Annotated in this window: 36 protein-coding genes and 1 riboswitch (1 of these 37 only partly in view); of the genes, 6 read left to right on the forward strand and 30 right to left on the reverse strand. The window is 54.8% G+C overall.

Going from position 1 to position 57,671, the window contains the following annotated elements:
- A riboswitch (Lysine riboswitch) is annotated at nt 1-48 on the forward strand; it begins 170 nt to the left of the window's first position.
- A 153-nt stretch (nt 49-201) separates the two neighbouring features.
- Entirely contained in the window at nt 202-1,689 is a 1,488-nt protein-coding gene (locus NYE26_RS26490; RefSeq protein WP_339251321.1) for an amino acid permease, read from the forward strand.
- 451 nt (nt 1,690-2,140) lie between these two features.
- Here NYE26_RS26490 and NYE26_RS26495 read toward each other — a convergent pair whose 3' ends face one another.
- Nucleotides 2,141-2,782 (reverse strand): nitroreductase family protein, encoded by a 642-nt coding sequence (locus NYE26_RS26495; RefSeq protein WP_339257624.1) that lies wholly within the window; start codon nt 2,780-2,782, stop codon nt 2,141-2,143.
- A 128-nt stretch (nt 2,783-2,910) separates the two neighbouring features.
- Between NYE26_RS26495 and NYE26_RS26500 the strand changes: the two genes are divergently transcribed.
- Together NYE26_RS26500 and NYE26_RS26505 are read left to right on the forward strand one after the other, a co-directional pair.
- On the forward strand, nt 2,911-3,276 hold the full coding sequence (locus NYE26_RS26500; RefSeq protein ID WP_339251323.1) for a MerR family transcriptional regulator: 366 nt from the start codon (nt 2,911-2,913) through the stop codon (nt 3,274-3,276).
- An 86-nt stretch (nt 3,277-3,362) separates the two neighbouring features.
- The gene (locus NYE26_RS26505) at nt 3,363-3,680 is read left to right on the forward strand and encodes a DUF3889 domain-containing protein (RefSeq protein WP_339251325.1); all 318 of its coding nucleotides are present in this window, start codon (nt 3,363-3,365) and stop codon (nt 3,678-3,680) included.
- Between the two features lie 39 nt (nt 3,681-3,719).
- Here the strand turns inward: NYE26_RS26505 and NYE26_RS26510 are convergent, their stop codons facing one another.
- The 12 genes from NYE26_RS26510 to xylA all read right to left on the reverse strand — a co-directional run bounded on the left by NYE26_RS26510 (nt 3,720) and on the right by xylA (nt 22,377).
- Nucleotides 3,720-4,859, reverse strand: coding sequence for a transglutaminase domain-containing protein (locus NYE26_RS26510; protein ID WP_339251327.1), 1,140 nt, complete (start codon nt 4,857-4,859; stop codon nt 3,720-3,722).
- A 474-nt stretch (nt 4,860-5,333) separates the two neighbouring features.
- Nucleotides 5,334-5,747, reverse strand: a complete 414-nt coding sequence (locus NYE26_RS26515) for a hypothetical protein (RefSeq protein ID WP_209876795.1) — start codon at nt 5,745-5,747, stop codon at nt 5,334-5,336.
- Nucleotides 5,748-5,923: 176 nt separating this feature from the next.
- Nucleotides 5,924-6,391, reverse strand: a complete 468-nt coding sequence (locus tag NYE26_RS26520; protein WP_036730331.1) for a hypothetical protein — start codon at nt 6,389-6,391, stop codon at nt 5,924-5,926.
- A gap of 14 nt (nt 6,392-6,405) precedes the next feature.
- Nucleotides 6,406-8,490: a DNA/RNA non-specific endonuclease gene (locus NYE26_RS26525; protein ID WP_339251330.1), complete on the reverse strand. Its 2,085-nt coding sequence runs from the start codon at nt 8,488-8,490 to the stop codon at nt 6,406-6,408.
- 121 nt (nt 8,491-8,611) lie between these two features.
- Entirely contained in the window at nt 8,612-10,993 is a 2,382-nt protein-coding gene (locus NYE26_RS26530) for a glycoside hydrolase family 95 protein (protein WP_339251332.1), read from the reverse strand.
- A 108-nt stretch (nt 10,994-11,101) separates the two neighbouring features.
- Entirely contained in the window at nt 11,102-12,844 is a 1,743-nt protein-coding gene (locus NYE26_RS26535) for an ABC transporter substrate-binding protein (protein WP_339251334.1), read from the reverse strand.
- A 192-nt stretch (nt 12,845-13,036) separates the two neighbouring features.
- Nucleotides 13,037-13,936: a carbohydrate ABC transporter permease gene (locus NYE26_RS26540; protein WP_036730353.1), complete on the reverse strand. Its 900-nt coding sequence runs from the start codon at nt 13,934-13,936 to the stop codon at nt 13,037-13,039.
- 14 nt (nt 13,937-13,950) lie between these two features.
- Complete coding sequence (locus NYE26_RS26545) at nt 13,951-14,937, reverse strand: ABC transporter permease subunit (protein ID WP_339251338.1); 987 nt, start codon at nt 14,935-14,937, stop codon at nt 13,951-13,953.
- Between the two features lie 114 nt (nt 14,938-15,051).
- A complete protein-coding gene (locus tag NYE26_RS26550) occupies nt 15,052-16,830 on the reverse strand; it encodes a histidine kinase (RefSeq protein ID WP_339251340.1) in 1,779 nt (592 codons plus the stop codon).
- 210 nt (nt 16,831-17,040) lie between these two features.
- Nucleotides 17,041-18,591 (reverse strand): response regulator transcription factor, encoded by a 1,551-nt coding sequence (locus NYE26_RS26555; protein ID WP_339251342.1) that lies wholly within the window; start codon nt 18,589-18,591, stop codon nt 17,041-17,043.
- Between the two features lie 221 nt (nt 18,592-18,812).
- On the reverse strand, nt 18,813-20,309 hold the full coding sequence (gene xylB / locus NYE26_RS26560) for a xylulokinase (RefSeq protein ID WP_339251344.1): 1,497 nt from the start codon (nt 20,307-20,309) through the stop codon (nt 18,813-18,815).
- A gap of 748 nt (nt 20,310-21,057) precedes the next feature.
- Complete coding sequence (gene xylA, locus NYE26_RS26565) at nt 21,058-22,377, reverse strand: xylose isomerase (protein WP_036730361.1); 1,320 nt, start codon at nt 22,375-22,377, stop codon at nt 21,058-21,060.
- Between the two features lie 367 nt (nt 22,378-22,744).
- Between xylA and NYE26_RS26570 the strand changes: the two genes are divergently transcribed.
- Both NYE26_RS26570 and NYE26_RS26575 read left to right on the forward strand, forming a co-directional pair.
- Nucleotides 22,745-23,905: an ROK family transcriptional regulator gene (locus tag NYE26_RS26570; protein ID WP_036730363.1), complete on the forward strand. Its 1,161-nt coding sequence runs from the start codon at nt 22,745-22,747 to the stop codon at nt 23,903-23,905.
- A gap of 142 nt (nt 23,906-24,047) precedes the next feature.
- The gene (locus tag NYE26_RS26575; protein WP_036694925.1) at nt 24,048-24,242 is read left to right on the forward strand and encodes a hypothetical protein; all 195 of its coding nucleotides are present in this window, start codon (nt 24,048-24,050) and stop codon (nt 24,240-24,242) included.
- 179 nt (nt 24,243-24,421) lie between these two features.
- On the opposite strand, the gene NYE26_RS26580 is transcribed toward NYE26_RS26575, so the two are convergent.
- From NYE26_RS26580 to NYE26_RS26645, 14 genes are all read right to left on the reverse strand, one after another.
- The gene (locus NYE26_RS26580; protein WP_036694922.1) at nt 24,422-24,658 is read right to left on the reverse strand and encodes a glutaredoxin family protein; all 237 of its coding nucleotides are present in this window, start codon (nt 24,656-24,658) and stop codon (nt 24,422-24,424) included.
- A gap of 83 nt (nt 24,659-24,741) precedes the next feature.
- Nucleotides 24,742-25,683, reverse strand: coding sequence for a thioredoxin-disulfide reductase (gene trxB, locus NYE26_RS26585; protein WP_036730365.1), 942 nt, complete (start codon nt 25,681-25,683; stop codon nt 24,742-24,744).
- Nucleotides 25,684-25,845: 162 nt separating this feature from the next.
- Complete coding sequence (locus tag NYE26_RS26590) at nt 25,846-27,813, reverse strand: heavy metal translocating P-type ATPase (RefSeq protein ID WP_339251350.1); 1,968 nt, start codon at nt 27,811-27,813, stop codon at nt 25,846-25,848.
- A gap of 417 nt (nt 27,814-28,230) precedes the next feature.
- Complete coding sequence (locus tag NYE26_RS26595; protein WP_339251352.1) at nt 28,231-30,708, reverse strand: glycosyl hydrolase family 65 protein; 2,478 nt, start codon at nt 30,706-30,708, stop codon at nt 28,231-28,233.
- Nucleotides 30,705-35,126 carry a glycoside hydrolase family 2 TIM barrel-domain containing protein gene (locus NYE26_RS26600; protein WP_339251353.1) on the reverse strand — a complete coding sequence of 1,474 codons (4,422 nt, stop codon included), beginning with the start codon at nt 35,124-35,126 and terminating at the stop codon, nt 30,705-30,707. The genes NYE26_RS26595 and NYE26_RS26600 overlap by 4 nt, the downstream gene beginning before the upstream one ends.
- Before the next feature lie 2 nt (nt 35,127-35,128).
- Complete coding sequence (locus tag NYE26_RS26605; protein WP_339251354.1) at nt 35,129-35,794, reverse strand: hypothetical protein; 666 nt, start codon at nt 35,792-35,794, stop codon at nt 35,129-35,131.
- A gap of 1,056 nt (nt 35,795-36,850) precedes the next feature.
- Nucleotides 36,851-39,133, reverse strand: a complete 2,283-nt coding sequence (locus NYE26_RS26610; RefSeq protein ID WP_339251355.1) for a helix-turn-helix domain-containing protein — start codon at nt 39,131-39,133, stop codon at nt 36,851-36,853.
- An 82-nt stretch (nt 39,134-39,215) separates the two neighbouring features.
- Nucleotides 39,216-43,295: an Ig-like domain-containing protein gene (locus tag NYE26_RS26615; protein ID WP_339251357.1), complete on the reverse strand. Its 4,080-nt coding sequence runs from the start codon at nt 43,293-43,295 to the stop codon at nt 39,216-39,218.
- Nucleotides 43,296-43,707: 412 nt separating this feature from the next.
- Nucleotides 43,708-45,483 carry a hypothetical protein gene (locus tag NYE26_RS26620; RefSeq protein WP_339251380.1) on the reverse strand — a complete coding sequence of 592 codons (1,776 nt, stop codon included), beginning with the start codon at nt 45,481-45,483 and terminating at the stop codon, nt 43,708-43,710.
- A gap of 32 nt (nt 45,484-45,515) precedes the next feature.
- Nucleotides 45,516-47,171 (reverse strand): extracellular solute-binding protein, encoded by a 1,656-nt coding sequence (locus NYE26_RS26625; protein WP_339251382.1) that lies wholly within the window; start codon nt 47,169-47,171, stop codon nt 45,516-45,518.
- A 57-nt stretch (nt 47,172-47,228) separates the two neighbouring features.
- Entirely contained in the window at nt 47,229-48,104 is an 876-nt protein-coding gene (locus NYE26_RS26630) for a carbohydrate ABC transporter permease (protein ID WP_339251384.1), read from the reverse strand.
- A 13-nt stretch (nt 48,105-48,117) separates the two neighbouring features.
- The gene (locus NYE26_RS26635; protein ID WP_339257625.1) at nt 48,118-48,969 is read right to left on the reverse strand and encodes an ABC transporter permease subunit; all 852 of its coding nucleotides are present in this window, start codon (nt 48,967-48,969) and stop codon (nt 48,118-48,120) included.
- Between the two features lie 286 nt (nt 48,970-49,255).
- Complete coding sequence (locus NYE26_RS26640) at nt 49,256-50,308, reverse strand: SGNH/GDSL hydrolase family protein (protein ID WP_339251386.1); 1,053 nt, start codon at nt 50,306-50,308, stop codon at nt 49,256-49,258.
- On the reverse strand, nt 50,301-51,365 hold the full coding sequence (locus NYE26_RS26645) for a glycoside hydrolase family 88 protein (RefSeq protein WP_339251388.1): 1,065 nt from the start codon (nt 51,363-51,365) through the stop codon (nt 50,301-50,303). The genes NYE26_RS26640 and NYE26_RS26645 overlap by 8 nt, the downstream gene beginning before the upstream one ends.
- A 364-nt stretch (nt 51,366-51,729) precedes the next feature.
- Between NYE26_RS26645 and NYE26_RS26650 the strand changes: the two genes are divergently transcribed.
- A complete protein-coding gene (locus tag NYE26_RS26650; RefSeq protein ID WP_339251390.1) occupies nt 51,730-52,530 on the forward strand; it encodes a polysaccharide deacetylase family protein in 801 nt (266 codons plus the stop codon).
- Between the two features lie 758 nt (nt 52,531-53,288).
- Here NYE26_RS26650 and NYE26_RS26655 read toward each other — a convergent pair.
- The 3 genes from NYE26_RS26655 to NYE26_RS26665 form a co-directional block, all read right to left on the reverse strand.
- The gene (locus NYE26_RS26655) at nt 53,289-54,353 is read right to left on the reverse strand and encodes a hypothetical protein (RefSeq protein WP_339251392.1); all 1,065 of its coding nucleotides are present in this window, start codon (nt 54,351-54,353) and stop codon (nt 53,289-53,291) included.
- Nucleotides 54,354-55,112: 759 nt separating this feature from the next.
- Nucleotides 55,113-56,408 carry a homocysteine synthase gene (locus tag NYE26_RS26660; RefSeq protein ID WP_076084569.1) on the reverse strand — a complete coding sequence of 432 codons (1,296 nt, stop codon included), beginning with the start codon at nt 56,406-56,408 and terminating at the stop codon, nt 55,113-55,115.
- Nucleotides 56,409-56,553: 145 nt separating this feature from the next.
- Nucleotides 56,554-57,528, reverse strand: a complete 975-nt coding sequence (locus tag NYE26_RS26665) for an alpha/beta hydrolase (protein ID WP_339251396.1) — start codon at nt 57,526-57,528, stop codon at nt 56,554-56,556.
- Nucleotides 57,529-57,671 lie beyond the last annotated feature (143 nt).

Genomic DNA, 57,671 nt, shown 5'->3' on the forward strand with positions numbered 1-57,671 from the left:
GCCTGTCAGGAGACTGCGGGAGCTGCACTGTGTTGCGCTATCTTAACAGGGAGTATGATGCGGAGCCTATAATCAGGAAACCGCAGCGTCCGTCTGCGGTTTTTTTGCGTGCAGCATGCCGGGAAAGAAGACACCGGCACATGCAGGCAGCGGCACTCCCCCTGTGAACAGAACTATCAATCTAAAGGGAGTGTCTTATTCATGCAAGCACAGCAGCCTAAACGGCCGGCAGTACAGGCGGGCAACGCCAATACGCCGGGCCTGCGCAAATCCTTCAAAGCAAGACATCTGACCATGATCGCCCTCGGCGGCTCGATCGGAACCGGACTGTTCCTCGCCAGCGGCGGGGCCATCGCCTCCTCCGGTCCGGGCGGAGCACTGCTCGCCTACACGGCCGTCGGCATTATGGTCTATTTTCTGATGACCAGCCTTGGGGAGCTGGCGACCTATTTGCCCGATTCCGGTTCCTTCAGCACTTACGGTACAAGGTTCGTCAGCCCCGCCTTCGGCTTCGCTATCGGCTGGAACTTCTGGTACAACTGGGCAGTAACCATTGCAGCTGAACTGTCAGCAGCCACCGTTATCATTAAGTACTGGTTCCCGGACAGCCCTTCGTTCCTGTGGAGCCTGCTCTTCCTGGCGCTCATGTTCGGCCTGAACTTCCTGTCTGCGCGGGGGTATGGCGAGTCGGAATATTGGTTCGCCATTATCAAGATTATTACGGTGGTCGTCTTCCTGACGGTCGGCGTCCTGATGATCTTCGGGATTTTGGGCGGCAAGGCGGTGGGCTTCAGCAACTTCCAGCTCGGAGGCAGCTCGTTCCATGGCGGCTTCTTCGCCTTCGTCGGGGTCTTCATGGCCGCCGGGTTCTCCTTCCAGGGAACAGAGCTGGTCGGCGTAGCCGCCGGAGAGAGCGAGAATCCGCGCCGCAACGTGCCGATCGCGATCCGCCAGGTGTTCTGGCGCATCCTGATCTTCTATATTTTCGCCATTGCCGTCATCGGTATGCTGATTCCTTATACTAATCCCGATCTGCTCCGCGGCGGTATTGATGATATCGGCGTCAGCCCGTTCACCATCGTCTTCAACAAAGCAGGGCTGGCGATTGCCGCCTCGGTCATGAATGCCGTGATTCTCAGCTCCGTGCTGTCTGCCGGGAACTCCGGGATGTACGCCTCCACCCGTGTCCTGTACGCCATGGCCAAGGATGGAATGGCACCGCGCGCGCTCGGCAAGCTGAACCGCAGAGGTGTTCCTGTAGGCGCATTGCTCGTGACTACCGCTGTCGGCATGCTCGCCTTCCTTGCCTCCTTCTTCGGAGACGGCGCGGTGTACAATTGGCTGCTTAACGCTTCCGGGATGTGCGGCTTCATCAACTGGCTCGGGATTGCCGTCTGCCATTACCGGTTCCGCCGGGCCTTCGTGAAGCAGGGCCATTCGCTGGAGGAGCTGCCTTACCGGGCAAGATGGTTCCCGTTCGGTCCGCTGTTTGCCTTCGCTCTGTGTATGGTTGCCGTATTCGGCCAGAACATGGGCGCCTTCACCGGCGCGAAGATCGACTGGTACGGCATACTGGTCTCCTATGTCAGTGTGCCGCTGTTCCTGCTGATCTGGCTGGGCTATGGCTGGTTCCGTAAGAGCAGCCTTATCCCGCTGGAGAAGTGTGATCTGAGCACCCACGCAGACTGATTCATTGCAGCAGCATATAAATTCTTATCTTTCAGCAAAAGACCGGTTTTGATCCCGCAAAAGTGGGCCAAAACCGGTCTTTTATATATTGCTAGTACCTTATCAGATTTAAAATAGTGGATCAGACGCAAGTCCCCTTCAAATAACATCTTTTTTCCAAGCGGGCCTTGTTCTTCAGGACGTTTGGCTTAGCATAACGGACTGAGGTGCGCTTATTTGGGAAGAAAGTCGCCTATTGGGCGAGTAACGGACTCCACAGGCCTTATCCTTTGCACTTCAGCTCCGAAACGTCTCATAGAGAGATTCTAAGGTCGCCTGAGTCCGTTACACTGCAAAAAGTGGCGTTTTCGCGGGGATAAGATCTCTCCGGTCCGTTAGATTTTGGGTTGTAACTCTGACGCTTTACTAGCTTAAATTTGCTTCTCTTCGTGGGAATTCCGGCAACTGTTGCTTACGCCCAGGTTGTGATCGTTTCAACCGGCAGACGGTAGGATGGATACCCCTCTTTGGCGGCTTTGCCTATCGAGATCAGCATGACCGGCTGGAACCGTTCTTTGTCCAGGCCGAACACTTCTGCAATATGCTCCTTGTCATAGCCGGCCATCGGGTTGGTATCGTATCCGTGGGCGCGGGCCACCAGCATTAACTGCATCGCTACAAGCCCCGAGTCAATCAGATTGACATCCCGCAATTCGGACGCGGAAATGTTCGCATAATAAGGCTTGACCTGCTGCAGCTGCATGTCCATCACCTCGCGGGGCATGTACCCGAGTTCTACAGCCTTGCCGAAAATTTCGTCAATATATTCAACGTTGTTCGTATCATAAAATACAGCAATCACAGCCGAGGAGGTGAGCGCCTGGGTCTGGTTGAAGGAGGCCAGCGGTGCCAGCTTCGCTTTGCCTTCAGCGCTGTCAATGACCAGGAAACGCCACGGCTGCATGTTAATCGCAGAGGGGGCGCGGGAAGCTTCCGCCAGAATCTCGGTCAGTTCCTCTCTGCTGATCTTCACCTCAGGATCATAGACTTTCACGGAACGGCGCTCCAGAACAATTTCATTGAAATCATTGGTTTTTTGGTATTTCCCCATCATTGTGCTCATGTACATTTCTCTCCTTTTATATACGGAATGGTACGGATGAACGTGAACGTATCATCACTAGAAGAATTGTAAACTATAAAGTATACTTCATAGCAAGAACAATAAATGGGGGGATTGCCATGAAAACCAGTGAAGTTGCCAAAAGGGCTGACCTTCCGATATCAACCCTGCGCTACTATGAGAAAATAGGCCTTATTACGGAGGAGTACATCCTTAGAGAAGAAAATAATTACCGGAATTATGCCCCGGAGATTATTCCGTATCTTGAAGTCATAAAGAATAGCTTAGCTGTTGGATTTTCAATCCACGATATTAAATCGATGATCTCCAAGCAGGGAATATCGAAAGAGGAACAAAAACGGATCATTGCCGACAAAATTACGGAAATTGAAGCTGCGCAAAAAAACCTGGAGGCTTCCAAGCAGTCTCTTTACGAGCTTCTCGAAATGAATATTACCTGTGAGAACGGGTACGGAAAATACTAAAACCCCAGAGCTGTGCTCCAGGGAGTCGTATAAAGGCGCGGGGGCCGGGGGACGCTAACCTGTAATTCCAGTTCAAGGAGGCCTTTATGAAAAAAATATGGACAGTAGCCTTGTTGACGTTAGCCCTGGTCCTGAGCAGCCCGTTAAGCCGGAGCTCCGCTGCACCTGACTATGCCCGGTGGGGAACCATCGCCGTGAAGGAGACGCAGCAGAAATACAACGCCGAAATCATCGATTACAAGCACATCGGCCGGACCCAGATCAAGCCTAAGCTTGCAGAAGAGAAGTTCAAGCTGGTGGTCCGGAGCAAGGCAGGCCGGGAATTCGGCGTATTCGTGATGGTCCGCTTCAACCCTTCAACAAACAAGCTTCAGACCATCCAATTCCTGGAGACCAGGGCCTGAAGTGCCCCCTGGCCGCTTCGCCGGGTAGCTGATACGCTTTTATTTCCAGGTCACATATACCTTAAGATCTCCTGTATTCTCGAACGGCGAACTGTTGAAGGCCAGGTTATTCAGTCCCAGCCCGTAGAGCACCTGCAGATCCTGCCTCAGCAGTTTGTCGCTTCCGCGATAGCGGAAGAGCAGCGACTGCTGTCCGGCCTCTGCCGCCTGCTTCGCCAGCTCCTTAAGCTGTTCCGCCGACGAAACCACCTGATTCTCCTCGTACAGCCAGTAATTGAGGTCCTTCTGCAGCGTCTTGTATGCCTCCACCCCCTGGCCCCCTTGATTGACCAGCTTAGTCAAGGTCTGGGCATAACTGGTGGAGGCCGCCGGATAGGACTTCGTCCAAGTGTGGTCAAGGCGCATCTGGGCATCCGTCCTCATATAATAGAGCGTGCTGATTCCGCCCTCCGGACTCGGGTCCGGGTCATCCCAGGTGGTGTCGAGATGATACCATGCCCCGTTCAGAAGCACCAGATTCCAGGCATGCGACTGGGTCACACCATCTGCCGCTCTGGCCGTCCCTTCCACAATTCTGTTCGGAATCCCCGCCCCCAGCAGCAGCTTATAGGTTAGCAGCGTATAGCCCTGGCAGACCGCACTCCCGGTCTGAAGTCCCTCATAAGCGGTGTATTTGCGGTGCGAGTGATCATATTCCAGATTCAGCACGACCCAGTCGTGGATCGCTTTTACCTTCTGGTGATTGTTCATTCCCGGTGTTATGATCTGCTGCAGAATAGCCTTCACCTGCTTGTTCACATAGGCCGTCTGCTGCAGCGTCTCCCGGTATTCCACCTGAACCGTCACATGAACAGCGCGCGTGCTTCCGCGGTAGGAGAAGGCATAGCTGTCAATAATATAATACAGGTACGGATCGCTCCCCATCGCCTGATTGATTGCCGTCTGGATCTCACTCTTCAGCTTGGCGGTCTTGCCCTGATAAGTGAAGGTAATCGTCTCTCTGCGGTTACTCATCGCTCCGGCCAGCTTCTGCGTCATGCCTTGTGTCGTCTGCACCACCGCCGAATCCGCTGCAGCATACGCATGCTCGTATCCCCAGTACGTCGCAGGCGGTAAAGCAGCAAACACAAGCATAAGTCCAACCGCCGTCTTCAACAGCGATCCCTGTCTTTTCCCCATATAATCCGCGCGCCTCCTGCAATCTATATCATCGGCCGTAGCCGTATACTTTATAGTAAATGCCAATATTGCCCTGATTACAACCCCGATCTGAAGAACGTGAACTTACACCAGTCATTCTTGTCCATTATATTCGGTGAAATAACACTTAAAGTGATTCATCTTGGTATCCCATCTTAGTAGAGCATCAGAATTAAACAAGTGATTTCATTCCTTAAAAACGGTAAGGTATAAGGCTGCGTTCGTAGCGGAAAACAGGGATAAGTGTAGTCTGTACAACTAAAAACAGTGAAACGGGTAGATTTCCTCTTCTAATTGTAGTCTGTACAACTAAATTTACCCGGATGGGCGAAAACCCAGGTATAGGGGCATTTTAATTGCACGAACTACATCTAAACGGAGATTTGGCGGCACATCGGACGATTTAGTTGTACGAATTACAATTAAGCATCCCCCTTGCTGCCATTAATATCGTCAGCTCTGTATCTTCTCTAGAAAAGCTTGAAATACTTTTTTTGTCGCTTCCCCTGAATTGGGGATTAACTCATAAATCCTCTGAAGAAGTGAAGGGTTTTTCAATATCAGTTTTTTACTTTCAGAACTAGTAAAACTTCTTAATGAATCAACACAGATTTCGAGTAGCTCTTCATCATCAGTATCTAGCAGTTTCAACAACATATTCAATTCATCCATGCTAGATTCATTATGCAAACAATAAGCTAATTTTCTTTGCCACTCTATCGGCTTATTTAACACTCCATTTGATAATTCCCCCCAATCTTGTGGGGAGAATTTTAGCAGCATCTCCTGTGCAATTAAAAAACCTTCATCATACCAATAATCATCCGTAAAATATCCTGAAAGATAGTCATCAAATTCTGTAAACATTAAAAATCTCCTTTGAATTAGATTACAAGTTAAGGTGCTGTAAAACCACTTAGAAGTTGTGTAGCTCCTTTACCCGTCATAACACATAGAGGATAAAAAAGACCACAACACGGGCAATTAGCTCGCATTGTGGCATTTTAGGTTGTCTTGTACGATTCTGTCGCCCAGGTTGTAAACTATAACTTTCCGCCCACTTCTTCGAACCAATCATCAAATATATGACTAGATAATTTTTCAGGATCATTTGTATATTTTATCTCGTAACTGTAACGAGCATCTAATTTGTTCTTAAATACATCATAAGTCAATTTCATCTCTGTAGGCATTTCCCTATTATTTTTTTTGCATAAATCACTAATTTCACGGAGATTTTTATTTAAGATGTTAAGTAAAGCAACTTGTCTTTCTTTCGAAATATTATAAACAGGTCTTGAATTACTATCAGTGTCTGAAACTGCATCATTAACCTTATGTTTTTTAACAATAAAATTATTAATTTGGTAAAATACATCTGTACTAAATTGTCCAAATTCATTAGAACCATATATATATATCATATCTGCCTTATTACTCACATACTCAAGACAAATTGACACCATATCTGCTTGTAGTTCTGAAAAATAATCTTCAAATACCTTTGTCATCATCCAATCTCCTTTTAATTTATTAAATCGAAAACTTTTAGCTCACCATCTATTGTGTAGGTTACATTAAAGCTAGACGGTCGAAGCGAATCCTCATCATATTTTATTTTTACGTCAACAGTAACATGTTTCGGCGGTTTGGCATTTAAAGCCCTTGCCCATTCATTTTCTATTTTCTTATACGTACTTAGATTCACCTTACTTGACTGAGATACAAGGTTGTCAATCTCTGGCGAGCCGCCAAATCTATCTCCTGCCAAATGACCTGCGTGGTCACCTGACTCCTTTCCTGGCGTATTTGCGTCATGTGGTAAACGTTCATCTCTTGCCGTTAATTTTAAATCATCCGTACTAAAGTTTTCAATTCTACCCAGATGATCTGTTTCATAATCGTATTGGTGCTCACCAGCTTTATACTTCACATTCGGTTTTAGTTTTCCTGCCTCATCAAATGAATTATCGACAAAAGTCTTATTGGGAACTTCACTCTTCCCTTCCAACCCATCCATATACCGCTGCTGCACCGGCGTTTTCGGCATTGCTGGAGTATCGGGGATCTCTCCTATCTTGAAAACAAACCCTTCCGGCGTCTGCATCACCGGACCCAGGTTCGGCAGCTTCTGCTTAATCCCTTGCAGGGCATCCTTCGCCGCTTGGCTGACGACGTCTTCTACCTCGCCTAGCACTTTGCCCACTTTGCCTGCTTTGGTGACCTGTAGTCCGGGGACAAGGATGGATGCGACTGAACCGAGCATTTTCGCCTTCTCTTCGGGTGTGCCCTCGTCAAACTGATGATACGCCTTCTTCGCCGCTTCGACCAGCACTTCCGGGTGTTCGATGAGATATTGCGCTTGCTGCTTTATTTCCGTGGTGGTTTTGACCGGGTCTACAACTAACTTGAAGGCAAAGGTTGCCGTATCCGCCACGCCCATGACGACCTCTTTCACCAATCCTTCGGTAAAAGCCAGCACCACCGTATCCGCCTGACGGACCTTGCTCTCCCATTTCGTTAGCCCGTAAGTCTCCTCTAGCCACCCCAGATAACTGGTGTACATCGGGGTAAGATATTCATTCGGCACATAGACTTTCGCTTGATAAAAGTCCCACGTAGTCTCATTTTCCTTGTTGTCTGCGGTAATTGGCGTGCCGTCCGGCAGGGTAAGAGGCGGCCCGTTTAATCGCCGCTCCGCTTCGATCTGCTCTTGAACCTGCTTCAGAGCCGCTGCGATCTGAATTTCCTGCCGCTTCGCCGCAAGCTGACTACGAGCATACGCTCCCGCGGCGGTTTTCTCCATCGCCAGCCGCAGGAGCAGTAAATATTCTTCGTTATGTAGTAACGGAACCTTCTCCGCCGTGATCGATGGATCATACTCACAGGCAGTAACCGCTGGTTGCTTGTAATGCGGGCTTAGATCCTTACCGGTTTCATAGTAGATCTTGGCTACGCCTAGAGAAGCCAGCTTCTGCCGGGCTTCTTCCGCCTGTGCATGAACAGCCGTCATCTGCGCCTGGTTTCCGAACGCCTGATACACTTTAAAGGCCATCTGGGCCTTGGCGATCTCATTCCGTGCCGCGAAAATATCGTTCAGCTTACTTTGCGCAGCGATACTCTCTACGGTCAGCAGACCGGAGGTTTGAATGACATTCCTGAGCTGCTGCACCACCGGGTCCCTGCTGAGCTCATCTTTTCCCGATAGAGCGGCAATCGAAGTAATGAGATTGGTCGCACTTCGCTGCACAAATTCAGGAATGGAGACTCGTCCGGCGGTTGCTTGCAGCCCCAAGCTTCCGAAGGCCGCGAACAAAAGATTAAACTGCCCTGTCAGCTTCTCCGCCTGCTGCTTATTCTCTTCCTGCAACTCCGAGACGCCTCTCAAGGCGACGCGGATGATATCCTCTAATTTCTCCGCTTCCACGGTTAATTCATTGATCAGGACCTGGGCCTTGACCAGATGGTCGCCCATGGGGATGCCGCCCCAGCTGCTGGACTGGCCCTTCAATTGAAGATACAGCCGGTTGGTGTCCTGACTCACCTGGCCGATCTTCGATTGCAGGCGCTTGACTTCATCTTCGTTAAATACTAGCTTTGTTGATGCCATAACCATCCTTTCCGCCGAATGCTAAAACTCACTGGCTTCTAATTTTAATCAATAAATCTCCCTTAGTCATACAGGCTACCTCCTATTACTATCGGATTTATTTTCCATTATATTTATAGTTTTACACCTCCACCCAATACACCCCGCCAGCCGTAACCTCAAGCGCACCACTCACTGTCTGGAGGCGTCCGTCTGCAAGCTTCAGCTTCAGCTCTTGCGTATAGCCGAGCCGCAGCATCCCGTCGCACTTCACTGTAATCCGAGCAGATACCAGTACTCCAGCCCGCCACTCCATGTCCACCTCATACCCGCCGCGCGCCTTCAGGCCGCTGATACGGCCGTTCTTCCAGGCTCCCGGCAGCGCCGGAAGCAGCATAAGCTCCCCCAGATGACTCTGCAGCAGCATCTCTGCGATCCCAGCAGCCGCACCGAAATTACCGTCAATCTGAAACGGCGGGTGCGCATCGAACAGGTTGGGATAGACGGAGCGGGTTAACAGCGTGCGCACATAACCGTAAGCCGCATCGCCGTCTGCGAGCCGGGCATAGAGGTTAATCAGCCAGGCGCAGCTCCAGCCGGTATGCCCCCCGCCGGAAGCAACCCGCTGCTCCAGCGTTAAACGGCTAGCCTCCAGCAGCTCCGGCGTGTCCCGCCGGTTAATCCGGTTGCCCGGATACAGGCTGTACAGGTGGGAGACATGGCGGTGCCCTGGCTCGGCTTCAGCGAAGTCATAGAGCCATTCCTGCACCCGTCCATCCTTGCTAATCTTCAGCGGAGACAGACGGGTGAGTGTCTGCTCCAGCTCCTCCTGAAATTCAGCATCCACGCCAAGAATACGTGCAGCCTCCAGGCAGTGCTGCATCAACTCAGCGATCAGGCTCATATCCATGGCCGAACCCATAGAGATACTGCATGCTCTGCCATCCTCCGTGACGAACCGGTTCTCCGGTGAAGTAGACGGACTGGTAACCAGCCAGCCCTCCGGTCCTTCCACCAGCCAATCCAGGCAGAAGAGGACAGCACCCTTCATTAGCGGATAAGCAGTCTCACCCAAAACCTTCATATTCGGGTTGAATTCGTAATGCTCCCACAGGTGACGGCATAGCCACACGCCGCCCATTGGCCAGAAGGCCCAGCTGGCATCTCCGCCGGACGGTGTGGAGGCCCGCCACAGATCAACATTATGATGGGCAACCCAGCCGCGCGCCCCGTAATGAATAGCAGCCGTTCTGGCCCCGGTCTCACTAAGCTCCTTAATCAACTCAAGGAGCGGCTCATGGCATTCGCTAAGATTGCAGACCTCCGCCAGCCAATAGTTCATCTGCGTGTTGATATTGGTTGTGTAATTGCTGTTCCATGGCGGCTGAACATGAGGATTCCAGATCCCCTGCAGATTCGCTGCCTGTGTTCCAGCCCGTGAGCTGCCCATCAGCAGATAGCGGCCATATTGGAACAGCAGCGCTTCCAGCGCCGCGTCTTCTGCCCCGTCCCGGTAAGCGGACAGACGTTCATCGGTGAACCTCTCCTCCGCCTTGTGACCGCCAAGATCCAGATCCATCCGGCGGAAGATCGCCTGATGATCGGCAACGTGGCGTGCGAACAGCTCCTCATAAGTCTTACCGGCCGCAGCGCTTAATCTGCTCGCGCACAGCTCCGCCGGACTTATCCTAGCTGCGGAATACGGTGCTGACGCAGCGGATCTATACCTTGCTCTGGACCGCACCTCCTCATAGTCCGTTCCGGCAGCCAGCAGCAGCAGCACACGATCTGCGCCGGTGATCACGAGCTTGCCTGCGGAATGCCGAATACTACCCCCGGTTACCTGTACATGCAGATGCAGTTCGAATGCCACTCCAAGCCCCGCTTCATAGAGCACTGCGAGCGGATGATCCTGGTGGTAATTGTCGGCAATATGCGAGGGGCAGCGCCCCTTCATTACCAGCCTGTCTCCCTCCCCTGGGCTAACGCTATGCTGTAATTGGCTGTCCAGTTCCAGTTCTAGCTGAATTCCCCCCGGCTGATCGCTTGTCAGATGCACGACTCCGACCTGGTCCGGGGTACTGATAAATACTTCACGGGTGAAGGCTCCCTGCCCGGTCTGATAGGTCACTCTGGCAACTCCGTTATCCAGATCCAGCTCTCTTTCATAGGCCGTACAATTCTCTGCGCCCGGCTGCGTAAGAATCAGGTCCCCGAGCGGCATATAGGCCTGGGCGTTGACCCCCAGCATATGGGCATTCACCATATCCTCGGCCTCCCCATACTGGCCTGCAGCGATTAGCTCCCGGGTTCTTTTCAAATACCTGAGCGCTTCGTAATTATTGGTATCCCGAGGGACCCCGGACCATAAGGTATCCTCATTCAGCGAGATCAGCTCTTTATCCGTACCGCCGAATACCATAGCCCCCATATGCCCGTTCCCGAGCGGCAGCGCCTCTTCCCAGACAGCTGCGGGCTGACGGTATCTGAGCTTCCATGCGGATGTATTTTGTTTAGTTTCCATGTTCTCCTCACCCTTCGTACTAAGTTCTGGATATAACAAAAGGCCCTGACCTAAGTCGGGCCTTCTGCTTTCTGCTGTACACTTGATCATGCTACATCCCATTAGGATTTACAGATTTTTGCCTGTCCACAGGGATACTCTCTTCTTCACCAGCTCAGTGAATTCTTTTTCCATATCCTGAGCGCCGGCTTTGTCCAGCTCGGCCAGGAAGGCATCATAGACTTTATCGAAATCAGCCGGTTTGGACAGAATCGCTTCCGGGATACGTTTACGTACGATATCCTGGGTCTTTTTGAAGATGACCTGATATTTACCGTCTGTCGGAACCGGCAGGTTGTACAGGGCGCCTGTTTCTTTTACAGGGAATTCATCCTCTTTCGGGAACAGGTCCTTCCAGGTAGTCGCCTTATATCCGGCAAGGGATTCCTTCTCAGCTTCGGAGTACGAAGCAACAATCTGCTCAGGGAAGCTTGTGGTGTAATAGTTGTCTGTTGAATCCTTCACGCCGTCGCCATACCGTGCACCGAAGATCAGATACTGGCCGATCCCGGTTGTTTTTTGAGTGTTCGCTGTATCATTGGCTAGGCCGTCACGGATCTCAGGCAGAACTTCACGCTTGCCATTGGCATCCACAGTATAGTGCTTGTCTTTAATCCCCCAGGTTCTCAGGATCTGGCCTTCATCGGAGGACATCCAGTCCAGCCATTTGATGATCCGCTCAGGATCTTTGGCAGCCGTAGTGATTGCAATCCCGTAGCCGTCGATACCGGTCTGCATGAAGGAATGATCCTTATACTCTTCGGTCAGGGTTACAGGGAAGTGTCCATAGGTGTACTCGTCTTTGCCGGCAGCCTTCAGGGCATTCTCACCGTCGGAGTATTCCCATTCCTGGGAGATCAGACCGAGTACACGGCCGCTGGCCACTTTCGCTTTGTATTGGTCATCCTTTTGTACGAAGGTATCCTTGTCGAGCAGGCCTTGATTGTACATACCGTTCAGCCAGCGGAAATATTCCTTTTCTTCGGCGCGTTTGTAGTGAAGCTTCGCTTCGAAGGTCTCAGGGTCCACATAATATTCACCATCATCCGGTGCACCGGTTGTAGTGAAGGCCGGGTTCGTCACGGTGATCATAATCTTCCAGTCATCTGCATTCAGCGTCAGCGGAATGGTAGGCTGCCCATCGGTTTCCGGATGCAGCTTCACATAATCCTTAAGCACCTTTTCAAAATCAGCTACAGTCCGCACCTTCGGATAGCCAAGCTCTTTAAGCACACGATGCTGAATTTCAAATCCGCCTGTGGCATCAAAGGATTTCTGGCCGACACCCATATTCGTAGGAATCTGATAGATACTCTGGTCGTCCAGACTGTATTTCAGACGGTTCATGTTTTCGCCGTAGACTTTTTTGAGGTTGGGGCCATATTTGTCAATCAGGTCCGTCATATCAAGGATCAGGCCCGCATCCACCAGGGTACTCAGACTTCCTTTGGCGAAAATAATATCAGGAACGTCGCCGCTCGCCGCCATCATCGCAATCTTCTGGTCACCGCCGCCGCTGCCTACATCGAATTCAGCTTCTAGGGTAACCCCTGTCTTCTCCGTAATCGCTTTACCTACATCATCCTGCATCTTGTTCCAGTTCGGGCTGGCATCCGCACCGAAGAAGGTGAACGTAGCCGGTGAGGTATCTAGAGCGGTATCATCTGCTGCGGCAGTAGCATCAGGTGTTGTTCCTGAGTTGTTAGGCGTCGTATTGTTGGCTGCATTATTGCCGTTGCCTCCACAACCGGCGATCAGCATCGAGCTCATCAGCAGGAGTGTGAAGATCGTCTTGGTACTCTTGCGATTCATTGTGTATCCCCCTTGTATCTTAATATGTTGCCTCTATGCATATCAGGTGAGACCTGAATATACCATTGTGAACGCTTGCAAAACTACTATAAATATAAATTTCCATTAATTAACACATCAACCTAAGCGGGTTAGCTGCCCGGCTCTGCACTGAACCCGGCAGCTTCTCCCCTTGTCGCTCTGGGTTAAGGCCTAAGCCTTGACTGCACCCAGCGTCATCCCGCCGACAAAATACTTTTGCAGGAACGGATAGACCACGAGAATCGGCACCGTTACGACAATGGTAATCGCCATCTTGATCGACTCCGGTGAAATCTGCGCCATCTGTCTGGCCATATCATTCGCATTTGCCATGCCGCTGCCCTGATTGGTCGAAGACAGGACCTTCATCAGCTCGAACTGCAGCGTAGTCAGATGCGGCTTGTTGCCGTTGTAGAGATAGGTGGTGAACCACTCATTCCATTGCCCCACGGCCAGGAACAAGGCGATGGTTGCCAGCACCGGCTTACAGAGCGGAAGAATGATTTTGTAGAAAATCATAAAGTCATTCGCGCCGTCCAGCTTGGCGGATTCCTGCAGGGCAAACGGCAGGCCGTCCATGAAGGAGCGGATAATGAAGACGTTGAACGCGGATACCATACCCGGCAGGATGTAGATCCAGAACGTTCCGATCAGATTCAGGTCCTTCATGAGAATGTACATCGGCACCATACCGCCGGAGAAGTACATGGTCAGGGCCAGGAATACCGAGACGAATCTTCTGGCTCTGAACTCCGGACGGCTGAGGGTAAAGGCCAGCATGGAAGCACTGATCAGCCCCAGAAGAGTCCCGGAAAGGGTACGCAGAATCGATATTTTGAAGCCTTGAATCAGCCCCGTATAGCTGAAGATCCGCTGGTAATTCTCCAGAGTCCAGACCCGCGGGAAGATATAGATGCCGCCCCGGACCGTATCTGTAGATTCATTGAAGGAAATCGCCAGCACGTTCAGAAAGGGATATAACGTCACAATCATAATCAGGATTAGAGCGATGTAGAGAAAAATATCGAAGACACGTTCACCTTTTGACATTTGGAATGCTTTTCCACCCATGGATGATCCCCTCCTTACATAATGCTTTCTTTGGCAAATTTCTTCATCAGACCGTTAGCGGTGAACAGCAGGATGACACTGACTACCGAGGTGAACATGCTTATCGCGGTACCATAGGAGAACCGTCCGATTTGTATCCCGTATTTAAGCGCATACAAATCCAGCACTTCCGAATAATCGGTAACCATGTTGTTCTGCAGCTGGAATTGCTTCTCGAAGCCGATGCCGACCAGATGGCCGATATTCATAATCAGCAGCACCATCACTGTTGTGCGGATACCCGGCAGCGTAATATTGAACATCTGCTTGACCCGTCCTGCACCATCGACTTTGGCCGCTTCATACAGCTCTTTATCGATGCCTGTAATCGCTGCCAGATAGATGATCGCGTTCCAGCCCGTTTCCTTCCAGATGTCGGCAGCCGTTAAGACTCCCCAGAAGTATTTCCCTTTGGCCATGAACTGAATCGGCTCATCAATCACATTCATCCAGAGCAGCAGATCGTTCACGATCCCTCCATCGATGGCAAGCGTCTTGTAGACAATCCCGCCTACAACGACCCAGGATACAAAGTGGGGCAGGTATGATATCGTCTGAACCGATCTCTTGAAGATGTTCCCGCGCAGCTCGTTGAGCATCACGGCGAACAGGATAGGAACCACGAAGCCGAAGATCAGTCCCAGCATGCTCATCGCCAGTGTATTTCTTAATACGAGGTAGAAGCGTTCATCCTGGAACAGCTCCCTGAAGTTGTCCAGTCCGACCCATTTCTGCTCGCTGAACGACCTGACCGGCTTATAATTCTGGAAGGCCATTAGCCATCCCCATATAGGCACATAGCTGAATATAAATACCCAGATTACGAATGGAAGGGACATCAGGTATAAGTACTTTTGCTGGAGTACGCTTTTCCAAAATCCACTATTCCGTTTCGCAGGTGGGCGGGGGGTTACGCTTTCATTTGCTGTAACACCGCTTTCAGTGAGCGCTTTCACGATCATTATTCCCCCTTCGCTTTGATAGCTTTATCTTATCCCAGCGCCGGGGGCGAGAATACCCAACAGATTTCACGTAAAAACCTATAGAAATTAGACATTCTCCCCGCCTGTATCCCCTTAAGCCTTCAAACCACTGTCCTTAGGGATTGAAAATGTAATCCGGGTCCCCTCTCCCTCCCGGCTTGAGATGTTCAGCCCGTGCTCCGCTCCGTAATACAGAGTCAGTCTCTGCTGCACATTGCGCAGCCCGATCCGGCCCTGCTCCTCTTCTTCCGCCTTGGTGATGACCTCCATAATCTCGGCCAGCCGTCCTTCCTTCATGCCGATCCCGTCATCCATTACAATCACCTGAATCTCCTGATTCTCCGTGAGAGTGACGGCGATGCTGACATGCACCGTACCTTCCTTGTTCTCCAGACCGTGAACGACGGAATTCTCCACCAGCGGCTGGATAATCAGCGGCGGAATCATCACCTCAGCGCCGGCGGGATCGAAGGCAATCTCATACTCCAGCCTGTCCTCGTACCGGAACTTCTGAATCTCCAGATAGGAGCGGATCATCTCAATCTCTTCCTTGATCGGCGCTCTCTCCCGGCCTACTTCCAGATTCTTGCGCATCAGCTTGCCCAGCAGCCGGACAATATTGGCGATCTCCCTCTCTCCCCGCAGATGGGCGTTCATCCGGATCGACTCCAGCGCGTTGAACAGAAAATGCGGATGAATCTGGCTGGCCATCATCTTCAGCTTAATCTCCCGCTGCGCGATCTCCAGCGTACTGTTCTTCTCATTGCTCTCTATCACCTGCTTAATCAGCTGGTTGATGCTGGCTACCATGTAGTTGAACTGGCGCGACAGCTGGCCGATCTCGTCTGTTCCGTCAATATGGGAGACGACGTTCAGGTTCCCGAGGGCCACTTGATTGAGCTGGCGGCTCAGCCGCAGCAGCCGGTTGCTCGTCAGCAGCGAGATGGTGTATACCAGTACAAGCGCAACCAGCAGCACCCCGATTACGATGAACAGACCCAGCTGACTCACCTTGTTGGCATCGCTCAGAATGCTTTTGGTCTCGAACACCGAGATAATCTTCAGCTTGCTGACACTCAGCTCAGGGATCATTTCATCGATGATAACGTAGGAATCCTTGTCCTTCACCTGCGTTGTGAACACGCCCTTGGACTGCGCTTGCACATCAATCCCTATATCAAAAGCATCCACCGTGCTGCCCACCAGCTGCGGATTTTTGGCGGACACAATATAGCCCTGCTCATCGATAATGATGGTCTCGAACGGCTCCTGGTGCAGCATCTGGTTCAGCTCATCCTGATTCACCTGCACCATCAAAATTCCTGACTTGCTGTATTCAGGATAGGGAACCTGGCGGATCAGACTCAGCTTGTTGATGGTCCCTTTGGGGCTGTTGATATAAGGGTCCTTGTCGTGGATATACATCCAGTAGATCTGATTGTTCCGCATAGCCTGTGTATACCAGTTTCTCGTACGGATCTCGGGCGTTACCGGCGCGATGGACATATCGTCCACCAGTGTGGGATTATCGATGAAAAAGCGGATATTGGAGATTTCCCGGTACCGCAGCACATATTCCTTGAGGTCGGTATAATTCAGATAAGCCTTGGTCAGCTCCAGAATACTCGGATAATGCGTATTGACCAGCCGCTCCAGATCCTCATCGAAATAGAGCAGATTCGAAATATCTGTGGGGACCCGCAGCTTGCTGTACAACTGGCTTTTGATCTTTTCCACGTTGTTGGTGGCCTGATCAATCGCTCTGTTCAAGGCTCCCTCCCGAAAATAATTCGTCAGAATCACCCCTGCAATCAGCACGGGAATCATCACCACTATGATATAAAAGAAGATCAGCTTGTATTTCAGCTTCATATTATTGACCATCCGCACCAGCTTCTTGATATCAATCTCCCCTCTCTATACAAACAGGCTGCTCCCGGATCTTCTGCAAGAAGGGGAACAGCCTGTATATCATAAGCCTCATACCGGATTCTCTGCAAGCTTGCCGCGACCTACAGTTCCAAATTTTCCCTCCGCTTCTTTTTGCTTTTTGTTAAGTGCTTTCGCGCTTCTTATATAAGTTTAGTTCTCCTTGCGGTATGCGCTTGGGGAGACGCCGACATATTTGCGGAATTTGGCATTGAAGTAATCAGAGTTCATGTACCCGACCTGCTCGGCCACCTCATAGACCTTCATGCCCTGGGTCAGCAGCTGCTTGGCCTTCTCGATCCGCACCTTATCCAGATATGTGTTGAAGTGCTCACCCACCTGGTTCTTGAACATTTTACCCAAGTAGGCGCTATTGTAGTTAAAAATCTCCGCAAGTGTGCCCAGCTTCAAATTCTCCTTATACCGGCGCTGGATCAGATCCGTAATCCGCTTAATCTCATCGCCGCGTCCGCTTCCGCTGCCCGTCAGCCGGGACAGCTGCTCCATATAGCCCGACACCAGCCGCTCTGCATCATGCAGGTATCTGCTGCTGTAGACCTCGCCCATCGGCGAGGCTTGTCCGGCAATCAGCGGGCGCAGTTCGGGACTCGCTGCCTCCAGCCGGGCAATCGTGCTGCTGACAATCCGCAGCAGCTGGTCCTTGATATAGGTCTCGTCCCGCTGGGTATGCACGAGCTTGCGGATAATCTGCAATGTAAGCTCCCTGGCTACCTCGCTACTGCCAGCCTCTACTGCCAGCAGCAGCTGCACCTCGATATCACGCTCGGGGTCCAGCTCCTCCTCCGGTTCAACCGCGCCTTGTGCAGGCTCCTCCCACAGGTCCGGCATTCCACAGAGCAGTGTGTTCTTCTGCCCGAAGAAGGCATCCTCCAGCCGGGCGCGTGCAGCCCCGAAGGACTCTCCGGCCTCCTCCGGCCGGCCGGCTGCTCCGCCCGCTGCGGCCACGAACTCCAGCCCCTCCTTCGAGATCAGGTGGTGCAGCTCCTGCCAGAGCGCCGCCCGGGCGCGTTCATCCCGGAGCGGCTCCTTCAGCAGAATTCCCATGTATGGGGGGAGGGTGAAGAAGAAGCCGCGCTCCTCCTCCTGCCAATACCGCTCCATCAGCCGCTTCACCGCATCTTCGCGGGCATCCTCACCCTTGTTAAGCCCTTTCAATTCCAGCAGCACCACTTCGCAGCTGCTGTCCCCCAGGCCCAGCTCGACCGCCGCCTCTCCGGCTTCCTTCGAATTCGACTGCAGCAGCTCCCGCACCAACACCTCGGTGGTTCTTGCCGGCTCCAGCGCCTGCCATTCATTGATCCGTTCTTCCAGGCTGATCTTCTCCCGCAGCTCCTGCAGATAGCTGATCAGTTCCTCCTCATCCACCGGCTTGAGTAAATATCCGTCAATATGATAGGAAATAGCCTGCTTCGCATATTCAAAATCGGCATAGCCGCTCAGAATCAGCACATGGCAGCCCGGACTTTCCTTGCGCAGCTCAGCGATTAATTCCAGTCCGGTCATTCCCGGCATACGGATATCCGCCATCACAAGTCCAGGTTGCAGCTCACGGAATTTGTCCAGCGCTTCATAACCGTTAGCCGCTGTCGCCACCACGGTGTACCCCTCTTCCTCCCAGGGAATCAAGGTGCGCATCCCTTCCCTCAGCTTGGGCTCATCATCCACAATCAGTACTTTGATCAATAGGGGGCCTCCCTTCATGCCGTACTCGAGCTTCCGAGCCGGAATTTATCATACTAAATAAGGAACACTTAAAATTGTACTTGAAGCAGTGTCGTCACTGCGGTGAACATTTGGACTTCCGGCCGCTGTTGTCACCAGATAGTCTTCTTATATAGATCTTATACCCTAAAGAAAACAAGCTGCCACCCTTTACAGGATGGCAGTCATTCCGTACAGATATTCTATTTGCGGTAAGAAGCCAGCTTCTCATTCAGCTCGCGGGTCTGGCTGTATACATCCTGGTACAGAGCGAAGACTCCGTCATACAATACCTGCTGCTCTGCATTAGGGGTATAGGTCTCTGCCGGACGGATGAAGGCTTCCGCACATTCACCCAGGGATTCGAACCAGCCTGCACCGTAGGCTGCCAGCATAGCTGCGCCCATAGCCGGGCCCTGCTCGCTCTCCAGCTTGATGATCGTAGCGCCGAAGATATCAGCCTGCATCTGCAGCCAGGCTTCATTCTTGGCGCCGCCACCGATTGCCACGACCTCGGTAATCTCTTTGCCGGATTCACGCACAATCTCAATTGATTCACGCAGCGAGAACGTGATGCCTTCCAGCACAGCGCGGGTAAAGTGGGACAGGGTATGTCCGGAATCCATACCGATGAAGCTGCCGCGGATGCTGGCATCCGGGTGCGGTGTACGTTCCCCGCTGATGTAAGGGGTGAACAAGAGACCGCTGCTGCCAGCCGGGATTTCGTTCACACCCTGCAGCAGCTCGTCGAAGCTCTTGTCTGCTGCAAAGGTCTCCTTGAACCAAGTCAGGCTGTGTCCTGCCGCCAGCGTAACACCCATGATATAGAAGGCATCCTTCTCACTGTGGTTGAAGAAATGCACCTTGCCTTCGAGGTTAAGATCCTTGTTGCTCTCGTAGGACAATACCACACCGGAAGTCCCGATGCTGCACATCGTCCGGCCTTCACCCAGAATGCCGGCACCCAGTGCGCCGCAGGCATTGTCTGCCCCGCCGGCGAACACCTTGGTGGTAGGAAGCAGGCCGGAGGCTTCGGCCACCGCCGGAAGCAGGGTTCCGGTCTGCTCGAAGGATTCCACGAGTCTCGGGCAGAGGGAGACCGGCAGATCGAACGCTCCGGCAATCTCTGCACTCCACTGCTTCGCGCCAACGTCGAGCAGCAGGGTTCCGGCTGCGTCAGAGTAGTCCATAGCGTAGTCACCCGTCAGGTGGTAGCGCACATAATCCTTCGGCAGCAGGAACAATTCAGCCTTCGCGAGCACCTCAGGCTCATGCTCCTGGACCCACAGAATCTTCGGAAGCGTGAAGCCTTCGAGCGCGCGGTTTCTGGCGATATCGATCAGCTTGCTGCCGAGCTTCTTCTCAATTTTGCGGCATTCCGCAGTCGTACGTGTATCATTCCATAGAATGGCGGGACGCAGCGCCTTGCCTTCGCCGTCAACGAGTACAAGCCCGTGCATCTGGCCGGAGAAGCTGATGCCGTCGATCTGCCCAGGCTCTGCACCCGATACTTCCATCAGACGCTTCAGACTGGCAATGGTTCCCTTCACCCAATCCTCCGGGTTCTGCTCACTCCAGTTCGGCTGGGGTCTGCTGAGCGGATACGCTTCAGAGTGCTCAAAAGCCACCTTGCCCTGAGGATCTACCAGTACAGTCTTTACCGCGCTGGTTCCAAGATCGACGCCAATTACATATTTCATAGTTATCCTCCTAAAAGTTATATGAAGCATTACTTCTCTTGGAACATCTCCGCAATATAACTCGCTTCGTAAGCATAATCTTAAGTTTTGCGGGGTTCCGCATCCTGTATTCTCTTCAAGCAAAACTCGCTTCGTAAGCCTCTCCCGTATTACCGGAACCGCTTCCACTGAACATGCGGCCGCGATTGTATTTCCTGCATTAGATTCTCATTAAATCGGCCGAAAATCGTAGGCAATTGCACTTTGTACATTAGAATTCCATGAAAAGGCTGTTTTGTACGGTATCCTCAAATATCTGTTGTACGGAATACAGCAGAATGCTATTTTCCAGCCAAATTAGAGCATTCTACTGCACAAAATACACTCACACAGTCCTAGTAGAGCATCAGAGCTAAACAAGTGAATTTATTCAATAAATAAGGTAATGTATGAAGATGCGTATGAACCGAACCAATCGGTGGTAGTTGTATTCTGTACATCTAAATAGAGTGAAACGAAAGATTCTCCTCTTCTAACTGTACTTTGTACAACTAAATCTGCCCGAATAGGCGAAAACCCGGGTACGGAGGCAGTTTAATTGTATGAATTACAACTAAACGGATATTCGGCGGTACATCAGATGATTTAGTTGTATAAAATGCATTTCCAGTATTAAAAAAGGGGCTGCCGAAGAATGCTCTCTTCAGCAACCCCCGTTGCGTGTATTCTCTAATGAATCTGCGGGCAATCCCGCAAATCCGGCAGCGTCTTACTCAGCAGTCAGGATGTACTGGTTAAGTGTAGCTCTCAGCAGTTCCTGACGTCCGGATTTGTTCGGACGCGGGCTCTCGTTGTTCAGCGCGTAGTCAGCCAGCGAAGCCAGTGTCGCTTTGCCGGATACGATGTCAGCGCCAACGCCTTCGTTGAAGCTGCTGTAACGCTCAGCGATGAAGTTCTCGAATACGCCGTCTTCCAGCAGCTTAGCAGCTACCTTCAGGCCCTTAGCGTATACGTCCATACCGGAGATATGTGCCAGGAACAGATCCTCAGGCTCGAAGGAAGGACGGCGTACTTTGGAGTCAAAGTTGATTCCGCCTTTGCCCAGACCATCGTTCTTCAGTACTTCATACAGAGTCAGTGTAGCATCGTAGATGCTTGCAGGGAATTCATCTGTATCCCAGCCGAGCAATGGATCGCCCTGGTTCGCATCGAGTGATCCCAGCATGCCGTTGATACGGGCTACATGCAGTTCATGCTCGAAGGTGTGACCAGCGAGTGTAGCATGGTTCGCTTCAAGGTTCAGCTTGAAGTGCTTATCCAGGTTGTACTTCTGCAGGAATGCGATGCAAGTTGCTGCATCGAAGTCATATTGGTGCTTGGTAGGCTCTTTCGGCTTAGGCTCGATCAGGAACTGGCCGTCGAAGCCGATTTCCTTCGCATAATCCACAGCCATGCTGAACAGGCGGGCAATGTTGTCCTGCTCCAGTTGCATATTGGTGTTCAGCAGTGTTTCATAACCTTCACGGCCGCCCCAGAATACATAGTTGTCAGCGCCCAGACGTTTACCCACTTCCAGACCTTTCTTCACTTGTGCAGCAGCGTGTGCGAATACGTCAGCGTTGCAGGTGGAGCCTGCACCGTGCATGTAGCGCGGGTTGGTGAACATGTTGGCAGTGTTCCACAGCAGTTTTTTGCCGGAAGCCTTCATGCCTTGTTCAAGGATGTCTACGATCGTATCGATGTTGCTGTAGAATTCACGCAGGGACGCGCCTTCAGGAGCGATGTCCACATCATGGAAGCAGTAGTACTGCAGGTCCATCTTCTCCATGAATTCGAATGCTGCTTCTGCACGGGCCTTAGCCTTGTCCAGCGTGCTCAGTTTGTCCCAAGCGCGGACTGCAGTTTCAGCGCCGAACGGGTCGGAACCGCCAGCTGTTAATGTATGCCAGTAAGCCATTGCAAATTTCAGGTGTTCTTCCATTGTTTTGCCGGCTACGATTTCTGTAGGATTGTAGAATTTGAATGCATAAGGGTTGGTGGAACGGCTTCCCTCGTAAGAGATCTTGCTCACTGTTTCAAAATAAGCCATTTGTAAAATCCTCCTCGATATTTTGCTTCGCCCGCAAGCGTTTACAGCATCATCTTAACACATCTCTTTGACTTTGTATATTGGTTAAACAAAGTTTTTTTATTTTTATTTTTCCCGCTGTTTCGCGTGTCTACCGGAGCTTATATTCACCTTCATAAGTTCCAGTTATTTAAAAATATGTAACGTTCGGACCGTCCAGCTCCAACGGATATAGTTGCATTTTTACGCTCTTCATTCTAGACTAGGGGGCATACCCGCGCAGCGGAGAGCGTCTTCACAGCTACCCTCCTCCCGCCTGTGCAAGGGCCCAGTAATCTACTCGGTTCTATACTGATAAATTCTTATATTGTAAAAGGAAGTGTGCTGCTTGAAAGTTACCGGTGATCAGGCGCTGGTCAAAAAAATAAACAAATCGATTATTTTACATACCATCCGTATGCATTCCCCCATCTCGCGGGCCAAGGTGTCCGAGGTGACAGGATTGAATAAAGCTACCGTCTCCAATCTGGTAGCCGAGCTATGCGGGCAGCAGCTCGTAACCGAGGCTGGACCCGGAGAATCCAGCGGCGGGCGTAAGCCGCTGATGCTGCATTTTAACGAAATGGCGGGAAGTGTGATCGGGATCGAGCTGCGCGTGAAACAGCTTAAGGCCGTACTCTGCAACCTGGGGGGCGGCATTCTTCATGAACGGGACAGTGTGCTGGAGAACCACGACTTCCCTTATGTGCTCGGGCAGATGCAGCAGATGATTTCGGAGCTAATCGCTACGGCCCCGCCTTCACATTATGGACTCGTCGGCATTGGTGTCGGCGTCCCGGGAATGGTCGATGAGCACGGCGTTGTCCTGTTCGCGCCCAACCTGGGCTGGGAGATGGTAGACCTGCGTTCGATTCTGGAAAGCGCCTTCGCGGTGCCGGTTACGATTGATAATGAGGCCAATGCAGGGGCTCAGGGTGAGCTGAACTTCGGGGCGGCCCGCGATGTGCGACATCTGCTGTATATTAGCGCCGGCTCGGGGATCGGGTCGGGGATTATTATCGGCGGAGAATTGTACAAGGGCGCGCGCGGCTATGCGGGTGAGACTGGACATATGACGATTGAAGCGGAAGGCAAGCCTTGCAGCTGCGGCAGCCGGGGCTGCTGGGAGCTGTACGCCTCCGAGAAAACCTATGATAACCCCGGCCTCTCCCTCCCGGCCCGCACAACGACCGGACTGGTCAAGTATGCACTTGAGGGGCAGCCCGATACGCTAAGCCATTTCAACTCCATTGGAGAGTATCTGGGGATCGGAGTTACCAATCTGATCAACAGCTTCAACCCAGAGCTGATCGTGATCGGCGGCGCTCTATCGGAGGCGGAGCCGTGGCTCGGCGAGCCGCTGCGCCGGGTGGTAGCTGAGCGTACCCTCCCCTACCACAAGCAGCAGCTCGAAATCACCTTCTCCAGGCTGGGAAGCCGGGGAACCATGATTGGAGCGGGTTTTTCAGCGGTGATGCATTTTCTGGGCAACATCCGCGTCACTCTCTAGACCCTTAAATTCTTATATTTCTTAAAATCGCCGCATTTTTTTCTGCATTTCCTGCTCTAAAAGGAGTGGCTATCCTATATAATAAGGATACTCGTGTGACATTTGTCACCACACCCCTTTTTCTGAAATGGAGAGAGAATCCATGACTTATGTTGATACGTCTGATATTTCGGCGAAGATGTTCATCGCAGTGCTGCTGCTGCTGCTCATCATTGCTCCGCTCGTCAGCCTCGGTGTCCTGCGTCTGTTCCAGTCGCGGAAGAAATCGGGATTCCTCCTTATCGCAAGCGGCATTGCCGTCTATGCTGTCTTTCAGATGTTCATGTCTCTTACCTGAGGTCTGCAAGCAGACAGAAATGACGTAAGCAAGTAGAGAAGCAGCATTTAAGATTGTTCATTTTCGCTAAAGCAGGCCAGGCCAATGGGCAGATTTAAATGTTGTTTTTCCTCCGCATGCACCGCAAAAAGCCGCCTCCCACCGGGAAGCGGCTCTATATATTTCAGGACTGCCGGCTATTATTCCGTCGCAGCCAAAGCCTTGTCGAACTTGGTCTTGTTCATGCCGACGATCTTCATATCCCCGATCACCGTAATCGGCACAGCTCTCATGCCCATATCCCACACCTGCTGGGCGTACTCTTCATTCTGCTCGATGTTGCGTTCTTCGTAGGCTACCCCTTTATCGCTCAGGAAGCTTTTCACCTGACGGCAATGCGGGCAATTCGTCGATGTGTACACAATTACATTCTCCATAGTATGATTTCCTCCTCGTATCTAAGTATTAGACTCTGAGATCTATTGTAGCACCGTAATCCCTGCTTCTCCAAATGCCAGACTTACATAATTACTGCGCTGTGCTCCAGGCTCTCGATATATTTCTCGGCATCCATAGCCGCCATACAGCCGCTGCCCGCAGCCGTAATGGCCTGTCTGTAACGGGTATCCTGCACGTCGCCGCAGGCGAATACGCCGGGAATGTTCGTCTCGGAGGTGCCGGGATTCGATACGATATAACCGTTGGCATCCGTAGTGATCTGTCCGCCCAGGAATGCCGTATTCGGATGATGGCCAACCGCCACGAATACCCCGCTGGCTTCAATGAACTCTTCTTCGCCAGTCTCGTTGTTGATCACCTTCAGGCCAGTTACACCCTTGTCTTCGGCAATCACTTCAACAGGGGTACGGTTCAGTCCCCAGGTCACTTTGGCGTTATCGCGGACACGGTCCTGCATAATCTTCGAGGCCCGCAGCTCTTCGCGGCGGTGCACCAGGGTTACCTTGGATGCAAAACGTGTCAGGAAGCCCGCTTCTTCAAGCGCGGAATCGCCGCCGCCGACCACCACGATCTCTTTGCCGCGGAAGAAAAATCCGTCACAGGTAGCACAAGTGCTGACCCCGCGGCCAATATTATCTTGTTCCCCGGGAATTCCGAGATACTTGGCTGTGGCACCCGTGGAGATAATCAGCGTATCCGTAATCAGTGTGCCCATACCTTCCACGTTAAGCTTGAACGGACGGTCGCCCAGCTCCACGCTGTTCACCCAGCCGGTCACGAACTGTGCGCCGAATCGCTCAGCCTGCTTGCGCATATTATCCATCAGATCGGGACCCAGAATGCCTTCCGGGAATCCCGGGAAGTTCTCGATCTCCGTTGTAGTTGTAAGCTGTCCGCCTGGCTGCGGACCTTCGATAACTAGCGGGTTCAGGTTCGCACGGGCCAAATATATAGCAGCTGTCAATCCGGCCGGTCCAGTACCGACAATAATTGATTTGTACATGATGATATCCCCCTTGAGATGGACGGAAAAGACGCCATTCCTTATTTAAAATAATTATAATCTAGTATTTATTATGATCACCTCAAGGGGAGTTGTCAATATGCCAGACCCGTTGTAAACGCTCCATTTTGTGAACAATTCAATTTTAAGCAATCTAAAGTGTTATCGCAAAAGACGCAGGCCGTTAAGGATGACGAGAATCGTACTTCCCTCATGCCCGACCACCCCGAACGGCAGCGCAATCCCCTGCACAAAGTTGCTGATCATCAAGGCGGCAATGACCGTTACCGCAAAAATCATATTCTGCTTCACAATCCGCTGCGTCCGGCGCGCCAGGGCAATCGTCCCGGCAATCTCCTCAATGTTGTCATTCATCAGCACCACATCGGCAATCTCCAGGGCAGCCCCGCTGCCCTTCATCCCCATGCCCATGCCAACCGTTGCGGTAGCGAGCGCAGGTGCATCATTCACCCCGTCGCCTACCATGATGACATGACCGTATTGCTCCCGCAGCGCTTTGATGTGTGATACCTTATCTTCCGGCAAAAGCCCGGCGAACACGAGATCGACGCCGCTCTCACCCGCAATGACCCGGGCTGTAGCCTCGCGGTCACCGGTCAGCATCGCCACCTTGATCCCAAGATCATGCAGCTTGCACACGGCAGCCGCCGCCTGCGGACGCACAGTGTCCTGCAGGGCAATCATTCCGGCAATGGTCTCTCCGGCAAGGATCAGCGATACCGTTTTGCCTTCCTGTTCCAGCCTGCTGCGCAGAGCCTTCCAATGGTCCGTATCCGCCCCGGCAGCCGCCCCTTCCGCTTCATCCAGCAGATTCGACTTGCCGATCCGCCACAGCTGGCCGTCGATGATGCCTTCAATTCCCCAGCCGGTGACCGACTGGCTCTCTTCAATATCCCGCAGTCTGATCTGTTCCGCTTCCGCCAGCGCGACAATGGCCTCTGCCAGCGGATGCCCCGACAGCTTCTCAATGGAGGCGCTCACGGCCAGCAGCTCTTCCCGCACATAGCCTTCTCCGGCGATGAAGTCCGTGACCTGCGGGATGCCTTCCGTCAGGGTACCCGTTTTGTCAAAAGCAACGACCGAGGTCCGCGCCATATTCTCCAGATGTACCCCGCCTTTGAACAGGATGCCTTTGCGGGCGCTCTTGGAGATGGCCGACAGCATGGCGGGCATGATGGAGGATACCAGCGCACACGGGGAAGCCACGACCAGGAACACCATTGCCTTGTAGAACGTATTGCTCCAGCTCCAGTCCAGCACAAACGGCGGCAAGGTGATCAGCAGGACCGTGGCAGCCACGACAACTCGGGCATATACGGATTCAAGCCGTTTGATAAAACGCTGCGAATCCGGCACTTCGTTCTCCGCCTCTTCCACCATGCGGATGATTTTGGCGAACAACGTATTCTCGGCCGTCTTCGTCACTTCTATATAGAGGGGGCCTTCTCCATTAACGGTACCGGCGAATACTTCACTGCCGGCAGCTTTGTCTACGGGCAGCGATTCTCCCGTGATGGAGGCCTGATTCACAGACGACTCCCCCCGGCATACCTTGCCGTCAGCGGGAACCAGCTCACCCGGACGGATCAGCAGCAGATCTCCGAGCATGAGCTCATCAATCGTTACCTCACTCATCGCCCCCTGCTCAATCCGGACCGCAGTAGCAGGCTTGAGGGCCAGCAGAGCGGAGATGTCCTTTTTGCTGCGCTCCATGGTGTAGCTCTCCAACGCTCCGCTCAGGGCAAAGATGAAGATCAGCATTGCCCCTTCATTCCAGTACCCGATGGAGGCGGCACCCAGCGCTGCAGCGATCATCAGCAGATTGACATCCAGGTCACGTTCCTTGACCAGCGTCTCCACACCCTCCTTCGCCTTCATCCAGCCGCCCAGCGTATAAGAGATCACATAGAGGATGACGGATAAGACCTCCGACCAGCCGCTGGTGGCCCAGGCTATGAGCATAATCAGCCCGCTCCCCAGAGCGGCCTGCATTTCGGAGTTGCTGAGCATCGCCAGCGGATCGAAACGGCGCGGTCCCGGAGTGCGGGGCTGCTGCGCCCCTCCTTGACGCGCTATAGATTTGGGCATTGATTTCGAGGTTGCTTGCATGAACAATCACCTTCCTGAATGGTTTTGGTTAAGCGCACACTTGAGAATGAGAGCCATTATTAACACCCTTAAAATGACACATGCTGCCCCGGCATCGCCGGGACAGCATGTTGAATGGGTATGGTAGTTGAGGATAATGACTGAGAGATCAATGAGAATGATAATCATTGTTGCAATAGAGCAACTATATTTCCTTCGTGCAACTTATAACTATACTATACCACGCCAGGCGTAAAAGTAAACCCGGGGGCAAGCCTGATTTTTGGGAAAGAGGGGGTTGCATCAACCGGCTGTCGTTGAACACTAACAAAAAGTCCCGCCGGGGCGCTGCTAAAGCCGTTAGCGGGACACTTTTTATACACTGCTTATATACTCTGAATCTAACTTAGACACTCTGTCTATACAGAAAGCCTATCGTTATAATATGACCTCCACTTTCACTGATTGCTTGTGCGGATATGCGGGAATGACTGTTCCTTCGAGACGCTCGCCGTCCACCCGGATTTCTTGGACGCCTGAGCAGACATGGCTGTTGTTCTTCACGGTAATCTCATACTCGCAGCCACGGAACCGCCGGGTGACCGAGAAGCCCTCCCAGGCAGACGGGATGCACGGGTTAATGGACAGTCCGGCCAGCACCGGCTTGATGCCCATAATGTACTGTGTAGCAGCTACATACATCCACGCAGCCGTCCCGGTCAGCCAGGATACATTCGCCAGACCGAAGCGGTCGGACTCTGGCCCGAACAGGTTCGAAGCATAGACATACGGTTCTGCCTTGTAGCGCCAGATTCCGGCTTGTTCCATGGCGATGTTCGGGATCAGCTGGCGGTAATATTTGTACGCCTGATCCCCTCTGCCCAGCATACACTCCGCAATAATGGCCCAGGTATTGGCGTGGCAGAAGACGGCCCCATTCTCCCCGGTTCCTTTGTTATAGTTGGTTAGCGGATCGGCGGGATCGGGGAAGGTGGTGATGGACGGATGCAGTTTTTTGATACCCAGCTCTGTATCGAGAATATCGCGCACACTGTCCATAGCCTTCAGTCCCTTGTCAGACTCGGCCATCCCGGACAGGGTCGCCCAAGTCTGGGCGTTGAGCCAGATCTGGGCCTCCTCATGCTCAGCGGTACCCAGATACCGCCCGTCATCCATCACCGCCCGCCGGAACCACTTCCCGTCCCAGCCCAGCGTGTTCACGAGCGACTTCTGCTCCCCGTAGAGCCGGTCATAGTACGCCGCATGCTCCGGGTAACCGGAAGCCGCCGCCAGATCCTTCATACGCAGCAGCACCGTCCCGAACTGCATTGCTGTCCAGATGCTCTCCCCCCTGCCCTCACGGCATACGCGGAAAAGCTGGTCATTCCAGTCCGAGCGCAGCATCAGCGGAAAGCCGTTCGGTCCCAGCCTGGAGACGGTAAAATCAATCGCCCGCTTCAAATGTTCATAGAGCGGCGCTTCACCGCCATCATAGAACGGAATATTTTCCTGAAGGAATGCCGCGTCTCCGGTCTCGGCAAGAATGTCCCAAACGGCCAGCGCCGTCCACAGGTGATCATCCGAATGGATGCTGGTCACCGGGTCCCAGCCCTCATTCGGGAAAAAATAATGATTCACATGCCCGTCCCGATACTGCTGCCCCAGGAGCAGGCGGACTTTATCCTTAGCCGCCTCCGGATCGTACGGTACGACCGCCAGAATATCCTGTGCCGTATCCCGGTAGCCTACGCCCCGGAAGGTACCGGTGGCATAGTACGAAATATTGCGCGAAAAAAGGAAGTTCCGCTGCGACTGGTACGGATTCCAGGTGTTGAGCATACGCTGCGCATCCTGATCCGGCAGCTCACAATTCCAGGCCCTGAGGTAACGCGCCCAGTTCTCCTGAAGCGCCGCGTAGGAACGGGTGACGAAATCCGCCTCCCGCGAATGGCTGATGGCCCGTTCAATCTCGGTCTCGTTCATCGCTGTTCCGAGGAAAAAGTTCACGGTGCGGGTCTCGCCAGGCGCAAGCTTTACCCGGACCTGGAGTGCACCACAGGGGTCGCCTCCCAGAATGGCCGAGCCGGTGCAGCCCCCCTGCTCAATAGCGGCCGGATTGGATTCGCTGCGGTAGCTGCCGATGAATTCTTCACGGTCGCCGTCATACCCGGCGAGCGGTGCATCGGACATCATATAGACCAGCGGGGTTTCGTCCGGCTTGGGCTGATTTTCCACCCCATATTTGTAGATCAGCGCTTCCTTCTCATGGTACTGCACCGAGACCTGATGCTTGTTATAGCATTGCCATTGCAGCTCGCGCATGAATTCCATCATCCCAAACTCGGCGTAAGCATACACGTTCAGCTCCTTGACCTTGCTGCTATTGTTCGTCAGCGTCAGATTCCAGATCAGGGAATTCTCATAGGGCCCGACAAAATAAACCGTCTTCGCCGCCAGCTCATCCGCCTGTGCTTCAAAGCGGGTATAACCCATTCCGTGGCTGCTCTTCCACTCCTGCGGTTTCTGGAAGGCCGGCTCATAGGTAGGACACCAGTAGCTGCCTGTTCCGGCATCCTGCAGGTAAATATACGGGCCGGAGCGGTCGGTGGGCAGATGGAAGAAACGGTAGCGGGTAATCCGCCAGATCTGCGGAGACTTATAGAATGAAAGTCCGCCGCCCGCATGGGACAGCATGGTATGGAAGGTCCCGTTGGATAGATAGTTCAGCCAAGGGGTCGGCATGTCATGCCGCTTGAACTCCACCTCCCTCGCGTCATCGTTGAAGGCAAAATACTGGTCCAGCTCTGAAGTGCGGCCGGAAGGGCCTGCGGGTGGTGCGGATGATGTATATGCAGCGGATGGTACCGGTTCATTGGCGTTCATATTGGCCTGCTCCTCTCCATTGATCTTGCTCATTTGGGCTCCACCTCATCCATCGTCAGGCGGAACTCCAGATCATTCATATATGTGCCGTCTGTATGCAGGAACACCATGCCGAAGGCAATATCCTCCTGCGATCCCCGGACGATGGCGATCAGGCGGTTGACCCCTTTTGCCAGCGTAATCTCCTGTTCAGGCTCAGGTACGTGACTGCCATTCATATAGATGTCAAAAGCACAGGCCGAGTTCACCCGGAGTCTGCCGGTTCTTATGCCGTCACTGCTCACGCTGTCTGAGGCTGCATCCGCCGTCTCCGGCAGGTGCACGAAGCAGCTCAGGAACAGAGGGCATCCTTCCGGTGCGGGGATGAGGAAGGTTCCGTCCGGGCGGCGTTCTTTTTTCTTCATCCAGCCATATAGGCCTTCCCCCAGATTGTTCAAGGAGAACTCGGGGTCTGTATAGTAGTCCTTCATCGCCTCATAGTCGATGTGCGGCGGACAGAACAGCGTCATTGCGGCCTCCACCGCCCACTGCGCATCTCCCTTGTCATGAAGCAGCAGCTCATCGGCGAAAGCGGCTCCGAGATTTCCGAGCAGGCGCGTGTAGAGCCTGAGACTCTTGTCGCTATCCGGGTCGGCGAGCAGCTGCGAGCAGAGGATCTCTCCCGCTCCGGCCGCCTGCCGGATCACAAAAGCTCCCGGGGCAGCCGCCTGGCGGCGGTTCAGCTCGACCAGCGCCAGCCTGCTGTATTCCGCCGTATGCTGCCCGGCGAAATAGTCCTTCCAGGCTGTGCCTTCCACGCTGGTGCACAGCACCTCCGCATCTGGCACCTCCAGCCTGTACCCGGCCAGCTCCCGGTTGACGACATCCCGGGGCGAGAGATGCACCTTGTCGAAGCCGAACAGGTCGACCGGGCTGATGCCTTGTACGGCGGCGTGCGCATAGTCCGCCGCCAGATGATACGTCCCGTGCGGCGCGATGCGCACGGGAGCGTCCAGCAGGCGGGCGAGCGCCTCCTGCCCGCCGGGCTCTGCCGGCAGCACCAGCACGCTGCCGCCGGCCAGGGCTGCCTGGCGCACGGCTTCCGCCGCGCCCGGCGCGCCTAGCAGTGCGGCCTCCACGATGAGGAGGCCGGGGGTCAGGCCGGACAAGCCTGCGGCGCTGTCCAGCCTTTGGCCCTTCAGGCGGAGCTTGCCGAGCAAGGCTGCCGCCGGACTGTCGCTGCGGACCCAGACCGCAGCGGATTGTGCCGCGGCCGGATCGCCTGCTGCGGGCTGCACCGCAGCCGGGGCTGGAGCAGTTACGGCTGCGGTAAGATCGGTGCAAGATGGAACGGTAGCGCATTGCTCCTCTACGACGGACCTGGCGGCGGTGGCAAGATCGGCTGCTGCGGTCTCCGGCGCGGCGGACCGCAGCGCAACAGCCGCCGGACCAGCGGCCGCGTGGACTGCGCGGCCCGCATACTGCAGCAGGCTGCGCAGCAGCAGCTGTGCCTGGGGAACCTGCTGGAGATGATCCATGATCTCCAGTTGATTCGCCAGGAACATGCCCGCTCCGCTGCGGTATTCGAGCAGCGGCGACCACAGATCGCCGCCGTCTCCGAAGTCTCCTGCACTGCATTCCAGCAGCAGGGTGAAGTCGCCGGTCACCGGCTTCTCGAACGCCGCCCGTATGATCGGCAGCGGCCCGTCCTCGCGCAGCTCCTCATGCCAGTACATCAGATCCTCCGCGCCTAATCCCCGGAGCACCGGATGCCCGTAATCCCCGCTATGTGCGCGGATGAATTCCCGGCGGGTGAGCGGCAGCCTGCCGGGAGAGAGATGAAGCTGCTCCAGCAGCAGCAGCCTGCCGCCCCGCTGCACGAACCCTCTCAGCCTCCGGTCCAGCGCCCCGTCCTTATCCTCCATCTTGCTGCCGACAATCAGCAGGGTCCCGGCGACAAGCCCTTCTACAGCTTCCGGTTCTGCCCGGACCAGATCGGGCACCAGCGCCTGAATCGCCTGGAAGTCCCGGTCAGAGCCGATGTAAGCAGCGGACAGGGCGATCTCTACCGGCTCGGTCCGGCAGCTGCCGGACAGCAGGCGGTAGCTTACCTCAAGCTCATGCATCAGCTCTCCGGCATGGAACAGCCGGGCGGACAGCGTGGCTTCTCCTTCACCTAGTGGTGCTCCTACTGGTGCTCCTACTCCGGCCCCCTCTCCTCCTTTTGCCCCTTTTCCTACTCCTGCCCCATCTTGTACTGATGTCCCATCTCCTGCTCCTACCCTATCTCCTACTGCCACCCCCGCCCCTTCGCCATTGACCGGGTCCGGCATCCACTCCAGCCGGATGCTCCGGCGCTGAGCAGGCTCATGACGGAAGCGGAAGGTCTCGCTGTGTACCCTGCGCCCGCCCTGCATGACCTCACATTCGATCGTCACTTCCTGCGCGGACAACGTATCGTTATAGACATCGAAGCTGCGGGAGACCGGCGCATCATCGAAGAAGCAGCGGTTGTATTCGGCGGCAATCAGCGTTACCGGCTTGAAGGCCGCGGCCATAATGGCAAAAGCCGGATTAGGCCTGTAAACCGGATACTCCTCCGGCAGCAGCCCGTTATTCAGCGAAAGCGAGTAGGCCGGAATCACAGCAGGCTTGGGGCCGGGTGTGGTCAGATCAGCCTGCGGCAGCTTCAGCTCCTGCTCCGGCATCGCCCGCATGAAGTAATGGACAAAGTTAAAGGTAGAGATGCCTGAGACGCCCTGCCGCCGTGCATATTCCACGAACAGCCGCTCCTTGTGGGCCAGACCGGCAGCACTTGCGTCCGAATCCTTATATACATCCATTCCCGAGTACATGCTGCTGTTCTGCGGACAGATGTACCACCAGCCGCCATGCTCGCCGAAGGTGAGCGGAACCTGCCGGTCCCACTGCGCGATGGTGCCGTCAATGTTGTAATGACGGCTCTCTACCTCGGTCTGCTGCTTGGAGACCAGGCGGTTATCCCCTTCAACCATGACCGGACGGGTATCATCCAGTGCCTTCATCAGCTCAATCAGGCCGGGGATATGCTGCTTGTATTGATCGCGCCCGTCCACCCAGCGCATCTCGTTCTGCACACTCCACAGGATGACCGAAGGGTGATTCTTGTCCCGCAGCACCAGCCGCTGCACATGATCGCGGCAATTGCTGATGAAATCGGGATGGGCGGCATCCATGCTTTTGCTGGAGCCGTAGATGGCCGTCTCATCGACAATCAGCATCCCCTCCTCATCGGCAATCCGCAGATAGTCGGACGGATACGGCTGTGCGTGGAGCCGGATGCTGTTAATGCCTGCCTGCCGGCACATCCGGTACCAGCCCCGGATATAGTCCTCTGTCTGCTGGGCCGCCCCCTGAAAATGCCAAGAGTCCCCCCGCAGATTAACGGGAATCCCGTTCAGCATAAACTGCGGACCTTCGCACCAGAACTCCCGGAAGCCGAAGGTCTCGCTCCGGCGGTCCAGAATCTCACCGTCCGCTTGCAGCACAAGCTCCAGCTCATACAGGACAGGGGAATCCGGGCTCCACAGCAGGGCTTCCTGCCAGGGCAGACTGAATGCCGCTCCGCCCCACTCCCGGCTGCCGGTATTAACGCATAACTGTCTTCCTGCCGCAGCCTCCGCAGGGCGAAGCGCTACTGCGGCTTCCGCTTCAAGTACGGGCAGCGGATGGGCGGCCGCCAGCTTCTGCGACAGATGGGGCGGCTCTGCAAGCGAGGCCGGAACGCCAGTCTTCCGCTCCCTGACCTGCAGGATCACCCGCAATCCTTCGGGTGGGGGGCCGTCTTCTGTGCCGCTGATCAGAGCATCCACTTCCAGCCTTCCCTGCCGGACAGAGGTGCGGATCGTAAGATCCTCCAGCGATACCGGCGGATACGCCTCCAGGAAGACATCCTGCCAGATGCCCCGGGCGATTCTGCCGAACCAGGAGCCGGAGAGTCCGGTAATTTTGGTCTCCCCGGAGGGGAGCAGCGCCGTGTCGAAGCTGCCGCAGACCACATGGAGCTGCTGCTCCCGGCCAGGCTTCACCAGCGCGGTGATATCCAGCCGCAAGGGCAGGAAGCCGTCCTCCCAGACGGCAATCCGCTCGCGGTCCAGATAGATGGCCGCTTTTTGCATAATGCCATCGAACCGCAGCACGATCCGCTGCCCCAGCATCGTCTCCGGTACCTGAAGGGTGCGGTGAAGCACACCGGCTTCGGCTGCATTCCATTCCTCCGGGTAGCTGTACACATCGAAGGGCTGGAAATGATACTCGGCGACTTCACCGAATTTGCTGCCCGAAGGCGCAGTATAGCTGTAACGCCAGCTTGAGGGAACCTGTATTTTGCGGGCCTCGTATTGCAATCTCTCCGGAAGCGCGCGGCTGCGCGGCTGGTCATAGAGCGGCATGAAATCCCACTCGCCATTGAGACAGATAGATGTACGTAGCATAATCATTCTCCTTTTCCTGTATGGGGGTGGGGGATGGTTAGGACGAGCGTAAGCTTTTTCCAAATGGCCTGATCCGGCTGCATCTCACTCCATTTCCTGAAATGCGGGTCCATCACCTCACCCCAGTTGTCCGGCCGGAGATTCGTGGCAAGCTTCCCGGCGTACGGGGCTGGCTCCACCGTTGCAGGCAGCTCGGAATAAAAAAACAGCAGGTTCTCATGCAGCCCGATAATCCCATATTTGTCGCCGTCCCCCGGATGCTCCTCCTGATACTGATAATGGTGATACACATAGCTTGCGACCTGCTCCGGCTTCAGCGCCGCCACTCTTGCGTAGGGGGTTCCTGCCGCATGACTGCGCTTCCAATGCTCTGCGGAGACCGGCTGCTGATAATGGAAAATATCCATCATAGGCACCCACAACCGGGGCTGCTCCCCTCCCGGCCACTCTTTGAGAATCTCTGCAGTCCCCTGAAACAGCTGATCCGGCTCCACCTCCCGGCGGGTGCACTCATAGTACAGAAACAGCTCCTTGCCATCCTGAAAAATACTAAGCCGTCCCAGGCCCAGCCTGTCCATGCATTCATTCAGCAGCCCGGTCTGTGCCTCCCAGAACGCTGATGGATTAGTAGCCTCCCTGCACTCGGCTCTATATAAACAACGCTGCATCGTGTCCCTCCAGCCTTATGTCATCTACCCTTCTAGAGTAACGTATCCGGCGGGCCGATTCCTTGACGATCATGCCCTTCTTTAGCATAATAACGACATGCAAAAATGCAGCTATACGTGCACATGATGCGGCAACCGAATCCGGGCTTACTGTCAGCGCTGTGCAGACCACCCGCCGATGTTTCAGAATAAAGGAGAATCTTGTTCCGGGAGAAAATAAGATGCTGATCGAGGCCTGCCAACGCCGGCACTGGGGGGGACATATACACTTGACTCTTGCGCCAACAGTGCTATTCCAGTAAATACGGTGTATTTATCCCTTCATCCGTGCGCCAACGGTAGATTTACGGAAATGTAGTGTATTTATACCCTTCATCATTGAGCTCGCACGCAGGCACATGAACCAATGTATGCGGAAAACAGCATACATTCAGCTCGCACGCAGGCACGTGAACCAATGTATGCGGAAAACAGCATACATTCAGCTCGCACGCAGACACGTGAACCAATGTATGCGGAAATCAGCATACATTCAGCTCGCACGCAGGCACGTGGACCAAATGTATGCGGAAAACAGCATACATTCAGCTCGCACGCAGGCACATGGACCAAATGTATGCGGAAAACAGCATACATTTAGCTCGCACGCAGACACGTGAACCAATGTATGCGGAAATCAGCATACATTCAGCTCGCACGCAGACACGTGAACCAATGTATGCGGAAATCAGCATACATTCAGCTCGCACGCAGACACGTGAACCAATGTATGCGGAAATCAGCATACATTCAGCTCGCACGCAGGCACATGGACCCAATGTATGCGGAAATCAGCATACATGCGCCAACGGTGAATTTGCGAAAATGTGGTGTGTTTATGCACTTCATTCGTGCGCCGATGTTATTTTCCAGAATGGCAGCGACTCAGCAGCAAGCAGACGAACAAGACGGCCGGAAACCCCGGCCGTCTTGTTACACACCTATACCCCCGTAGCTTCGCCAACTATAACCGGCTAATCGCTGTGCGCCCCGCTCACATCACATGGCCACATGAGCCTAACTCTCCCCATCACCCTCACTATCACCACCATGCAGGGGACTGCCCTGGGCTTTGCGGTATTCGCCGGGTGTGATGCCTTCGAGCTTCTTGAAGACGCGGATGAAGGACATGGGGTACAGATACCCCACGCGCTCCGCGATGCGCTGCACCGGATCGGAGGTTCCGGTCAGCAGGCGCTTGGCCTCCTCCATACGCAGGCGGGCCAGATAATCGACGAAGTTCTCGCCGATCTCCTCCTTGAAGATCCGGCTTACCGTCTTGGTGTTCATGGCGAAGCTGTCGGCAACATGGGTCAGGGAGAAGTCGGGATCAGCGTAATTACAGGCGATGTATTCGCGCACCTTATTGGCAAGCGTATACTGCTCACGGTTCATCCGCAGGCTGCGCAGCGCCTCCTCCATCTCCTCCAGCGAAGAGACCAGTTCTCCATGCAGCTCCTCAATCCATTCAAAAGATTCCGGCGAATGCGGAATTCCCCGCAGCCGCCCGTTGTTCCAGATCCCCTTCATCTCCGGCGGCAGCTCCTGCATCTCCCGGGACAGCCCCGTCTCCAGCAGCCTCAGCAGCCGGACGATATCCTCCTTGGAGTAGTTGCCGCCTGCCAGCAGTGCAAAGATCCGCTCAATCAGCGGCTTCCACTCCGCATTCCCCAGCCGGTAGAGCTGGGGAACAGCGCCGATGGCCTGAACCAGCACATCCATGCCTTCTGCCGGAGGCAGCGGCTTTTCGGCTGGCGCCGCATAGACGCGGCCTGGACCGGCGGTGATTTTGCGCTCCAGCGCCCCCAGGGCCTGGCGGTACGCGACGGATAAGCCGCTGAGACCGGCGGCGGGTCCGCTGAGGCCGAAGGTAGCCGTGAACTTGAGATGCTGCTTCACCCAGGACCGGGCAGACTCGGCAATGAGTAGCGTCTTCTCTGCGATGTCCGCTGTCTCCTCATCCGCAGAGCGGCGGAACAGCAGTCCCAGACGGCCCGGTCCGATCCACTCGGTCCACAGGGAACCCCCTTCCTTCTCGGCAATCTCCTGAATCACACTGCGCAGCGTGAATTTGAACAATGCCTGATCCCGGGCCGAGTAATCTGCAGCAAAAGCCTCATAGAAATCAATCTCGGCAATGCCCACCACCGCACCAGCGAATTCACCGTCCATCCCGATCCGTTTCGCTTCCCGGCTCCAGTTATCCGCCGACATCTGGCCGCTGTTCTCCAGCAGCTCCTTGAATAACTGATTCCGCCTGTGCAGAATCCCCTCGGCCTGCTGCTGCTCATAGCTGTTGGTCTGCTCGATCAGGCTCTCCAGCGCATGGCCGATGAAGGCGAATTCGTCGCCTTCCTTGCTCTGCGGCTTCCAGCCGAAGGCACGGTCCTCCCCGAAGGAGTAGATCCGGCTCATGACCTGCTCAATCGGACGGTAATTCCGGTGGCTGATATACGTCATGGCGGCGATACCGCCGATGATCGCGGCGAACCCCAGGACCGCCCAGACATTGGAGAAGGCAGACAACAGAGAGAAGGCCTTGGCACGCTCCATGCCTACCTGGATCGTCCAGCCGGTATAGGAGGATTTGCGGCTGACTGCCTGACTATGAACCTGCGGCCCGGAGCAGGCCTCTCCCCCGGCAAAAGCGCGTCCCGCCGCATCCTTCAGGCAAATCTCCGTATTCGCCATGTTCATCTCCTGAATCAGCGCCTGCAGCGACTGCTTCCGCACGTTAATGACAATCAGCCCCTGCTCACCGGAGAAATACGGCACCTGCTCCACCAGCGAAATGACTGATTTCCGCTGATCCTCGCCGGAGAACAGCTGCAGCTCACGAATTCCGCTCCAGACCGGACTGCCGGTATTCTTCATGGAAGACTCTATGAAGCTGCGGTCCCCGAAGTCCGGCAGACGCGAGGAGAAATGCTGCATCAGCACCTTGCCGTCAGCCGCACGGTATAAATAGACCGACTCAATCATCGGCAGCGGCGACATGAAATCCAGCAGCACCTCCGTTACCCCGTAATCGCGGTAAGGATCAAGCTTCCCCGGACGGTCAAAATAACTGCCCACCTGATCATCCATCAGCAGGCTTTTGATCGTCATGGTCTCCAGATTGCGCAGGGTAGTATCTACAATCTGCAGCACATTCTCTGCATATACGCCGTTGGCCTTCGCGGTCTGCCTCTCCATCGCTTCATTTAAAGTCACGAAGAACAGAATAATCAGGCAGAACACCACAGCAAACAGGATCGGCAGATAGGAAAGAATCAGTCGGTACAGCCATTTCTTATGCATCGGTGTCATCCCCTGTAAGTCCAGATGTTGGCTATCTTATTAATGATATGGGCTGCGCACCCGGGTTCATAAGCTTATGCTGTCAGTATCCCAGCTCCGTGCTCGCATTGCGGGAGACCAGCCCGAAGTACCCGGCTTCCCCAATGGCCCCGGCGGCGGTGTCCAGATAATTGAATACCTGCACCCCGTTAACCTTCAGGATCAGGCGCACACCCCCGGATTCTTGAAAAGCACCGAGCTGAACCCGTTTGCGCTCCCCGAAGGGCAGGAACGAATTAGGAATCGCCGGTCCGCCCAGGCTGGGCAGGCCCTCGATTGCGCCATAGATCACGGTCCGCACCCCGCTGTTGAAGCGGTGCAGCTCAATGCCCGAGGCTCCAACGACCACCAGATACATGCTGCCGGTGCTGTAGCTCAGCTCCTTGCTCTGATTATTCAGCATCAGGGCATACCAGCTGGAGGAGGCAGGGCTGTCATTGATTGTCATAGTGAAATCCAGCAGCTCATTCTGATATTTGCGGTTCTGGTAGATGATATGGCCGCCGGGTGCCCGCAGGGTCAGCGTGTCCGTCGCGCTCTCCTTCAGCCCGTTGGCCGTTGCCGCTACATACCAGCCGCCTGAGTCCTGCACCTCGCCTTGCAGGGTATGATCGTAGGCACTCTCCTCATTCCATACCTTAACCTCATATTGCCCCTGCGTCACAGTGCCCAAATACTCCGTAGAGAGGGTCAGGGTGGCCGAGCCGGTCTGATGGGCCGTTAACAGGCCGTTCCCGCTGACGCTGACGATGGAAGGATCGCTGCTGGTATAGGTGACCGCATCCAGCTCCTCACGGTTGCCGAACAGCGTCTCGCCATAAGGCTGCAATTGCAGGTCTGCGCCTTCACGGATGTAAGCAACATGGCCGTCGTGCCCCTCCAGAAGAACCGTGGACAGGGTGTCTCCCACGAACACATCCGCACTGAGGGTGCGCAGCATCGAGCCGTTCAGGATGCTCACTACAAGCTTCGTCTGTCCCTGGCTCAGTCCGGTGACCTCACCCCCGCTGCTAACCGAGGCCACTGCCGGATCGAGAATGCTATAGAAGAAGGTGCTCGACGCTGTACCCAGCGGCCGGTCTTTGCCGTCCAGCGCCTGGAGGGATACCTGCCCGCTTGCACCGGCGGCCAGCTTAAGCGGAGCAAGCCTCCAGCGGCTGACCTGCCCTTCTGCGCCAGAGGCGTATTCCGGCTGAAGCCCCGCCTGCTCGATAATGGACAGGGCCGCCTGCGGCCAGGCGGCATCCGGCTGGACCAGATTATTCTGGAACAGCACATTGCGCCCGTTGTTGGTGTATCCGTCTGTTGTCGTATAGTTGTTCACGAAATCCACATCATGGATGGTCGGCACATACGCCATCGCCCAGCGGAGCGGAGAATGCCAGAGCGGAGCGTCCTTCAGATCAATGACGTTATGCTCGAAGCTCCAATAGGCAGACCCTTCATCCGTGTAGAGAACGGCATTGCCGTCCATCTGGTTGCGGATGTAGTTGCCGCTGACCAGGTTTTTACCTTCGGCTGTGGCTCCTGTCGGGCCAAGACTGTAAATGGCGCCTCCGTCACGCAAGCCCATGCCCATGAGGTCATAGATCAGATTATTCTGAATCTTGACGTTCCGGGTGGCAGCATCGAACAGCTTATCCCAGCCGTAGCCGATATGGGTTCCGCTATAAGGCAGATTGTACATCTCATTATGGCTGATATCCATGTCCACCGGATACCCTGCCGATACGGCGGACGCTGATTTATAATCGATGCCGATATCATGAATCACATTGTTCAGCACATCATTATTCTTCATCAGCAGCCGGGGGTCTGCCGGATGATAGATATTGCGGTCCGACGAATTCGGCTGGCCCACGTTCAGCGCGCTGCCGGAAATATCATAGAAGCGGTTGCCCTCGATCAGGCTGTTCTGAACGCCATTCTGCATCCGTACCGCTGTAATCCCCAGCTTGGTGAACTCGTTGCTGCGGAAATTCACTGTATTCGCCAGCTCCAGCATCACCGCCGCCTCGGTCAGCTCATCGGGGATGGACGGATAACGCAGATGGTTATTCTGTGAATCGGAATGTCCCGCCGCCGTACTCGGGCGGTTCCAGGTGGTGTACATAAATTTCAGGCCTTCAAAATTCAGATTGCGCACCGGTTCGTCAGCAGATACACCATACACTGTGGCGAGCTGCTCCAGTACCGGAACCACAACCCCGGCCGTGGACAGATCCTCCCAGGCACGCGGTTTGTAATACAGCATACCTTCATTCCGGTTATAGTACCATTCCCCGGACTCATCCAGCAGCTCCATAGCATTCTCGTAATAGACGGGCACAGTCGCCGAGGTTAATCCCCGGTTAAAGACCGCGCTCCGGCCCGGCTCCTGCAGGACTATCTGTGCTTTGCCGCCTGAAGCGGTTACCGACTCTACCTTAATCCGGGAATTCGTCCACAGCTCATTGAACACCAGCTCCATATCGGACGTATTGCTCCACCCGGCCAGCTCCGTATTATCCGAGGTATAGCCGGTTGCCGTCTTCAGCGGATTCACGAGTCCCGCTGTGCTCCGGGCCCGGACTGCCCGGATACCATCCACGAACAGCTGCCTTGTCTGAAGGCCGGTTCCGACATTTGCCCGGTAGATGCCCTTGGCGCTGTCAAACACCGTCCAGCCTGTGACGGACCGCCCGCCGCTGATGGCCGCCTGCTCCCCGGGATAGCTGCGGTAGGTGACAAAATATCCGTTCGTCCCGGAATCCTCCGGTGTGAATTCCAGCGGTTCCGTCAGCGTATAGGTCCCTTCCCGCAGATTGACGATGATGTCAGCGTCCATATCCTCATTCAGCTGCCGGACCTCGGCCTGCGCCCGGGCAATCGTCCGGAAGGGCGAGGCTTCCGTGCCGTCATTGTTGTTGTCGTCCCCGCCCGGAGCGACATACAGCTCCTGTCCGGTTGTCCGTCCGGTTACGGTAACGGATGTCTCGGCCCGGACGCTTCCGGTCTCATCCGTGACGAACACGGTAGTTGTTCCGGCGCTTACCCCCGTCAGCTCTCCGTAGCGGTCAATCACGGCGATGCTCTCATCCTCCGTTCCCCACAGGATGCCTGTATCCGTATTGTCTTCCGGTGTTACTGTTGCCTGTAACAGCACACGGGAGCCTGCGGGAACCGCCCGCTGAAGCGGAGCCAATACAATATCCGTGATCGGATCTTCGTAGACGGCTACCGTAGCGGTTACCGCCGGAAGCGCTTCGTTCGGCTCAGCCGTAACGGTCGTCACCCCCTCACGGATGCCGGTAACCAGACCGTTGGCGTCCACAGTTGCCACCTCCTCGCTGCCGGTGGACCAGGCTGCAGTCTGATCCGTTGCATCTGCAGGTGTGAACTGGAGCGGCAAGGACAGCTTCTCCCCTCTTCGCAGCCCGTAAGACTGCTGGGAGAAGGCTGCACTTACCGCCTGTTTGTATCCGCTTACAATAAAATCGTCAAAGCCGATCTTGCCTATGCTGTCTTTATAGAACCCCATATAAAAGGAGGTTAAAGCCCCTCCCTCGGCCATCGGCTCCTTCGTCAGCAGACGGTTGCCGTCAATAGACAGATCGAAGGTGTGGCCGCCGCCGTCAAGCGACAGGCGCACCTCATGCCATACGCCTGCCGATACCGGCAGTACGGAGGTCCAGGAGCCGGCCCCTTTTTTCATATAGCTGAATGCCCCGTTGTTAATGGCGAACTTCACCAGCGGCACGGAACCGCTCTGCGGGGTGGGCAAGTAGATCACGGCTCCAGTCTGCTCGGCTCTGAACGAATAGCTGAACATGCTTCTGTACGTCACATCTGTAACGGATCTGCTGATGCTGTAGCTGCTGGCGAGCTTGCTGGTCTGCTGGAGCTCCAGCAGCTTGCCGGGATACCCCTCCCAAGCCTGCACCCCCACACTCACTCCCTGGGGAGGTGTCTTGATCGTCCATCCGGCCGGCTTCGCACCGGGGCTATACGTCTCAAAGGTCTCTTCCAGCCTGTAATCACTGTCCGCCCGGGCAACAGATCCAAGGTCTGCCGGGAGAAGGCCCAGCAGCAGAACCATAATGATAGCGTATACAAAAAACGGTTTCCGGCTTGTTTGTCTCATAATAGCCACCTTTCCGTAGGGAAGCAAGTATAGTGTTCCGGTAGAGCATCCGAAGTTAAGCAGTGAATTCATTCCATAGATGCAGCCCATAGATACGGAAATAATTAAATGCGGCCTCTATGGAGTTGCGTTCGACGCGAACATTCAGCGATAGTTGTACTTTGTACATTTAAAAACGGTGAACAGGCAGGATTTCGTCTTCTAACTGCAGTCTGTACAACTAAATTCACCCAAATGGGTGAGAAGCGGGGTATAGGGGGATTTTAGTTGTACGAAATACAGCTAAACGTATATTCGGCGGTACATTGGGCGATTTACTTGTACAAAGTGCAATTAAGTATGGTGCTCCCACCCCCGTTTCCGCTTGCATCTCAATCGGGGCACGGCAAACCTTGCCGCTTGAACCGCGTGGTTAAGGGGCGTATGGATCAACGGTGAGCTGAACCGGGGGCTGGTAGCCCGCAGTCAGCACAATGCTGCGTATAGAGGCCCACGGCTCGCGCGGCACCTCCCGGTCATCCCTCACCGTATCCTCAATCGTCACCGTATCGAGCAACCTCTGGATATCCGCTGACTCCGCTGCTTCGTCCAGACATACCACCGCCCAGCCCGCTTCCAGGCGGGGCAGTGCCAGCATCGTGCTGCTGCCGGAGTAGAGAATCTGGCGGAGCCTGATCCGTCCTTCCTCCCGCACCACCGTAACAGGCAGTACGGCGTGAGCTTCCGCCTTGGAGTCCAGGCCGCTGAGCGCCGTGACCGCTACTGCGCAGCCCGGGTAACGCATCACCAGCCATTCCCTGTCCCCGGCAGTATTCAATACAGCTTCCACCTCGCCGTCATAGCGGTGGATCAGCCATTCATCGGCAATCTCCGCTGCCCGGTTATGCACCCGGGTCATCGAGCGGACCACCACCAGCGCATTCCCCTGCTGGGCGGAGCGCGTCTCCACCTCCGGGTACAGCGGCTCGGCGAACAATGCGGGCATCAGATAGGCGCTGCGGTACTCCTCCGCCGGATGCGTTCGCACGGCGGCGGAATCATCCACGTACCACCGCAGATAGGATACCTGCTGATCCTTCACGCTGAAGCTGACCGGGAAGCTCTGCCAGCCCAGCCCCCAGGACGGATGCTGGTAGCTGCCCGGCATCACCGGGAAACGGTTGATGCTGCCCAGCCGGGTATGCTGCCCGATCCAGGTATAGGAACGCGAGGCATCGAAGATCCGCTCCTCACGAATCCGCGGGACCGGCAGCGCAGCCGGGGCGTTCTCCCGGGGCTGCAAATCTGCCGCAAACAGCAGGAACCCCGCCATATCGTTAAGGGAAAAGGTCTGCTCCGCCAGAGCGCTGACCCCGGTCACACCGGCAATCGTCCACAGCAGGCTCTGCCGCCAAGTCTCTCCCCGGAAGTTATAGCTGCGGATCGAGGGAACGAATTCCTCTCCGTCATGGAAGAGGAGCAGTCCTTTCAGAGCATCCATCTGCACAGACAGCCGCCCGGCCAGCTCACGGTCATGCTCCCGCAGCACAGAACCGGCAATGCTCAGCGCATTCATCATCACCCCTTGATAGACAAGGCTGATATTCTCTCCCCAGCCCCAGCCCCGGCGGACCGTATATTCCTCCCACCGCTTGAAATAGGCAGTTGCCGTCTGGAGATACTCAGGTTCTCCGAGGAAGTGGGCCACCGCCAGCAGCATCGCCCCGTCACTCATCGTCTTGTTCGGGTAGAACAGCTCCGGTGTCCGGCATTCCTTGGAGAACCAGGCAGCCGCATGCCGGAACATGCGCTGCATAATCTCCAGATGGCTGGCCGGGAAGACGCCGGGACTGCTGAGGCGCACCGCCACCAGCGGCATGAGGATGAAGAAGGCCGCATTGGAATCCTGGATCACGCTCTCCTCCCGGTACCAGAGGAAGCCTCCGTAATCCGGGTGCTCCGGGTCAGTGAATTGCAGCGCGGCAATCGCTTCGAGCATCTCCAGCCCTGCCGCTTCATCCAGCTCTCCCAGCAAGGTGCCGTAAGCATAAAATCCGGCCGAGAACCGGGCCTCATGGCAATACGGCAGCTGAGCGACCTGCCGGGTATGCCCGGGCCGGTCATAGCGGACCAGCCCGGCTTCGATTACACTATCCGCCGAGGCGGCGGCATAGCTTTTTTCGAGAATCTGTCTAACCTCATGCTTCAACGCTGCCCGCCCCCTGTGCTTGAATTCATCTGTTACTCTACCGTGCTCAATTGCTTGCCCATTTCATAAATATCCTTCAGCATAATGGCATCCGCTTTATGCTCCTGATACCAGGAGGCATAGAATTCATCGACCTTGGTTCCGCCTGCCTTCTCCCAGATGCCCTTGGCTTCTTCAATGAACTGGTCCACCGAAGCCGGATCGGAATTCACGATGGCCTGCATGGCCCGGTCGAGAATCGTTTTATTCGCATTAGTGTTGATCTGGGTCAGCTCCTGAGGCAGCAGCGGCAGGAAGGCCTTCTGCGTAATGCCGACAATCGGACGGTCAGGGTTCAAATACAGCTTCTCGGCCATTTCATAGATTGCGATAAAATCCTGCTCCGCCGGTGTAGGGTTCACCTTGTTCTTCAGCCCGTAATTCTTGCCAATGAGCGGGGTGAGCATCCCCATATCGCGGTTATACTCCAGCTCCTTCTTGTTCTTCTCCGGGTCGATCACCTCGGCACGGCCATCGGCGGTTTTCTTGTAATGGACCCCTTCGATCCCGTTCTGGATCGTGGTGGTATAGGTCTCTGTCACCATGAAATCAATCATTTTCATGACGGACTCAGGGTCCTTGGCCGCTGCATTCACCATACCGGTCATCTGGATCGGTGAGGTCAGCGTCGGGCTGAACTGGCCGAATTCCGTCGTTGGCAGGGCAATCGGAATCACCTCGGCCTCCGGGGAGTTCTTCTTAAGTGTCTCATAGGTGCTGACATCGGCCCCGTTACCGCCGTAAATGCCCAGCTTGCCGGAGATCCAGTCCTGCTTCTGCTTCTCGCCGTTCTTATCGGTCACGAAGTCCTTATCCACCACCCCGGCCGCATACAGCGCCTTCTGGAAAGAAACTGCTGCCTTAATTCGATCCCAGTCATGCACCACCTGGTCATTCTCCAGTACCCATGGGTACTGGTCTTCGCCGAACAGCGTGAACCCGGTGCCGAACATGTTGTTCAAAATAATACCGGCCACGAAGCTGAGCCCGGTTCCATACGTATCCGCTTTGCCGTTGCCGTCCGGGTCCTGCTCTGTGAAGGCCTTCGCGACCTTCAGCAGCTCCTCCGGTGTGGTGGGCACCTGCAGATTCAGCTTCTTCAGCCAGTCGTTGCGGATAAACAGATAATGCTGCGGGCCGAACTGAATCGGACGCCCCACCGTATACAGCTTGCCGTCTGCCATGGTGCCTGCCTTGCGCAGCGCCGGATATTTCTCCAGCATCGCCTTATATTCTGTACTGCTTTTCTCAATCAGGTCATCCAGCGGCAGAAGCTGCTTCTGGTTATAGAGCTGCCCCTGGTAAGCGGTATCAAATTCAAAGATCAGATCGGGGGCGGATTTCGAGGCGAACAGCACGTTGAACTTTTGCAGGGATTCGAAGCGCGGCACCGTAACGTATTTGACATTCACCGGCCCGTTCTCGTTGACCCATTTCGTCCAGCGGTTGTCGCTCATTGTCCCCTCTTCTGCGGGTACGGAGCCGCGGTCATACAGGGAGACGGTGATGGCCCCGCGCTTCCCGGAGCCCTCTCCCTTGTCTGTGCCCTGCGTGGCGGCATTGCCGCCGCAGCCTGTTACCGCGATTGCGAGCAGCAGGGATGCTGCACCGGCAGCGGTTGTTTTTCTAAGCCGGGGTGAATTGTACATATGATTATGACCCTCCTATAATGGCATTCTGGTACTTGCAGTATGGCGCAGCAGCGGTCAGCCCTTGATGGCCCCGATGGTTACGCCTTTGACAAAATAACGCTGCAGCAGCGGATAGACAATCAGCATCGGAATAACCATGACCATAATCCCCGCAGCCTTGATGCCTTCCGGTGTAATGTTGACCACCTCCTGCGAGTTCATCGTATTCAGCTCCTGCAGGACGGCCTGGCTCTTCACCATCTGCTGGATCAACACAGTCAGATTGATTTTCTCCGGGCTGTTCATGTAGATCATGACGTTGAAGAAGGAGTTCCAGTAATACACGCCGTAAAAGAGACCGATTGTCGCCAGCACAGGCAGGGACAACGGCAGAATAATGCCCGCCAGCAGCCGCCATTCGCCGGAGCCGTCAATTCTCGCCGCTTCCACCAGCTCCTCCGGGATGTTCTCAAAGAAGGAACGCATAATCATCATATTATACGTGCTGACCAGAGCCGGCAGCCACAGGGCTGCATAGGAATCGACCAGACCGAGACTGCTGACCACGAGATAGGTCGGGATCAGTCCGCCGGTGAACAGCATGGTGAACACAATCGCCAGCGTCAGCATGCGTCTTCCGTAGAAATCACGGCGGGACAGAGGATACGCGGCGAAAATGGTGAACAGCATACTGGCCGCCACACCGACCAGGGTAATCAGCAGGCTGTTGCCGAAGGCGCGCACCACCGGCGTTCCTTCAAAGAGCATCGTATATGAGCTTAGCGTGAAATCCACCGGCCACAGGGTGACAAAACCGGACAGCACCGCATCCTTGCCGCTGAGTGACAGAGAAGCCAGATGGAGCAGCGGCAGCAGACACAGAATGCCTGCCAGGGTCAGGAGCAGATAATTGAAGCTATAGAATACTTTTTCACCGTTTGTACTTTGCATAGTGTCCCTCCTGTTACCACAAGCCTTTATTGAAGCGCCGGGCAATGGCGTTGGAGATCAGCACCAGAGTCAGCGCAACCAGGGAATCGAACATCCCCAGAGCAGCCGTCAGGCTGAACTGTCCGCCTTGCAGTCCAATCGCATAAATATACGTACTTATAACCTCGGAGATCCCCGATACAATCGAGTTCTGCAGCACGTACACATGGTCGAACCCGACCTCCATCACCCGTCCCATAGCCAGAATCAGCATAATGACAATAGTCGGGCTGATCCCGGGGAGTGTGATGTTACGGATCTGCTTCCATTTGCCTGCCCCGTCCATACTCGCCGCTTCATAGAGGCTGGGATCAATGGAAGTCAGTGCCGCCAGATAGATGATTGCGTTGAAGCCCGCATCCTTCCAGATGCCCGAGCCGAGAAAGATGGATACCCAGGACCACTCCTTGAAAAGGAACGGAAACGGCTTGCCGAGCAGCTTCTCGACCAGCACATTGGCTACCCCGGTCTGGGCGAAGATCGTCACCACCAGCCCGCCGACAATGACCCAGGAGAAGAAGTACGGGAGGTAGACGAGGGTCTGGACTGATTTTTTGAACCACTTGTTCCTGACTTCATTCAGCATAATCGCCAGGGCAATCGGGAACGGAAAGCTGACCAGCACGGATAATATACTGAGCACAAGCGTATTTCGGATAATCTGCACCGACTGCGCCTGGGTGAACAGATTGGTGAAATTGTCCATGCCGACCCATTGGCTGCCCCATACTCCCTCATAGAAGGTATAATTCTTGAAGGCAATGACCAGTCCCAGCATGGGCGTGTATTTGAAAATAATATAGAATGCGATAACCGGAACGAACATGACCCACAGAGGAACATTGTTCTTGAATCGGCGGGTCTGCCAAAAGCGCCTGCGGCTGCTTCCGCTCTGCCGTGAGCTCTGCCGCGAAGTGTCCAGCCGCAGCACCGCTTCACTTCTTGTATTCGCTTTCATCTCGGTGCCTCCTTTCGCTTGCGTGTTGTGCGTAATTGGGTCTTGCGATGGAGCTGAAATGGCCGATTTCATGTCCTCACCATAGCCGCTTCAGCGGGTTAGGGCAATATTCAGTTTTTCTGTTAATCGGCGCGAACCCTTATACCGCCTGGGGTTACAGAATTCCGGCCAGCTCCCGGGCCAGATTCTCACCCATCCGTATATGTCCCTCATCCCCCGGGTGAATCAGGTCGCAGGACAGCCCGGCCAGATCATCCAGCACCCGGCTTCCTTCGATCAGGCTCAGCTTGGGGCGGGACAGACGCTGCACATGACTTCGCAGAATGTCGTTGAACTGAAGATCCTTCTCCGCTATTCCACTGCCGGGGAACACCGCAAAGTTGGGATACATCGTGATCACCGCTACCGGCTTCCCGGGATGTCTGCTCACCAGCTGGTCAAGCAGGTAGCCGCTCCGCTCACGGAATTCATCCGGCGACAGGTGGTCACGCATATTCACGCCCAGCTCCAGCGTCATGAATGACCAGTCCTCCTGCGCCGCAAGATAGTTGCTCATCTCCCGTTCACAATGGCAGGAGCCGCTCATGCCGAGATTGAGTACATCGGCCGCCAGCCTTCTTGCCGCGTGGGCAATATACGGCAGGCTGCTGTTCTCTCCATACGTGATGGATGAGCCGTAAGCAATCCAGCGTGTGCGGGGAATCTCCCCTTCCACCGGCGGGCGGAGCGGATGGCCGAAGGTCTCGATGCCACAGACCACACAGGCATACCGTCCGAAGCAGATCCGCCATACCTCCGGCACGAAGCCCGCTTCCATCAGCAGCTCACGCTCCGCCATCGCCAGACGCGGCGGTTCGCTTAGCTGGAGGGTGCGTATGCTCCCGGCCTGAAGCTCATGCCTGGAGTGGAACAGCCCGCCCTTGTATACCGTTACGCTGCCACCCGTCTCCGGCAAGGTCAGCGTGACACGGATATTCGGAGCCGGTGTGACGAACCTGAGCTCGCAGCCCCCCGCTTCCCCGGCGATGAACCGGCCCCGCTCGTTCAGATGCTCCCTGACGCTGCGGGGAATGCGGCGGAGGTGCACGCCGTAGCCCGCTGCCGGCTCCAGCTCGGCAACATTATGGAAGGCAATCCGGTCCAGCCCCGGCAGCCCCATGGTGGCGGAATTGATGCTGGCAGAATGGGTGCAGGCGGGATTATACATGCTTCATCGCCTCCACCAGCAGCAGCAGGGCCATGGATTGCCCGTAGGGCATCGGGCAGACCGGAATCTCCCGGTAGTCGTCAAGCGTAGCGCCCATCCCCGTGCCGTAGGAGACGCCCTGCACCACCCCTTCTTCATCGATCTGGCCCAGCACATAATGCAGTGCCGCCATTGCAGGCTTGCGGCAATCCTCAGGCAGCAGTCCTTGCCGCACCGCCTTCAGCATCCCGTAAGCAAAAGCGGCGGTGGCCGAGGTCTCCAGATACGAGCTGCTGTCGTCCAGCAAGGTATGCCATGCGCCTTCCGGGGCTTGCAGCTCTGTCAGCTTGCGTACCTGCCGCGCAAGGGAGGACAGCAGGAAGCTGCTCACCCCTGACGGCAGCTCCACCATCTCCAGATAATCCACGAGCCCGGCGGTATACCAGGAATTGCCGCGTGCCCATAGGGCCCGGGCAAAGTGATGGCCGCCCTCGAAGGTCCAGCCGTGGAAGAACAAGCCGGTCACGGGATCGGTCAGATACTTCAGGTGGACGAGAAACTGGCGGATGCTCTCCTGTATACACGCCTCCTCCTTCAGCACGATCCCCATCCGGGCCACAAACAACACCGTCATATACAGCGTGTCGTCCCAGAGCTGCCCGGTATTCGGACTGCCGGTCACTTCATGCTGAAGACCGCCTTCCTCCGTGCGCGGCATATCATGCAGCGCATACTCCAGCCATTCCCGGCACAGCTGCATATAATCCGCGCGCCCGGTCTCCTCTGCCAGATAGCTAAGGGTAAGCATCGGACACATCGTATTAACATTTTTCGCCGGAATGCCTCCGTCAAGCTTGCTGTCGAACCAGCCCGTCAGGTAGTGTAGAATCTCCTGCTCCCCGGTTTCCCGGTAATATCTGTATAAGGCAAATAATCCAACCCCCTGGGGCCACTCCCAATTGTCCATAGAGATGATGCCGATGGGTGCGGTTTCATGAATGGAGCCTCTCATATCCTTCATCCGCTCAATGACGCGGGCGATATGGCCTTCGAGTACTGTCCGTGATACTGCTTCCATAATGCTCCTCCTTCTGCAATGTCCTGTTCTGAACCGGAAACCTGTAGCCTGAAACCTGGAACCTGGAACCTCAAACCTGGAACCTCAAACCTGGAACCTCAAACCTGGAACCTCAAACCTGGAACCTCAAATCTGGAGCCTAGAGCCTGGAGCCTAGAGCCTGTTCCCGGCTGTTTAGCTGTTCGCAACCCCAGTGTAGTCAAGCGCCGCATTGCCGTCCATTAACAAGAATCTTGCTAATCGCTTTCACTTCTGGCATTGTTCATAATAGAGCTGTATTCCTCAGTTGGAGGAGTACATGAGTAGAAGGAGTACATGCTCACGTTCTAATTCTGTATAAAGAAATCTGGGAGGGTAACAGGTAATGAGAATTAAGTTTGATCTTTTTCCGGGCGGAGTTTCTAAAGCGCTAACAACGAGCTGGGATGATGGAAGAATCTACGACCTGAAGCTCGTAGAGATTCTGAATCAGCATGGGCTAAAGGGGTCTTTTCATCTGAATTCGGGGTTGTTCGGCAAGGAGGGCTACATCTCACAGGACGAGGTGGCCGCGCTCTATGACGGGCATGAGATTTCCGCGCATACCAGCACACATCCTTTCCTCACCATGACCCCGCGCGAGGGGATCGCGGATGAGATTCTGACCGACCGCAAGGCGCTGGAAGCGCTGGCCGGTTATCCGGTAAGGGGCATGTCCTATCCGTTCGGCAATTACGATGATCAGGTGATCGGTCTGCTGCCTGCCCTGGGCATTGAGTATTCCCGTACGGTGAATTCGCACCGCAGCTTCAGCCTGCCGGACAACCTGCTGGCTTGGCACCCTACCTGCCACCACAAGGAGATGCTGGCCCTGGGCAAGAAGTTCCTGGAGGAGAAGCCCCGCTTCTCGCATATGCAGCTTCTCTATGTCTGGGGACACAGCTATGAGTTCAATGACGATGACAACTGGCAGGAGCTGGAGCAGTTCGCCGCTGTGATGGGCGGCCACGAGGACATCTGGTATGCCACCAATATCGAGATCGTGGACTACCTGTCCGCGCTGCAGGGACTGCGCTTCTCGGCTTCGCAGGAGATGGTCTATAACCCGTCGGCTGTTGAGGTGTGGATCTCTGTGGACGATGAAGCCCGCCGCATCCCGGGCGGGGGGACGGTGAAGCTGGGGTAGGATTGGAGTGAGACTCGGAAGCTGAATGAGGGCTAGAGAGCTGAATAGAGAGAAAATTCGGGGGAGACTGTGGCTGTGATTATCAATCCCGATCAGCCCCCAGCGAGCCGCCATAAGAGTCCTCCCTTCAGCCTCAGCACAGCCACAGCTATAACTCTAACCGTGCCGTGCCCGAGTAATGTGCATGCGGCATACTTAATTGCACTCTGTACATCTAAATCGTCTGTTATACCGCCGAATATTCGTTTAACTGTATTTCGTACAATTATAATAACGCTATAGCTGGATTCTTGCTCATTCGGGCTAATTTAGTTGTACCAACTACACTTAGAAGAGAAAAGTCTTCCTTTTCGCTGGTTTTAAATGTACAGAATACAACTACCGCTGAATGATCGCTGCGAATGAAAACTTGGAGCTCCAAGTATAGCCGCATTACGCCGCAAAATGGAGTGAGCTTCCCTAATCATATGAATTTAAAACACATTACTTAAAACACATGAGATAAATCATACGACATAAAACACACCTATAAGTTAGTTTAAAAACCCGATTACGCGCAGCCCCAGGGCTTGGCGAAATCGGGTTTTTGTGGGTTTTCGAGTGTTTTGCGGGTATTTCGTTGGCATACGTTTGTGCAGATGGTGGAGAATAGAGCGCTGTATCAGTCGTTGCCTGGCCGATCCCGCTATTCGCGGCAGACCAGACAGTGTAGGCAGGCCAGGCCGCCGCTACTGCCAGCTACCGCCAGATACTTCCACCTACTGCCAACCTCCGGCGGCAGCATCAGGATGCTCCTGCCTCGCTATCCAGGTGAGGCAGGCCGCCCGCAGCAGCGCGTCGGTCCGCTGGGCCGCGCCGCAGAAGACCCCGCTCAGGCCGATCTCATACAGATCGGCCAGCGCGTACGCCGCCGGTGCCCCCGCGGCGAGCACTGCCGCTGCCGGCCGCACCCGGCGCACGGCGGCCAGCACCCCAGCCGCCGCCTGCGCGAAGCCCTCGGCGGCGTTCTCCCCGGGCGCGGCCTCCTCCGCCGCGCCGTCCAGCACCAGGAAATCGGCGATACGCGCGATTTCCCCTGCGGCAGCCGGCCCCACATCGGGCGCGAGCAACGCCCCGATGCGGCAGGCTGCCGCATAAGCGTGGCCGAGAGTCTGCTCGGCCACGCCCTCAATGAATTCGCGCTGCGCCGCGAATTCCTCCAGGCTGGCGGGGTACGGCGCCAGCAGGTCAATGCGGCTGTCGCCGCCCAGCCGCTGGCTGTGCAGGGCGGCGGCGAACAGCGCGCCAAGCTGCGCATCCTGCAGCGTGGCCAGCCGGTCCGGGCGGGCGGCGAGCTCCGCCGTGTAAGGCAGAGTGACTGCGGCCCATACGCCGTCCGCCGACTCCAGGAGGTCGGCAGCAGCAGCCCGCAGCCGGTGATAGATCCGCTGCAGGATACGCTCAGCCTGCACCGGCTCCTCATCCCCGCACGACATCCAGCGCGAGTAGAGCGCCGACAGTTCCGGCTCGTGCAGCCATTCCTCGCCCCGGATCAGGCAGGGCCCCGCAGGGTAGACGCCGGGCGGCTCACGGCGGACAGCCCCGTCCCCCCTGCCCTCGCGCAGCACCAGGAAGGCCTGGCGCTCCCCGAGACGGCGGATATACGTGCGGCTCGTACTCACGTTACTCTTGCGCCGGTCCCCCTCAGCAAGAAATTCCGCTGCGGCGGAGGCTACAGATGCGGACTGGCTCATCTCCACGCCAATGGTCCGGTCCCCAGCGTTATACTTTAACGGGCGCTCTTCCTTGTTTGGATCATCCTTCTGCTGGCGTTCACCCTTCATCCTCGCACCCACCCTTTACCTTTGAATTACTGCCGCTCCGCTCCCCTGAAGAGAAGCTGCCAGCATATTAAGAGGCTTCAATCTATAAATACTGGCAATGATGCTGAAATATGCAAACGGTATCAAATGAATGCGGCTGCGGCACCTTATCCGAATGGGTAGTGGACACGGTGGGGCGACGAGTTGAGGGAAGTACGCGAGTTGGAGTAGGCGGGCGAGTTGAAGTCGGTGAGTAAGCTGGAGTAAGTCGGGCGAGCTCAAGTGGGTAGGAAATAACTTTCACATATTTTGTTGTCAGTCTCTAATGGCTTTGAACTGGGGTTCGGGTTCGAGCTAGGCTTCGAGTTCTGCTTTTGCTTGGCGCACAGTGATCTAATGTATTTACTACAGCAGATCTTCTCTTTAGCGGTTGTAAAAAGCGATCTGTTGCAGTTTGTACAGCAGATTTTTGCGGGAGAGGTGTTTTGGGGCCGTATGCCGGAAATCTGTTGTATGGAATACATTAGAACGGATTTTAACGCCGAAAATGGCCTAATCCATTGCAGAAAGTACAATTGCCGTGCAACTTCAGCGCGAACACATACCTCACCAACCGTTTTACTCACAAACGATTCCCCCGCTGACACTCCTCTCTCTTCCCATTACTCCCAAACCCACCTCCTGCTCCTGCTAAAAAAACAAGACCACTGCCTAATGCAGAAATACGCTGCATCAAACAGTGGTCTGTAATTCCTCTTCCTATGCTGCAAGGAACAGCGCCTAAGCCTGCTGGCTGGCAGCGATCGCCTGCTCCAGATCATAGAGGATATCATCGATGGATTCAGTACCGATGGACAAGCGCAGCAGCTCCGGTGTAACACCGGCGGTAATTTGTTCTTCGTCCGACAGCTGCTGGTGAGTGGTGCTGGCCGGGTGGATGATCAGCGACTTGGAATCGCCGACATTGGCCAGATGGGAGAACAGCTTCACGTTCTCGATCAGCTTCACCCCTGCGGCGGCCCCGCCCTTAATTCCGAAGGTCAGAATCGCGCCCTGGCCCTTAGGCAGATATTTCTGTGCCAGCTCATACGAAGGGTGACTCTGTAGTCCAGCGTAGCTGACCCACTCTACCGAATCATGCGCCTCCAGATACTGGGCAACCTTGAGTGCATTCTGGCTGTGGCGCTCCAGACGCAGGTGCAGCGTTTCGAGACCCTGCAAGAGCATCCACGAGTTAAACGGTGAAATGGCCGCGCCCAGGTCACGAAGCAGTTGAACCCGCGCCTTGATGATATAAGCAATCGGACCGACCGCTTCAGTGTAGACTACCCCGTGGTAGCTCGGGTCCGGCTCGGTCAGGCCCGGGAACTTGCCGCTGGCCTTCCAGTCGAACTTGCCGCCGTCCACGATGACTCCGCCGATAGAGGTACCGTGGCCGCCAATGAATTTGGTCGCCGAGTGTACGACGATATCCGCCCCGAATTCAATCGGACGCAGCAGATACGGACTTGGGAAGGTGTTGTCTACAATCAGCGGAATCCCGTGCTCGTGGGCGATGGCTGCAACCTTTTCGATATCCAGAACGTTCCCTTGCGGATTACCAATCGTCTCAGCGTAGAGCGCCTTGGTCTTGTCCGTAATAGCTGCCCGGAAGTTCTCCGGGTTATCAGAATCCACAAAATTCACCTTAATGCCCAGCTTGGGCAGCGTCGTGGAGAACAAATTATAAGTTCCGCCGTACAGGCTTGCGGAGGAGACAATCTCATCCCCTGCCCCGGCAATATTCAGAATAGAGAAGGAAATCGCTGCTGCTCCGGAAGCGGTCGCCAGTGCCCCTGCCCCGCCCTCCAGCGCGGCAAGACGCTGCTCAAACACATCGGTGGTCGGATTCATCAGCCGGGTATAGATGTTGCCGAACTCCTTGAGCGCGAACAGATTAGCAGCATGCTCCGCATCCCGGAAACCGTAGGATGTAGTCTGATACAGCGGCACGGCACGGGCTAAAGTAGTGGGATCAATCTCCTGGCCTGCGTGGATGGCGAGGGTTTCAAAGGACAGCTTGCGCTCTTCTGACATGGGTATTTCCTCCTCTAAAATAGGTAATGTCAAATGTTAACTCTATAAGATTGTACCTATTCTCTCACAAACCATGTCATTTGAAAAGATAAAATTCTTATTAATTCACTGTGTTTTATTAAGTTTAGTAAGCCCCGGCATAGCCTCATGGCTGCTGCGCTATCCCCTTCATGAAGCTCATGAATTTCTCCGCAATTTCTTTGGGGTGGGAACGGTACAAATAATGATTGGCATCCAGCAGCTCCATGTCTGCATGTACGGAATTCTGGATCAGCTTCTCATGCTCAGGAATCCATTGATCGGTTGCCGGATGCTCTGCTTGAACAAAAAGAAGGACAGGAAGATTAGGAGGGAACGTTACCCCTCGCTGTTCAGCCCCTCTAAAGCTGGAGTACATGTTTTCTGCCTCATTTAACAGAGTGGTGTTATACATATTTCTCTGTATCAGCAGTTTCAATTGTTCTTTGGTATGTTCATCATACGGCAGTCCCTCATAAGGGTCAGCACTCAGCTTCAATTGCAGCCGGGCGAAGCCCAGATTGCGGAACCATTTAACCATGCTTGTCTCTGAAGACTCTATTTTCTTCTCGCTCAGCGAGGGTACACTGCTATCCAGTCCGACAAATGTACTTACTTCATCTGAGTATTTATTCACATAATCCAGACTGTAAATTCCTGAAATAGAATGGCCCATAAGGATATAACGGTCAATATCGAGCTGCTGCAGCGCTTCATGGATTTCACTTACGATATTCTCTGAGGTTCGTTCTTTCTTCGTTGCGTCGCTTAAGCCGTAGCCGAAAGGCTCAACCACTACAACCTTGTAATGCGGAGACAGCTCATCGATGAGCAGCTTGAAATCAAGCGCCGGTGAAGCTGTTCCGAAGCCGGGAAGCAGCACGACCGTGTCCGGGCCATCTCCTTGAATGAACACATTCATATTCTTGCCGTCTACGGATACATGCTGGCCGTAAGGCTCTATCCTTTTGGCCTCCGCATTGCTGCTGATTACATTCGTGATATACACAATCCCCACAAAAATCACAATAGCGAGCAGGATGGCTCCCAATATTTTAAGCAGAATCTTGCGCAGTTTCTTGAACCCCGTTTGATTTCCCATTATGTTATTCGCCGATGGTCTCATGTTCATCTTCCCCTATCTTAAATGGTAGTAAGCTTGCTTCATTGACGTTAATGCAAGCTTACCGAACGAAGATGTACTCTTTATGACGACAATATGAACAGAATATGAACCGAATATGT

It is taken from the genome of Paenibacillus sp. FSL P2-0136, assembly GCF_037975325.1.
Lineage (GTDB): Bacteria > Bacillota > Bacilli > Paenibacillales > Paenibacillaceae > Paenibacillus_AQ > Paenibacillus_AQ silagei.

What these genes read in the sequence shown, in the direction of transcription:
- xylA (WP_036730361.1), bottom strand. Translation starts at nt 22,377, where the DNA reads ATGGCTTATTTTGAAACAGTGAGCAAGATCTCTTACGAGGGAAGCCGT.
- NYE26_RS26660 (WP_076084569.1), bottom strand. Translation starts at nt 56,408, where the DNA reads ATGTCAGAAGAGCGCAAGCTGTCCTTTGAAACCCTCGCCATCCACGCA.
- NYE26_RS26590 (WP_339251350.1), bottom strand. Translation starts at nt 27,813, where the DNA reads ATGCAAGCAACCTCGAAATCAATGCCCAAATCTATAGCGCGTCAAGGA.
- NYE26_RS26635 (WP_339257625.1), bottom strand. Translation starts at nt 48,969, where the DNA reads ATGTTCGTTCCGGTTATCGCATTCTATATTATTTTCAAATACACGCCC.
- NYE26_RS26610 (WP_339251355.1), bottom strand. Translation starts at nt 39,133, where the DNA reads ATGCATAAGAAATGGCTGTACCGACTGATTCTTTCCTATCTGCCGATC.
- NYE26_RS26490 (WP_339251321.1), top strand. Translation starts at nt 202, where the DNA reads ATGCAAGCACAGCAGCCTAAACGGCCGGCAGTACAGGCGGGCAACGCC.
- NYE26_RS26525 (WP_339251330.1), bottom strand. Translation starts at nt 8,490, where the DNA reads ATGGCATCAACAAAGCTAGTATTTAACGAAGATGAAGTCAAGCGCCTG.
- NYE26_RS26520 (WP_036730331.1), bottom strand. Translation starts at nt 6,391, where the DNA reads ATGACAAAGGTATTTGAAGATTATTTTTCAGAACTACAAGCAGATATG.
- NYE26_RS26550 (WP_339251340.1), bottom strand. Translation starts at nt 16,830, where the DNA reads ATGAAGCTGAAATACAAGCTGATCTTCTTTTATATCATAGTGGTGATG.
- NYE26_RS26535 (WP_339251334.1), bottom strand. Translation starts at nt 12,844, where the DNA reads ATGAATCGCAAGAGTACCAAGACGATCTTCACACTCCTGCTGATGAGC.
- NYE26_RS26665 (WP_339251396.1), bottom strand. Translation starts at nt 57,528, where the DNA reads ATGGGAAATCAAACGGGGTTCAAGAAACTGCGCAAGATTCTGCTTAAA.
- NYE26_RS26540 (WP_036730353.1), bottom strand. Translation starts at nt 13,936, where the DNA reads ATGGGTGGAAAAGCATTCCAAATGTCAAAAGGTGAACGTGTCTTCGAT.
- NYE26_RS26580 (WP_036694922.1), bottom strand. Translation starts at nt 24,658, where the DNA reads ATGGAGAATGTAATTGTGTACACATCGACGAATTGCCCGCATTGCCGT.
- NYE26_RS26500 (WP_339251323.1), top strand. Translation starts at nt 2,911, where the DNA reads ATGAAAACCAGTGAAGTTGCCAAAAGGGCTGACCTTCCGATATCAACC.
- NYE26_RS26640 (WP_339251386.1), bottom strand. Translation starts at nt 50,308, where the DNA reads ATGTATAATCCCGCCTGCACCCATTCTGCCAGCATCAATTCCGCCACC.
- NYE26_RS26605 (WP_339251354.1), bottom strand. Translation starts at nt 35,794, where the DNA reads ATGCAGCGTTGTTTATATAGAGCCGAGTGCAGGGAGGCTACTAATCCA.
- NYE26_RS26615 (WP_339251357.1), bottom strand. Translation starts at nt 43,295, where the DNA reads ATGAGACAAACAAGCCGGAAACCGTTTTTTGTATACGCTATCATTATG.
- xylB (WP_339251344.1), bottom strand. Translation starts at nt 20,309, where the DNA reads ATGAAATATGTAATTGGCGTCGATCTTGGAACCAGCGCGGTAAAGACT.
- NYE26_RS26655 (WP_339251392.1), bottom strand. Translation starts at nt 54,353, where the DNA reads ATGAAGGGTGAACGCCAGCAGAAGGATGATCCAAACAAGGAAGAGCGC.
- NYE26_RS26595 (WP_339251352.1), bottom strand. Translation starts at nt 30,708, where the DNA reads ATGAGCAAGATCAATGGAGAGGAGCAGGCCAATATGAACGCCAATGAA.
- NYE26_RS26530 (WP_339251332.1), bottom strand. Translation starts at nt 10,993, where the DNA reads ATGGAAACTAAACAAAATACATCCGCATGGAAGCTCAGATACCGTCAG.
- NYE26_RS26630 (WP_339251384.1), bottom strand. Translation starts at nt 48,104, where the DNA reads ATGCAAAGTACAAACGGTGAAAAAGTATTCTATAGCTTCAATTATCTG.
- NYE26_RS26495 (WP_339257624.1), bottom strand. Translation starts at nt 2,782, where the DNA reads ATGATGGGGAAATACCAAAAAACCAATGATTTCAATGAAATTGTTCTG.
- trxB (WP_036730365.1), bottom strand. Translation starts at nt 25,683, where the DNA reads ATGTACAAATCAATTATTGTCGGTACTGGACCGGCCGGATTGACAGCT.
- NYE26_RS26510 (WP_339251327.1), bottom strand. Translation starts at nt 4,859, where the DNA reads ATGGGGAAAAGACAGGGATCGCTGTTGAAGACGGCGGTTGGACTTATG.
- NYE26_RS26575 (WP_036694925.1), top strand. Translation starts at nt 24,048, where the DNA reads ATGACTTATGTTGATACGTCTGATATTTCGGCGAAGATGTTCATCGCA.
- NYE26_RS26625 (WP_339251382.1), bottom strand. Translation starts at nt 47,171, where the DNA reads ATGTACAATTCACCCCGGCTTAGAAAAACAACCGCTGCCGGTGCAGCA.
- NYE26_RS26545 (WP_339251338.1), bottom strand. Translation starts at nt 14,937, where the DNA reads ATGATCGTGAAAGCGCTCACTGAAAGCGGTGTTACAGCAAATGAAAGC.
- NYE26_RS26505 (WP_339251325.1), top strand. Translation starts at nt 3,363, where the DNA reads ATGAAAAAAATATGGACAGTAGCCTTGTTGACGTTAGCCCTGGTCCTG.
- NYE26_RS26650 (WP_339251390.1), top strand. Translation starts at nt 51,730, where the DNA reads ATGAGAATTAAGTTTGATCTTTTTCCGGGCGGAGTTTCTAAAGCGCTA.
- NYE26_RS26645 (WP_339251388.1), bottom strand. Translation starts at nt 51,365, where the DNA reads ATGGAAGCAGTATCACGGACAGTACTCGAAGGCCATATCGCCCGCGTC.
- NYE26_RS26515 (WP_209876795.1), bottom strand. Translation starts at nt 5,747, where the DNA reads ATGTTTACAGAATTTGATGACTATCTTTCAGGATATTTTACGGATGAT.
- NYE26_RS26600 (WP_339251353.1), bottom strand. Translation starts at nt 35,126, where the DNA reads ATGCTACGTACATCTATCTGTCTCAATGGCGAGTGGGATTTCATGCCG.